The organism is Salmonella sp. SG203, from assembly GCF_013350575.1.
Taxonomy (GTDB): Bacteria; Pseudomonadota; Gammaproteobacteria; order Enterobacterales; family Enterobacteriaceae; genus Salmonella; species Salmonella enterica.
In genome coordinates this window covers 57,672-115,342 of record NZ_SNMT01000006.1, presented here as the reverse complement: position 1 = coordinate 115,342, position 57,671 = coordinate 57,672, and the positions used below count along the sequence as shown (strand labels likewise).

The 57,671-nt window shown below is 51.1% G+C and carries 57 protein-coding genes, 2 pseudogenes and 1 other annotated feature (2 of these 60 cut by a window edge); of the genes and pseudogenes, 32 read left to right on the top strand and 27 right to left on the bottom strand.

Going from position 1 to position 57,671, the window contains the following annotated elements; all coding sequences use genetic code 11:
- On the bottom strand, positions 1-418 hold the 5' portion of the coding sequence (gene pduF / locus HV477_RS11135; RefSeq protein WP_001000023.1) for a propanediol diffusion facilitator PduF. Its footprint begins 377 nt before the window's first position; only the first 418 of its 795 coding nucleotides appear in the window; the start codon lies at positions 416-418; its stop codon lies off the left edge, out of view.
- Between the two features lie 524 nt (positions 419-942).
- On the opposite strand from pduF, the gene pduA reads away from it, so the two are divergent.
- From pduA to pduX, 21 genes are all read left to right on the top strand, one after another.
- Positions 943-1,227: a propanediol utilization microcompartment protein PduA gene (gene pduA, locus HV477_RS11130; RefSeq protein ID WP_001183618.1), complete on the top strand. Its 285-nt coding sequence runs from the start codon at positions 943-945 to the stop codon at positions 1,225-1,227.
- Entirely contained in the window at positions 1,224-2,036 is an 813-nt protein-coding gene (pduB, locus tag HV477_RS11125; protein ID WP_000097497.1) for a propanediol utilization microcompartment protein PduB, read from the top strand. Before pduA ends, pduB begins: the two co-directional genes overlap by 4 nt.
- An 18-nt stretch (positions 2,037-2,054) precedes the next feature.
- A complete protein-coding gene (pduC, locus tag HV477_RS11120) occupies positions 2,055-3,719 on the top strand; it encodes a propanediol dehydratase large subunit PduC (RefSeq protein WP_001256886.1) in 1,665 nt (554 codons plus the stop codon).
- A 10-nt stretch (positions 3,720-3,729) separates the two neighbouring features.
- Positions 3,730-4,404, top strand: coding sequence for a propanediol dehydratase medium subunit PduD (pduD, locus tag HV477_RS11115; RefSeq protein WP_000405049.1), 675 nt, complete (start codon positions 3,730-3,732; stop codon positions 4,402-4,404).
- Positions 4,405-4,418: 14 nt separating this feature from the next.
- Positions 4,419-4,940, top strand: coding sequence for a propanediol dehydratase small subunit PduE (gene pduE / locus HV477_RS11110; protein ID WP_001090606.1), 522 nt, complete (start codon positions 4,419-4,421; stop codon positions 4,938-4,940).
- Between the two features lie 15 nt (positions 4,941-4,955).
- Positions 4,956-6,788, top strand: a complete 1,833-nt coding sequence (gene pduG, locus HV477_RS11105) for a propanediol dehydratase reactivase alpha subunit PduG (protein ID WP_001268884.1) — start codon at positions 4,956-4,958, stop codon at positions 6,786-6,788.
- Positions 6,778-7,128, top strand: a complete 351-nt coding sequence (gene pduH / locus HV477_RS11100; RefSeq protein WP_000377965.1) for a propanediol dehydratase reactivase beta subunit PduH — start codon at positions 6,778-6,780, stop codon at positions 7,126-7,128. The genes pduG and pduH overlap by 11 nt, the downstream gene beginning before the upstream one ends.
- Before the next feature lie 18 nt (positions 7,129-7,146).
- Positions 7,147-7,422 carry a propanediol utilization microcompartment protein PduJ gene (gene pduJ / locus HV477_RS11095; protein ID WP_001057755.1) on the top strand — a complete coding sequence of 92 codons (276 nt, stop codon included), beginning with the start codon at positions 7,147-7,149 and terminating at the stop codon, positions 7,420-7,422.
- A 3-nt stretch (positions 7,423-7,425) separates the two neighbouring features.
- On the top strand, positions 7,426-7,908 hold the full coding sequence (gene pduK, locus HV477_RS11090) for a propanediol utilization microcompartment protein PduK (protein ID WP_001284393.1): 483 nt from the start codon (positions 7,426-7,428) through the stop codon (positions 7,906-7,908).
- Positions 7,908-8,540 (top strand): phosphate propanoyltransferase, encoded by a 633-nt coding sequence (locus HV477_RS11085; protein WP_000356712.1) that lies wholly within the window; start codon positions 7,908-7,910, stop codon positions 8,538-8,540. The genes pduK and HV477_RS11085 overlap by 1 nt, the downstream gene beginning before the upstream one ends.
- Positions 8,537-9,028, top strand: a complete 492-nt coding sequence (gene pduM, locus HV477_RS11080; protein WP_001012970.1) for a microcompartment protein PduM — start codon at positions 8,537-8,539, stop codon at positions 9,026-9,028. Before HV477_RS11085 ends, pduM begins: the two co-directional genes overlap by 4 nt.
- Before the next feature lie 3 nt (positions 9,029-9,031).
- Complete coding sequence (pduN, locus tag HV477_RS11075) at positions 9,032-9,307, top strand: propanediol utilization microcompartment protein PduN (protein WP_000549825.1); 276 nt, start codon at positions 9,032-9,034, stop codon at positions 9,305-9,307.
- A gap of 9 nt (positions 9,308-9,316) precedes the next feature.
- Positions 9,317-10,327 (top strand): two-domain cob(I)yrinic acid a,c-diamide adenosyltransferase PduO, encoded by a 1,011-nt coding sequence (gene pduO, locus HV477_RS11070; protein WP_079899079.1) that lies wholly within the window; start codon positions 9,317-9,319, stop codon positions 10,325-10,327.
- Positions 10,324-11,718 carry a CoA-acylating propionaldehyde dehydrogenase PduP gene (pduP, locus tag HV477_RS11065; protein ID WP_079899078.1) on the top strand — a complete coding sequence of 465 codons (1,395 nt, stop codon included), beginning with the start codon at positions 10,324-10,326 and terminating at the stop codon, positions 11,716-11,718. Before pduO ends, pduP begins: the two co-directional genes overlap by 4 nt.
- 11 nt (positions 11,719-11,729) lie before the next feature.
- On the top strand, positions 11,730-12,842 hold the full coding sequence (pduQ, locus tag HV477_RS11060) for a 1-propanol dehydrogenase PduQ (protein ID WP_175064960.1): 1,113 nt from the start codon (positions 11,730-11,732) through the stop codon (positions 12,840-12,842).
- The gene (gene pduS, locus HV477_RS11055) at positions 12,839-14,194 is read left to right on the top strand and encodes a cobalamin reductase PduS (protein ID WP_079899076.1); all 1,356 of its coding nucleotides are present in this window, start codon (positions 12,839-12,841) and stop codon (positions 14,192-14,194) included. Before pduQ ends, pduS begins: the two co-directional genes overlap by 4 nt.
- 2 nt (positions 14,195-14,196) lie before the next feature.
- Positions 14,197-14,751, top strand: coding sequence for a propanediol utilization microcompartment protein PduT (gene pduT / locus HV477_RS11050; RefSeq protein WP_000075774.1), 555 nt, complete (start codon positions 14,197-14,199; stop codon positions 14,749-14,751).
- The gene (gene pduU, locus HV477_RS11045; RefSeq protein WP_000441103.1) at positions 14,751-15,101 is read left to right on the top strand and encodes a propanediol utilization microcompartment protein PduU; all 351 of its coding nucleotides are present in this window, start codon (positions 14,751-14,753) and stop codon (positions 15,099-15,101) included. Before pduT ends, pduU begins: the two co-directional genes overlap by 1 nt.
- 4 nt (positions 15,102-15,105) lie before the next feature.
- Complete coding sequence (pduV, locus tag HV477_RS11040; protein WP_000826277.1) at positions 15,106-15,558, top strand: propanediol utilization protein PduV; 453 nt, start codon at positions 15,106-15,108, stop codon at positions 15,556-15,558.
- On the top strand, positions 15,543-16,757 hold the full coding sequence (gene pduW / locus HV477_RS11035) for a propanediol utilization propionate kinase PduW (RefSeq protein WP_079899075.1): 1,215 nt from the start codon (positions 15,543-15,545) through the stop codon (positions 16,755-16,757). The genes pduV and pduW overlap by 16 nt, the downstream gene beginning before the upstream one ends.
- Positions 16,758-16,850: 93 nt before the next feature.
- Positions 16,851-17,717: an L-threonine kinase PduX gene (gene pduX / locus HV477_RS11030; protein WP_001808089.1), complete on the top strand. Its 867-nt coding sequence runs from the start codon at positions 16,851-16,853 to the stop codon at positions 17,715-17,717.
- A gap of 33 nt (positions 17,718-17,750) precedes the next feature.
- On the opposite strand, the gene HV477_RS11025 is transcribed toward pduX, so the two are convergent.
- From HV477_RS11025 to HV477_RS10990, 8 genes and pseudogenes are all read right to left on the bottom strand, one after another.
- Positions 17,751-18,086 (bottom strand): DUF496 family protein, encoded by a 336-nt coding sequence (locus HV477_RS11025; protein ID WP_000450405.1) that lies wholly within the window; start codon positions 18,084-18,086, stop codon positions 17,751-17,753.
- A gap of 244 nt (positions 18,087-18,330) precedes the next feature.
- The gene (locus HV477_RS11020; RefSeq protein WP_001200858.1) at positions 18,331-19,389 is read right to left on the bottom strand and encodes an FUSC family protein; all 1,059 of its coding nucleotides are present in this window, start codon (positions 19,387-19,389) and stop codon (positions 18,331-18,333) included.
- A 118-nt stretch (positions 19,390-19,507) separates the two neighbouring features.
- Complete coding sequence (gene sbmC / locus HV477_RS11015; protein ID WP_000384326.1) at positions 19,508-19,975, bottom strand: DNA gyrase inhibitor SbmC; 468 nt, start codon at positions 19,973-19,975, stop codon at positions 19,508-19,510.
- Positions 19,976-20,125: 150 nt separating this feature from the next.
- Entirely contained in the window at positions 20,126-21,298 is a 1,173-nt protein-coding gene (dacD, locus tag HV477_RS11010) for a serine-type D-Ala-D-Ala carboxypeptidase DacD (RefSeq protein ID WP_000925044.1), read from the bottom strand.
- 123 nt (positions 21,299-21,421) lie between these two features.
- On the bottom strand, positions 21,422-22,186 hold the full coding sequence (phsC, locus tag HV477_RS11005) for a thiosulfate reductase cytochrome B subunit (protein WP_001092553.1): 765 nt from the start codon (positions 22,184-22,186) through the stop codon (positions 21,422-21,424).
- Complete coding sequence (gene phsB, locus HV477_RS11000) at positions 22,183-22,761, bottom strand: thiosulfate reductase electron transport protein PhsB (RefSeq protein WP_001016236.1); 579 nt, start codon at positions 22,759-22,761, stop codon at positions 22,183-22,185. The genes phsC and phsB overlap by 4 nt, the downstream gene beginning before the upstream one ends.
- A 14-nt stretch (positions 22,762-22,775) precedes the next feature.
- Positions 22,776-25,052 carry a thiosulfate reductase PhsA gene (phsA, locus tag HV477_RS10995; protein WP_000028219.1) on the bottom strand — a complete coding sequence of 759 codons (2,277 nt, stop codon included), beginning with the start codon at positions 25,050-25,052 and terminating at the stop codon, positions 22,776-22,778.
- Positions 25,053-25,311: 259 nt separating this feature from the next.
- A pseudogene (locus HV477_RS10990) lies at positions 25,312-25,404 on the bottom strand (heavy metal-binding domain-containing protein); the annotation flags it as partial.
- A 266-nt stretch (positions 25,405-25,670) separates the two neighbouring features.
- On the opposite strand from HV477_RS10990, the gene sopA reads away from it, so the two are divergent.
- Complete coding sequence (gene sopA, locus HV477_RS10985) at positions 25,671-28,019, top strand: SPI-1 type III secretion system effector HECT-type E3 ubiquitin transferase SopA (RefSeq protein WP_175064959.1); 2,349 nt, start codon at positions 25,671-25,673, stop codon at positions 28,017-28,019.
- Between the two features lie 129 nt (positions 28,020-28,148).
- On the opposite strand, the pseudogene HV477_RS28405 reads toward sopA, so the two are convergent.
- Positions 28,149-28,226 (bottom strand): annotated as a pseudogene (locus tag HV477_RS28405) (hypothetical protein); the annotation flags it as partial.
- A 159-nt stretch (positions 28,227-28,385) separates the two neighbouring features.
- Here HV477_RS28405 and sbcB point away from each other — a divergent pair.
- On the top strand, positions 28,386-29,816 hold the full coding sequence (sbcB, locus tag HV477_RS10980) for an exodeoxyribonuclease I (protein ID WP_000216702.1): 1,431 nt from the start codon (positions 28,386-28,388) through the stop codon (positions 29,814-29,816).
- 135 nt (positions 29,817-29,951) lie between these two features.
- Here the strand turns inward: sbcB and plaP are convergent, their stop codons facing one another.
- The 4 genes from plaP to HV477_RS10960 form a co-directional block, all read right to left on the bottom strand.
- Positions 29,952-31,310 carry a putrescine/proton symporter PlaP gene (plaP, locus tag HV477_RS10975; RefSeq protein WP_001519005.1) on the bottom strand — a complete coding sequence of 453 codons (1,359 nt, stop codon included), beginning with the start codon at positions 31,308-31,310 and terminating at the stop codon, positions 29,952-29,954.
- Positions 31,300-31,362 (bottom strand): membrane protein YoeI, encoded by a 63-nt coding sequence (gene yoeI, locus HV477_RS10970; RefSeq protein ID WP_096335044.1) that lies wholly within the window; start codon positions 31,360-31,362, stop codon positions 31,300-31,302. Before yoeI ends, plaP begins: the two co-directional genes overlap by 11 nt.
- Positions 31,363-31,595: 233 nt before the next feature.
- Positions 31,596-32,510 carry a LysR family transcriptional regulator gene (locus HV477_RS10965; protein WP_000803316.1) on the bottom strand — a complete coding sequence of 305 codons (915 nt, stop codon included), beginning with the start codon at positions 32,508-32,510 and terminating at the stop codon, positions 31,596-31,598.
- Between the two features lie 45 nt (positions 32,511-32,555).
- A complete protein-coding gene (locus HV477_RS10960; RefSeq protein WP_000754712.1) occupies positions 32,556-33,380 on the bottom strand; it encodes an SDR family oxidoreductase in 825 nt (274 codons plus the stop codon).
- A gap of 162 nt (positions 33,381-33,542) precedes the next feature.
- Here HV477_RS10960 and hisL point away from each other — a divergent pair, with 162 nt between their 5' ends.
- The 9 genes from hisL to hisIE all read left to right on the top strand — a co-directional run bounded on the left by hisL (position 33,543) and on the right by hisIE (position 40,876).
- On the top strand, positions 33,543-33,593 hold the full coding sequence (hisL, locus tag HV477_RS10955) for a his operon leader peptide (RefSeq protein ID WP_001364200.1): 51 nt from the start codon (positions 33,543-33,545) through the stop codon (positions 33,591-33,593).
- Positions 33,569-33,692 (top strand) — a sequence feature (His leader region). (Overlaps the previous gene by 25 nt.)
- Before the next feature lie 47 nt (positions 33,693-33,739).
- On the top strand, positions 33,740-34,639 hold the full coding sequence (gene hisG / locus HV477_RS10950) for an ATP phosphoribosyltransferase (protein WP_079899074.1): 900 nt from the start codon (positions 33,740-33,742) through the stop codon (positions 34,637-34,639).
- A 102-nt stretch (positions 34,640-34,741) separates the two neighbouring features.
- A complete protein-coding gene (gene hisD / locus HV477_RS10945) occupies positions 34,742-36,046 on the top strand; it encodes a histidinol dehydrogenase (RefSeq protein ID WP_000009613.1) in 1,305 nt (434 codons plus the stop codon).
- Positions 36,043-37,122, top strand: a complete 1,080-nt coding sequence (gene hisC / locus HV477_RS10940; protein WP_000102716.1) for a histidinol-phosphate transaminase — start codon at positions 36,043-36,045, stop codon at positions 37,120-37,122. The genes hisD and hisC overlap by 4 nt, the downstream gene beginning before the upstream one ends.
- The gene (gene hisB, locus HV477_RS10935) at positions 37,119-38,186 is read left to right on the top strand and encodes a bifunctional histidinol-phosphatase/imidazoleglycerol-phosphate dehydratase HisB (protein ID WP_000080050.1); all 1,068 of its coding nucleotides are present in this window, start codon (positions 37,119-37,121) and stop codon (positions 38,184-38,186) included. The genes hisC and hisB overlap by 4 nt, the downstream gene beginning before the upstream one ends.
- Entirely contained in the window at positions 38,186-38,776 is a 591-nt protein-coding gene (gene hisH, locus HV477_RS10930) for an imidazole glycerol phosphate synthase subunit HisH (protein WP_001103591.1), read from the top strand. Before hisB ends, hisH begins: the two co-directional genes overlap by 1 nt.
- Positions 38,776-39,513 carry a 1-(5-phosphoribosyl)-5-[(5-phosphoribosylamino)methylideneamino]imidazole-4-carboxamide isomerase gene (hisA, locus tag HV477_RS10925; RefSeq protein WP_000586406.1) on the top strand — a complete coding sequence of 246 codons (738 nt, stop codon included), beginning with the start codon at positions 38,776-38,778 and terminating at the stop codon, positions 39,511-39,513. Before hisH ends, hisA begins: the two co-directional genes overlap by 1 nt.
- The gene (gene hisF, locus HV477_RS10920) at positions 39,495-40,271 is read left to right on the top strand and encodes an imidazole glycerol phosphate synthase subunit HisF (RefSeq protein WP_000880125.1); all 777 of its coding nucleotides are present in this window, start codon (positions 39,495-39,497) and stop codon (positions 40,269-40,271) included. The genes hisA and hisF overlap by 19 nt, the downstream gene beginning before the upstream one ends.
- A complete protein-coding gene (hisIE, locus tag HV477_RS10915) occupies positions 40,265-40,876 on the top strand; it encodes a bifunctional phosphoribosyl-AMP cyclohydrolase/phosphoribosyl-ATP diphosphatase HisIE (protein ID WP_000954846.1) in 612 nt (203 codons plus the stop codon). The genes hisF and hisIE overlap by 7 nt, the downstream gene beginning before the upstream one ends.
- Before the next feature lie 78 nt (positions 40,877-40,954).
- Here the strand turns inward: hisIE and wzzB are convergent, their stop codons facing one another.
- From wzzB to wcaL, 13 genes are all read right to left on the bottom strand, one after another.
- Positions 40,955-41,938: an LPS O-antigen chain length determinant protein WzzB gene (wzzB, locus tag HV477_RS10910; protein WP_079899073.1), complete on the bottom strand. Its 984-nt coding sequence runs from the start codon at positions 41,936-41,938 to the stop codon at positions 40,955-40,957.
- Positions 41,939-42,080: 142 nt separating this feature from the next.
- Complete coding sequence (ugd, locus tag HV477_RS10905) at positions 42,081-43,247, bottom strand: UDP-glucose 6-dehydrogenase (RefSeq protein ID WP_000704817.1); 1,167 nt, start codon at positions 43,245-43,247, stop codon at positions 42,081-42,083.
- 236 nt (positions 43,248-43,483) lie between these two features.
- Positions 43,484-44,890, bottom strand: a complete 1,407-nt coding sequence (gene gndA, locus HV477_RS10900; RefSeq protein ID WP_000043530.1) for an NADP-dependent phosphogluconate dehydrogenase — start codon at positions 44,888-44,890, stop codon at positions 43,484-43,486.
- 136 nt (positions 44,891-45,026) lie between these two features.
- A complete protein-coding gene (locus HV477_RS10895; RefSeq protein ID WP_001259152.1) occupies positions 45,027-46,553 on the bottom strand; it encodes a hypothetical protein in 1,527 nt (508 codons plus the stop codon).
- Between the two features lie 285 nt (positions 46,554-46,838).
- Positions 46,839-48,209 (bottom strand): colanic acid biosynthesis phosphomannomutase CpsG, encoded by a 1,371-nt coding sequence (cpsG, locus tag HV477_RS10890; RefSeq protein WP_175064958.1) that lies wholly within the window; start codon positions 48,207-48,209, stop codon positions 46,839-46,841.
- Between the two features lie 14 nt (positions 48,210-48,223).
- A complete protein-coding gene (locus tag HV477_RS10885) occupies positions 48,224-49,642 on the bottom strand; it encodes a mannose-1-phosphate guanylyltransferase/mannose-6-phosphate isomerase (RefSeq protein ID WP_000632420.1) in 1,419 nt (472 codons plus the stop codon).
- On the bottom strand, positions 49,639-50,838 hold the full coding sequence (locus HV477_RS10880) for a glycosyltransferase (RefSeq protein WP_000415708.1): 1,200 nt from the start codon (positions 50,836-50,838) through the stop codon (positions 49,639-49,641). The genes HV477_RS10885 and HV477_RS10880 overlap by 4 nt, the downstream gene beginning before the upstream one ends.
- Complete coding sequence (locus HV477_RS10875) at positions 50,825-51,832, bottom strand: glycosyltransferase (RefSeq protein ID WP_079899378.1); 1,008 nt, start codon at positions 51,830-51,832, stop codon at positions 50,825-50,827. The genes HV477_RS10880 and HV477_RS10875 overlap by 14 nt, the downstream gene beginning before the upstream one ends.
- On the bottom strand, positions 51,816-52,817 hold the full coding sequence (locus HV477_RS10870) for a glycosyltransferase family 1 protein (protein WP_000924685.1): 1,002 nt from the start codon (positions 52,815-52,817) through the stop codon (positions 51,816-51,818). The genes HV477_RS10875 and HV477_RS10870 overlap by 17 nt, the downstream gene beginning before the upstream one ends.
- Positions 52,817-53,818, bottom strand: coding sequence for an EpsG family protein (locus HV477_RS10865; protein ID WP_109177088.1), 1,002 nt, complete (start codon positions 53,816-53,818; stop codon positions 52,817-52,819). Before HV477_RS10865 ends, HV477_RS10870 begins: the two co-directional genes overlap by 1 nt.
- Positions 53,819-54,280: 462 nt before the next feature.
- Positions 54,281-55,174 carry a GalU regulator GalF gene (galF, locus tag HV477_RS10860; protein ID WP_000981469.1) on the bottom strand — a complete coding sequence of 298 codons (894 nt, stop codon included), beginning with the start codon at positions 55,172-55,174 and terminating at the stop codon, positions 54,281-54,283.
- 177 nt (positions 55,175-55,351) lie between these two features.
- On the bottom strand, positions 55,352-56,755 hold the full coding sequence (gene wcaM, locus HV477_RS10855; RefSeq protein ID WP_079899377.1) for a colanic acid biosynthesis protein WcaM: 1,404 nt from the start codon (positions 56,753-56,755) through the stop codon (positions 55,352-55,354).
- Between the two features lie 10 nt (positions 56,756-56,765).
- Positions 56,766-57,671 carry the 3' portion of a colanic acid biosynthesis glycosyltransferase WcaL gene (wcaL, locus tag HV477_RS10850; RefSeq protein WP_175064957.1) on the bottom strand. It continues 315 nt past the right edge of the window, so only the last 906 of its 1,221 coding nucleotides appear in the window; the start codon falls outside the window, past its right edge; it ends in the stop codon at positions 56,766-56,768.

Genomic DNA, 57,671 nt, shown 5'->3' with positions numbered 1-57,671 from the left:
CTGCGGCCGGATAGGTACTGAAAATGCTGGCTAATTGCAAACTTTCGACGCTACCGCGCACCATATGATGCGCAGTCTCAAATTCAGTAAAAAGGCTACTATAAAGCACATACGCCAGCAGAGCGCCGCCAAAAGCGCCGGCAAACTGGGCAATAATATAAGGCAATACTTTCTGTTTGGGGAAGCAGGCAAAGAGCCACAGCGCAATCGTCACCGCAGGGTTAAGATGTCCGCCGGAGATCCCGGCCGTAAGGTAAACGGCCAGTGAAATTCCAAGCCCCCAAATAATGCAAATCTCCCATAATCCGAGGCTGGCGCCTGCGACTTTGAGCGCGCTCAAACAACCGATACCAAAAAACAAAAAGAGTCCGGTGCCTAAAAATTCCGCACCACATTGCGCCTTTAGAGAATCATTCATGTGACACCTTCTGAGCAAAGTTCGTGTCCTGGCCAGCGCAAGTTTCGGCTGGCGGTAGAGTACAGCTAACCTCACTATAAAAAGTGCCGCCTGTAAATTGTTGGCAACCTGCGGGCCTGCCTCCCGGAAAAATCGTGTTGCGATAGCAAAATTTTGCTTTTCCGATATTTTTAGCAGCCCATCATACGGGAGATTCGAGCTATAAAATACGCCTGTGAAAATAATAAAATATTGCACAAGCCAACTTATCAATTTCGAATAAGCATCACATTTTGCGTCTTTCGCCATATCAAATAAAAATACTCTCGTCACTAACAAAAATGTAAAAATGAAATAATAAAAACAAAATAATCATATAGACAATAATAAATTAAATGTAATTTATCAATAAGTTATAAAAGCAAAAGACAATTTAGTCATATTGCTTTCCCATTATTTTCTGATGCTCAACAGCAAGTCAGCCATTCTTTTTCCTCGCATCTTCTTATAGTCCCAACTATCGGAACACTCCATGCGAGGTCTTTATGCAACAAGAAGCACTAGGAATGGTAGAAACCAAAGGCTTAACCGCAGCCATAGAGGCCGCTGATGCAATGGTTAAGTCAGCCAATGTGATGTTAGTGGGCTATGAAAAGATTGGCTCCGGGCTGGTAACCGTCATCGTGCGCGGCGATGTTGGCGCGGTCAAAGCGGCCACCGATGCAGGTGCCGCAGCCGCACGCAACGTGGGTGAAGTGAAAGCCGTACACGTCATCCCACGCCCTCACACCGATGTAGAAAAAATCTTACCGAAGGGAATTAGCCAATGAGCAGCAATGAGCTGGTGGAACAGATCATGGCGCAGGTGATTGCCCGTGTGGCCACGCCGGAACAACAGGCCATCCCTGGTCAACCCCAACCTATACGAGAGACGGCTATGGCAGAAAAAAGCTGCAGTTTAACGGAATTTGTCGGGACCGCCATTGGCGATACCCTGGGCCTGGTTATCGCCAACGTCGATACCGCCCTGCTGGACGCGATGAAGCTTGAGAAGCGCTATCGTTCCATCGGCATTCTCGGCGCCCGCACCGGCGCAGGCCCGCACATTATGGCGGCGGACGAAGCGGTGAAAGCCACCAACACCGAAGTGGTCAGCATTGAGCTGCCGCGCGATACCAAAGGCGGAGCGGGCCACGGTTCGCTGATTATTTTAGGCGGTAACGACGTGTCCGACGTCAAGCGCGGTATCGAAGTCGCGCTGAAAGAGCTGGACCGCACCTTCGGCGATGTTTACGGCAACGAAGCCGGGCATATCGAGCTGCAGTACACCGCTCGCGCCAGCTACGCCCTGGAAAAAGCGTTCGGCGCGCCGATTGGCCGCGCCTGCGGCATTATCGTCGGCGCTCCGGCTTCCGTCGGCGTACTGATGGCCGATACCGCGCTGAAGTCAGCCAACGTTGAAGTCGTGGCGTACAGCTCTCCGGCGCACGGCACCAGCTTTAGTAACGAAGCTATTCTGGTGATTTCCGGCGACTCCGGCGCGGTCCGTCAGGCGGTGACCTCCGCCCGCGAAATCGGCAAAACCGTCCTTGCGACCCTCGGTTCTGAACCGAAAAACGATCGCCCGTCCTACATCTGATACCCACGAGGCTGATTCATGAGATCGAAAAGATTTGAAGCACTGGCGAAACGCCCTGTGAATCAGGACGGCTTTGTTAAGGAGTGGATCGAAGAAGGCTTTATCGCGATGGAAAGCCCGAACGACCCAAAACCGTCGATAAAAATCGTTAACGGCGCGGTAACCGAGCTGGACGGAAAACCGGTTAGCGAATTCGACCTGATCGACCACTTTATCGCCCGCTACGGCATCAACCTGAACCGCGCCGAAGAAGTGATGGCGATGGATTCGATCAAGCTGGCTAACATGCTCTGCGATCCGAACGTCAAGCGCAGCGAAATCGTCCCGCTAACCACCGCGATGACCCCGGCGAAAATTGTTGAAGTGGTTTCGCATATGAACGTGGTTGAGATGATGATGGCGATGCAGAAAATGCGCGCCCGCCGCACGCCATCTCAGCAGGCGCACGTCACCAACGTTAAAGACAACCCGGTGCAAATTGCCGCCGACGCCGCCGAAGGCGCATGGCGCGGGTTTGACGAACAAGAAACCACGGTTGCGGTAGCACGCTACGCGCCGTTCAACGCCATCGCGCTGTTGGTCGGCTCTCAGGTTGGTCGTCCGGGCGTACTGACGCAGTGCTCACTGGAAGAAGCCACCGAGCTGAAGCTCGGCATGCTGGGCCACACCTGCTACGCCGAAACCATCTCCGTTTACGGCACCGAGCCGGTCTTCACCGACGGTGACGATACCCCATGGTCGAAGGGCTTCTTAGCCTCTTCCTACGCCTCTCGCGGCCTGAAAATGCGCTTCACCTCCGGTTCTGGCTCCGAAGTGCAGATGGGCTACGCCGAAGGCAAATCCATGCTGTATCTGGAAGCGCGCTGCATCTATATCACCAAAGCCGCGGGCGTTCAGGGGCTGCAAAACGGCTCCGTAAGCTGTATCGGCGTACCGTCTGCCGTGCCGTCAGGTATTCGTGCCGTGCTGGCGGAAAACCTGATCTGCTCGTCACTGGATCTGGAATGCGCCTCCAGTAACGACCAGACCTTCACCCACTCCGATATGCGTCGTACCGCGCGCCTGCTGATGCAGTTCCTGCCGGGTACCGACTTTATCTCCTCCGGTTATTCCGCGGTGCCGAACTACGACAACATGTTCGCCGGTTCCAACGAAGATGCGGAAGACTTTGACGACTACAACGTTATCCAGCGTGACCTGAAAGTGGACGGCGGTCTGCGCCCGGTTCGTGAAGAGGACGTTATCGCCATCCGTAACAAAGCCGCCCGCGCGCTGCAGGCCGTGTTTGCCGGAATGGGACTACCGCCGATTACCGATGAAGAAGTTGAAGCCGCGACCTATGCCCACGGTTCGAAAGATATGCCGGAGCGTAACATCGTCGAAGACATCAAGTTCGCCCAGGAAATTATCAATAAAAACCGCAACGGTCTGGAAGTCGTTAAAGCGCTGGCGCAGGGCGGGTTTACCGACGTGGCCCAGGACATGCTCAACATCCAGAAAGCCAAGCTAACCGGCGACTATTTGCACACCTCCGCCATTATCGTCGGCGACGGACAAGTGCTCTCTGCGGTTAATGACGTCAATGACTATGCCGGTCCGGCAACAGGTTATCGCCTGCAGGGAGAACGCTGGGAAGAGATTAAAAACATCCCTGGCGCTCTTGATCCCAACGAGATTGATTAAGGGGTGAGAAATGGAAATTAATGAAAAATTGCTGCGCCAGATAATTGAAGACGTGCTCCGCGATATGAAGGGCAGCGATAAACCCGTCTCGTTTAATGCGCCTGCGGCATCCACAGCACCACAGACCGCTGCGCCTGCGGGCGACGGCTTTCTGACCGAAGTGGGCGAAGCGCGCCAGGGTACTCAGCAGGACGAAGTCATTATCGCCGTCGGCCCGGCATTTGGCCTGGCACAGACTGTTAATATCGTCGGCTTACCGCATAAGAGCATCCTGCGCGAAGTCATTGCCGGTATTGAAGAAGAAGGTATCAGGGCGCGCGTGATTCGCTGCTTTAAATCTTCCGACGTGGCGTTCGTCGCCGTTGAAGGTAACCGCCTGAGCGGCTCCGGCATTTCTATCGGCATCCAGTCGAAAGGCACTACGGTTATCCACCAGCAGGGACTACCGCCGCTCTCCAACCTGGAGCTGTTCCCGCAAGCACCGCTGCTGACGCTGGAAACCTACCGTCAGATTGGTAAAAACGCCGCCCGTTATGCGAAACGCGAATCACCGCAGCCGGTCCCTACGCTGAATGACCAGATGGCACGCCCGAAGTACCAGGCAAAGTCGGCCATTTTGCACATTAAAGAGACCAAGTACGTCGTGACGGGCAAAAACCCGCAGGAACTGCGCGTGGCGCTTTGATAAAGGATAACTCCATGAATACCGACGCAATTGAATCGATGGTTCGGGACGTATTGAGCCGCATGAACAGCCTGCAGGGCGATGCGCCAGCCGCGGCTTCGGCGGCAGGCGGCACGTCCCGCAGCGCAAAGGTCAGCGACTACCCGCTGGCGAACAAACACCCGGAATGGGTGAAAACCGCCACCAATAAAACGCTGGACGACTTTACGCTGGAAAACGTGCTGAGCAATAAAGTCACCGCTCAGGATATGCGTATTACCCCGGAAACCCTGCGCTTACAGGCGTCTATCGCCAAAGATGCGGGCCGCGACCGGCTGGCGATGAACTTTGAACGCGCCGCCGAACTGACCGCGGTACCGGACGATCGCATTCTTGAAATCTACAACGCCCTTCGCCCCTATCGCTCGACGAAAGAAGAGCTGATGGCTATCGCCGACGATCTCGAAAACCGCTATCAGGCGAAGATCTGCGCAGCTTTCGTTCGCGAAGCGGCAACGCTGTATGTCGAGCGTAAAAAACTCAAAGGCGACGATTAACTTTAGGGGTAGACAATGCGATATATAGCTGGCATTGACATCGGTAACTCATCAACGGAAGTCGCACTGGCGCGGCAAGATGAGACTGGCGCACTGACGATTACGCACAGCGCGCTGGCGGAAACCACCGGGATCAAAGGCACGTTGCGTAACGTGTTCGGCATTCAGGAAGCGCTCGCCCTCGTCGCAAAGCGCGCGGGGATCAATGTCAGCGATATTTCGCTCATCCGCATTAACGAAGCCACGCCGGTGATTGGCGATGTGGCGATGGAAACCATTACCGAAACCATCATCACCGAATCGACAATGATCGGCCATAACCCAAAAACGCCGGGCGGAGTAGGCCTTGGTGTGGGTATCACGATTACGCCGGAGGAGCTGTTAACCCGCCCGGCGGACTCGTCCTATATTCTGGTGGTGTCATCGGCATTCGATTTTGCCGACATCGCCAATGTTATCAACGCCTCAATGCGTGCCGGATACCAGATTACCGGCGTCATTTTGCAGCGCGACGATGGCGTACTAGTCAGCAACCGGCTGGAAAAATCGCTGCCGATCGTTGACGAGGTTCTGTACATCGACCGCATTCCTCTGGGGATGCTGGCGGCGATTGAAGTCGCCGTGCCGGGGAAGGTTATCGAGACCCTCTCCAACCCTTACGGCATCGCCACCGTATTCAACCTCAACGCCGATGAGACGAAAAACATCGTCCCGATGGCGCGCGCGCTGATTGGCAACCGTTCCGCCGTGGTGGTTAAAACGCCATCCGGCGACGTCAAAGCGCGCGCAATACCCGCCGGTAACCTGGAGCTGCAGGCGCAGGGTCGTACCGTGCGCGTGGATGTTGCCGCCGGTGCCGAAGCTATCATGAAAGCGGTGGACGGCTGCGGCAAGCTCGACAACGTCACCGGCGAGGCCGGGACCAATATCGGCGGCATGCTGGAGCACGTACGCCAGACCATGGCCGAGCTAACCAATAAGCCCAGCAGCGAGATTTTCATTCAGGATCTTCTGGCCGTTGACACCTCGGTTCCGGTGAGCGTCACCGGCGGTCTGGCCGGGGAGTTCTCGCTGGAGCAGGCCGTCGGCATCGCCTCGATGGTGAAATCAGACCGTCTGCAGATGGCGATGATTGCCCGTGAAATTGAGCAGAAGCTTAATATCGACGTGCAGATCGGCGGCGCTGAGGCTGAAGCCGCCATTCTGGGCGCGCTGACCACGCCGGGTACCACCCGACCGCTGGCGATCCTCGACCTCGGCGCGGGCTCCACCGATGCCTCCATCATCAACCCTAAAGGCGAAATCATCGCCACCCATCTCGCCGGAGCAGGCGACATGGTCACGATGATTATTGCCCGCGAACTGGGGCTGGAAGACCGCTATCTGGCGGAAGAGATCAAAAAATACCCGCTGGCGAAGGTCGAAAGCCTGTTCCACTTACGCCACGAGGACGGCAGCGTCCAGTTCTTCCCGACGCCGCTGCCTCCCGCCGTGTTCGCCCGCGTCTGCGTGGTGAAACCGGACGAACTGGTGCCGCTTCCCGGCGACTTAGCGCTGGAAAAAGTGCGCGCCATTCGCCGCAGCGCTAAAGAACGCGTCTTTGTCACCAACGCCCTGCGCGCGCTGCGCCAGGTCAGTCCAACCGGCAACATTCGCGATATTCCGTTCGTGGTGCTGGTCGGCGGCTCGTCGCTGGATTTCGAAGTTCCGCAGCTGGTTACCGATGCGCTGGCGCACTACCGCCTGGTCGCCGGGCGAGGAAATATTCGCGGTAGCGAAGGCCCAAGAAACGCGGTGGCCACCGGCCTGATTCTCTCCTGGCACAAGGAATTTGCATATGGACAGTAATCACAGCGCCCCGGCCATCGTCATTACCGTTATCAACGACTGCGCCAGCCTCTGGCACGAAGTGCTGCTGGGTATCGAAGAGGAAGGCATCCCTTTCCTGCTTCAGCATCACCCGGCTGGAGATGTCGTTGACAGCGCCTGGCAGGCGGCGCGCAGCTCGCCGCTGCTGGTCGGCATTGCCTGCGATCGACACTCGCTGGTCGTGCATTACAAGAATTTACCCGCATCGGCGCCGCTTTTTACGCTGATGCATCATCAGGACAGTCAGGCCCATCGTAATACCGGTAATAACGCGGCACGGCTGGTCAAAGGGATCCCTTTCCGGGATCTCCATGCTTAATCACAGGAGAACGGCAGTATGAATAACGCACTGGGACTGGTTGAAACAAAAGGGCTGGTCGGCGCCATTGAAGCCGCCGATGCAATGGTTAAATCCGCCAACGTACAGCTGGTGGGCTACGAAAAAATTGGTTCTGGCCTGGTTACCGTCATGGTTCGCGGCGATGTCGGCGCGGTTAAAGCAGCCGTAGATGCCGGCAGCGCGGCGGCAAGCGTCGTGGGTGAAGTGAAATCCTGCCACGTTATCCCGCGTCCGCACAGTGATGTTGAGGCCATTTTACCGAAATCAGCCTAATCGATGGCGAATAAGGAGCACCGCGTGAAGCAATCACTGGGATTACTTGAAGTTTGTGGTCTGGCACTGGCTATCAGCTGCGCCGATATCATGGCGAAATCCGCTTCTATCACGCTGCTCGCCCTCGAAAAGACCAATGGTTCAGGCTGGATGGTGATTAAAATTACCGGTGATGTGGCCTCCGTGCAGGCGGCCATCACCACCGGTGCGCAATTTGCCGAACAGCGGAATGGTCTGGTGGCCCACAAGGTTATCGCCAGGCCCGGAGAAGGGATCCTGCTCGCAGAGACACCCTCCCCCTCCGTCATTGAACCTGAGCCTGAAGCGTCAGAGATAGCTGATGTCGTTTCTGAAGCGCCAGCCGAAGAAGCCCCGCAGGAATCAGAACTGGTCAGCTGCAATCTGTGTCTGGATCCAAAATGTCCGCGCCAGAAGGGCGAACCTCGTACGCTTTGCATTCATTCCGGCAAGCGAGGTGAAGCGTAATGGATAAAGAGCTTTTGCAATCAACGGTCCGTAAAGTTCTCGACGAGATGCGCCAGCGGCCTATTCCGCTGGGCGTCTCAAACCGTCATATCCACCTGTCCGCGCAGGATTATGAGCGGCTGTTTCCCGGCCATCCCATCAGCGAAAAAAAAGCGCTACTGCAGCCGGGACAATATGCTGCGGAGCAAACCGTCACCCTGGTAGGGCCGAAAGGACAGCTCAAAAATGTGCGCCTGCTCGGCCCGCTGCGCTCGGTAAGCCAGGTAGAAATATCGCGTACCGATGCCAGAACACTGGGGATTGCCGCGCCGCTGAGAATGTCCGGCAACCTGAAGGGCACACCTGGCATCCGCCTGGTCAGCCCCTTTGGCGAACTGGAGCTACCTTCCGGGGTTATCGTCGCGCAGCGGCATATTCATATGTCGCCGCTTGATGCGCTGATCCTGAAGGTCTCCCACGGCGATAGGGTTTCGGTAGCGATTGAAGGCGACGAGCGCGGGCTGATTTTCAACAATGTGGCGATTCGCGTTTCACCGGACATGCGCCTCGAAATGCACATTGATACCGATGAAGCCAACGCCGCTGGTGCCGATAACCCGCAGGCCTTTGCCCGGCTGGTAGGCCCGCGATGAACGGCGAAACTCTGCAGCGCATTGTCGAGGAGATTGTCTCCCGACTGCAGCGCCGTGCCCAGAGCACGGTAACGCTGAGCGTTGCGCAGCTTCGCGATGCCGACTGCCCAGCGCTGTTCTGTCAGCACGCGTCGCTGCGCATCCTGCTCGTCGACCTGCCGCTGCTGGGTCAGCTTGCGGATGCAGAAACCGACGATGCCGCCGCCCGGAAAATTCACGACGCGCTGGCGTTTGGCATCCGCGTACAGCTCAGCCTGCACAGCCAGCTGCTGCCGGTTATCCCGGTAAAAAAACTGGCTCGTCTGCCGGTGGTATTCACCGATGAGCGCGGACTGCCGCTGGTTCTGCATGCGGGTTCGGTGCTGAGCTATCGCGATGTCGCGCTGCTAAACCGGGGGCGTCTGGTTATCCACCGCAAATGCATCGTGACCGCCCTGGCGCGCGAAGCAGCTAATGCGCGGAATATTCAATTAATTAAGCAGGAGTAAATCATGCATCTGGCACGAGTCACGGGCGCGGTTGTCTCCACGCAAAAATCACCTTCTTTGATTGGGAAAAAGCTGCTGCTGGTGCGTCGGGTCAGCGCCGATGGCGAACTCCCCGCCTCGCCCACCTCCGGCGATGAAGTGGCCGTGGACTCCGTCGGCGCGGGCGTCGGCGAACTGGTTTTGCTCAGCGGCGGCTCCAGCGCCAGGCACGTTTTTTCCGGGCCAAATGAGGCCATCGACCTCGCCGTTGTCGGCATTGTAGATACGCTTTCGCGTTAAGGGGCGGTTATGGCGATTTATACCCGAACAGGTGACGCTGGCACCACATCACTGTTTACCGGCCAGCGGGTGAGCAAAACCCACCCGCGGGTTGAAGCCTACGGCACGCTGGATGAGCTGAATGCCGCGCTGAGCCTGTGCGCCTGCGCCGCTGCGGATGAAAATCACCGCACCTTACTCGAGGCCATCCAGCAGCAACTTTTTTGGTTTAGCGCAGAGCTGGCCAGCGACAGCGAGCAGCCGTCGCCCAAACAGCGCTACATCAGCAGCGAAGAGATTTCGGCCCTGGAAGCCGCTATCGATCGGGCAATGGCCCGCGTCGAACCGCTGCACAGCTTTATTTTACCCGGACGCTGCGAAGCCGCGAGCCGATTACATTTTGCCCGCACGCTGGCGCGCCGCGCCGAACGCCGTCTGGTTGAACTGACAACTGAAGTCAACGTACGCCAGGTGCTGATGCGCTACATCAACCGCTTATCGGACTGCCTGTACGCCCTGGCCCGCGCGGAAGATAGCGATGCGCACCAGGCCAACATCATCCGTGAAGTTAGCAAGCGCTATCTGGCTGCCTGCCAGCCGCCCCACAACAAGGGGACGACGCCAGTGGCCCTCTCATTCCACGATCTGCACCAGCTCACCCGCGCCGCCGTTGAACGCGCGCAGCAACTGCAGGTTCCGGTAGTCGTCAGCATCGTTGACGCGCACGGCACGGAAACTGTGACCTGGCGGATGCCGGACGCCCTGCTGGTCAGCAGCGAACTGGCGCCGAAAAAGGCCTGGACCGCTGTTGCTATGAAAACGGCGACCCATGAGCTGAGCGATGTCGTTCAGCCAGGCGCGGCGCTTTATGGACTGGAAAGTCATTTACAGGGAAAAGTGGTCACCTTTGGCGGCGGTTACGCCCTGTGGCGCGACGGCATATTAATTGGGGGTCTTGGCATCAGCGGCGGCAGCGTTGAGCAGGACATGGACATAGCACAGACCGCCATCGCGGCTATTAACGTGGGAACACATCAATGAATACTTCTGAACTCGAAACCCTGATTCGCACCATTCTTAGCGAGCAATTAACCACGCCAGCGCAAACGCCGGTCCAGCCTCAGGGCAAAGGGATTTTCCAGTCCGTGAGCGAGGCCATCGACGCCGCGCATCAGGCGTTCTTACGTTATCAGCAGTGCCCGCTAAAAACCCGCAGCGCCATTATCAGCGCGATGCGTCAGGAGCTGACGCCGCTGCTGGCGACCCTGGCGGAAGAGAGCGCCAGTGAAACGGGAATGGGCAACAAAGAAGATAAACTCCTCAAAAACAAGGCTGCGCTGGACAACACGCCGGGCGTAGAAGATCTCACCACCACCGCGCTGACCGGCGACGGCGGCATGGTGCTGTTTGAATACTCACCGTTTGGCGTTATCGGTTCGGTCGCGCCGAGCACCAACCCGACGGAAACCATCATCAACAACAGCATCAGCATGTTGGCGGCGGGCAACAGCGTCTACTTTAGCCCGCATCCGGGAGCGAAAAAGGTCTCTCTGAAGCTGATTAGCCTGATTGAAGAGATTGCCTTCCGCTGCTGCGGCATCCGCAATCTGGTGGTGACCGTGGCTGAACCCACCTTCGAAGCGACCCAGCAGATGATGGCCCACCCGCGAATCGCGGTACTGGCTATTACCGGCGGCCCCGGCATTGTGGCAATGGGCATGAAGAGCGGTAAGAAGGTGATTGGCGCTGGCGCGGGTAACCCGCCCTGCATCGTCGATGAAACAGCGGACCTGGTGAAAGCGGCAGAAGATATCATCAACGGCGCGTCATTCGATTATAACCTGCCCTGCATTGCCGAGAAAAGCCTGATCGTAGTGGAGAGCGTCGCCGAGCGTCTGGTGCAGCAAATGCAAACCTTCGGCGCGCTGTTGCTAAGCCCTGCCGATACCGACAAACTCCGCGCCGCCTGCCTGCCAGAAGGCCAGGCGAATAAAAAACTGGTCGGCAAGAGCCCATCGGCCATGCTGGAAGCCGCCGGGATCGCTGTCCCTGCAAAAGCGCCGCGTCTGCTGATTGCGCTGGTTAACGCTGACGATCCGTGGGTCACCAGCGAACAGTTGATGCCGATGCTGCCGGTGGTAAAAGTCAGCGATTTCGATAGCGCGCTAGCGCTGGCCCTGAAGGTTGAAGAGGGGCTGCATCATACCGCCATTATGCACTCGCAGAACGTGTCACGCCTGAACCTCGCGGCCCGCACTCTGCAAACCTCGATATTCGTCAAAAACGGCCCCTCTTATGCCGGGATCGGTGTCGGCGGCGAAGGCTTTACCACCTTCACTATCGCCACGCCAACCGGTGAAGGGACCACGTCAGCGCGTACTTTTGCCCGCTCCCGGCGCTGCGTGCTGACCAACGGCTTTTCTATTCGCTAACCGAGGTCGCGATGAATACCTTCTCACTACAAACGCGGTTGTACAGCGGTCAGGGCAGCCTGGCGGTGCTCAAGCGCTTTACCAATAAGCACATCTGGATAATCTGCGATGGTTTTCTGGCGCGCTCTCCGCTGCTGGATACCCTGCGTAACGCGCTGCCCGCAGATAACCGCATCAGCGTCTTTAGCGAGATAACGCCGGACCCCACCATCCATACCGTGGTGCAGGGTATTGCGCAAATGCAGGCCCTGCAACCGCAGGTGGTGATCGGTTTTGGCGGCGGCTCGGCAATGGACGCGGCGAAAGCGATTGTCTGGTTTAGCCAGCAAAGCGGCATCAATATCGAAACCTGCGTGGCGATCCCGACCACCAGCGGCACCGGTTCGGAAGTGACCAGCGCCTGCGTAATTAGCGACCCGGATAAAGGCATTAAGTACCCGCTGTTCAACAATGCGCTGTATCCGGATATGGCGATCCTCGACCCGGAGCTGGTGGTCAGCGTGCCGCCGCAGATTACCGCCAACACCGGTATGGACGTGCTGACCCACGCCCTGGAAGCGTGGGTGTCACCGCACGCCAGCGACTTTACCGACGCGCTGGCGGAAAAAGCCGCCAAACTGGTGTTCCAGTATCTGCCCACGGCGGTGGAAAAAGGCGACTGCGTGGCGACACGAGGAAAAATGCACAACGCCTCAACGCTCGCCGGGATGGCCTTCAGCCAGGCGGGGCTGGGGCTTAACCACGCGATAGCCCACCAGCTTGGCGGACAGTTTCATCTGCCGCACGGGCTGGCCAATGCGCTGCTGCTCACGACGGTGATCCGCTTTAACGCGGGTGACCCGCGCGCCGCCAAACGCTACGCGCGGCTGGCCAAAGCCTGCGGTTTTTGCCCGGCAGAAGCCAACGATGTCACGGCGATCAATGCGCTGCTTCAGCAAATCGAACTGCTTAAGCAACGCTGTGCCCTTCCCTCACTGGCCGTTGCGCTAAAAGAAGGAAGATCCGACTTTTCCGCACATATTCCAGCGATGGTGCAGGCCGCGCTGGCGGATGTCACGTTGCGCACCAACCCGCGCCCGGCCAGCGCCGAGGAAATTCGCGAGCTGCTGGAGGAACTGCTATGAGCGCCGCCATCAACAGCGTTGAAATGTCCCTTAGCGCCGATGAAATTCGTGAGCGCGTTCGCGCAGCGGGCGTTGTCGGCGCGGGTGGCGCAGGTTTTCCCGCCCACGTTAAGCTACAGGCGCAGGTAGAGATTTTTCTGGTAAACGCCGCCGAATGTGAACCGATGCTCAAGGTTGACCAGCAGCTAATGTGGCAGCAAGCTGCGCGTCTTGTTCGCGGCGTACAGTACGCCATGACGGCAACCGGCGCGCGCGAAGGGGTGATTGCCCTGAAAGAAAAATACCGCCGGGCCATCGACGCCCTTACCCCGCTACTGCCCGCCGGTATCCGCCTGCATATTCTGCCGGATGTTTATCCGGCGGGCGATGAGGTGCTGACTATCTGGATGGCAACCGGTCGTCGGGTCGCCCCTGCCGCGTTGCCTGCCAGCGTCGGCGTGGCCGTCAATAACGTGCAAACGGTGCTCAATATTGCCCGGGCGGTCGAGCAGCAGTTTCCGGTCACTCGTCGCACGTTGACCGTGAACGGCGCGGTCGCCAGACCGTTGACCGTTACCGTTCCTGTCGGCATGTCACTGCATGAAGTGCTGGCGCTGGCGGGCGGCGCAACGGTCGACGACCCTGGTTTTATTAACGGCGGCCCGATGATGGGTGGCCTGATTACCTCTCTTGATAACCCGGTGACGAAAACTACCGGCGGCCTGCTGGTGCTCCCCAAAAGCCATCCGCTTATCCAGCACAGAATGCAGGACGAGCGCACGGTGCTTTCCGTCGCGCGCACCGTCTGCGAACAGTGCCGACTGTGTACCGATCTCTGCCCACGGCATCTGATCGGCCACGAACTCTCTCCGCACCTGCTGGTGCGGGCGGTGAACTTTCATCAGGCTGCCACGCCGCAGCTGCTGCTGAGCGCCCTTACCTGCTCGGAATGCAACGTTTGCGAAAGCGTGGCCTGCCCGGTCGGGATCTCGCCGATGCGCATCAACCGCATGTTAAAACGCGAGCTGCGGGCGCAAAACCAGCGCTACGAAGGGCCGCTGAATCCGGCCGACGAAATGGCGAAATATCGCCTCGTGCCAGTGAAGCGGCTGATCGCCAAACTGGGGCTTAGCCCCTGGTATCAGGAAGCACCGTTGGTTGAAGACGAACCGGCTGTAGGAACAGTGACTTTGCAACTGCGCCAGCATATTGGTGCCAGCGCAGTAGCGAACGTTGCGGTGGGAGAACGCGTGACACGCGGGCAATGCGTTGCCGATGTCCCTCCTGGCGCGCTCGGCGCCCCCATTCACGCCAGCATCGACGGCGTTGTATCGGCCATCAGCGAACAGGCCATCACGGTTGTAAGAGGTTAACCATGTCTCAGGCTATAGGAATTTTAGAACTCACCAGCATCGCCAAAGGGATGGAGCTTGGTGATGCGATGCTGAAAAGCGCCAACGTCGATCTATTGGTCAGCAAGACCATCTGCCCGGGGAAGTTTTTACTGATGCTCGGCGGGGATATCGGCGCTGTCCAGCAGGCCATTGAAACCGGTACGTCGCAGGCCGGCGAGATGCTCGTCGACAGCCTGGTGCTGGCAAATATTCATCCCAGCGTACTTCCGGCCATCAGCGGCCTGAACAGCGTCGATAAGCGCCAGGCGGTAGGTATCGTCGAAACCTGGAGCGTGGCGGCCTGCATTAGCGCCGCAGACCGGGCGGTGAAAGGCTCAAACGTCACCCTGGTGCGGGTGCATATGGCCTTCGGCATCGGCGGTAAATGCTACATGGTGGTGGCGGGCGACGTTTCTGACGTCAATAACGCCGTGACAGTCGCCAGCGAAAGCGCGGGCGAGAAAGGGTTGTTGGTTTACCGTTCGGTGATCCCACGCCCGCATGAAGCCATGTGGCGACAGATGGTGGAGGGATAATGGAAAGACAACCGACAACGGATCGCATGATTCAGGAATACGTGCCGGGGAAACAGGTCACTCTCGCGCACCTGATTGCTAATCCGGGAAAAGATTTATTTAAGAAGCTGGGCCTGCAGGATGCGGTGTCCGCCATTGGCATCCTTACCATTACGCCCAGCGAGGCGTCGATTATCGCCTGCGATATCGCCACTAAATCCGGCGCGGTGGAAATTGGTTTTCTCGATCGCTTTACCGGTGCCGTGGTGCTGACCGGCGACGTTTCCGCCGTCGAGTATGCCCTCAAGCAGGTAACGCGCACGCTGGGCGAAATGATGCAGTTCACCACCTGTTCGATCACCCGGACGTAACGTCATGAAGCGTTTGATGTTTATCGGCCCCAGCCAGTGCGGAAAAACCTCGCTGACCCAAAGCCTGCGCGGCGAAGCGCTCCATTATAAGAAAACCCAGGCCATTGAATGGTCGCCGATGGCCATCGACACGCCGGGCGAATACCTGGAGAACCGCTGCCTGTACAGCGCCCTGCTAACCAGCGCCTGCGAGGCCGACGTTATCGCCCTGGTGTTAAATGCCGACGCCCAGTGGTCGCCCTTTTCTCCGGGGTTTACCGCCCCGATGAACCGCCCGACGATTGGCCTGGTCACCAAGGCCGATCTCGCCGAGCCGCAGCGTATTTCGCTGGTTGCGGAATGGCTTACGCAGGCTGGCGCACAGCAGATTTTTATTACCAGCGCGCTGAATAACTCGGGTCTCGACGCCGTGCTGGATTTTCTGAATTCGAAGGAACCTTTATGTCTTACAAAATAATGGCCATTAACGCCGGTAGCTCATCGTTAAAATTTCAGCTGCTGGAGATGCCGCAGGGCGACATGCTCTGTCAGGGGCTGATTGAGCGTATCGGTATGGCAGATGCGCAGGTGACAATTAAGACGCACAGCCAAAAATGGCAGGAAACCGTCCCCGTTGCCGATCATCGCGATGCGGTAACGCTGCTTCTGGAAAAGCTGCAGGGTTATCAAATCATTAACAGTCTGCGGGACATTGATGGGGTGGGCCATCGTGTGGCGCACGGCGGTGAATTTTTTAAAGACTCGACGCTGGTCACGGATGAAACGTTAGCGCAAATCGAACGTCTTGCTGAACTGGCCCCGCTTCACAACCCGGTAAACGCGTTGGGTATTCACGTTTTTCGTCAACTGTTGCCTGATGCCCCTTCCGTAGCCGTGTTTGATACGGCATTTCACCAGACGCTGGATGAACCCGCCTATATTTACCCGCTTCCCTGGCATTATTACGCGGAACTGGGGATTCGCCGTTATGGCTTTCATGGCACCAGCCATAAGTATGTCAGCGGCGTTCTGGCGGAAAAGCTGGGCGTACCACTCAGCGCATTACGGGTGATTTGTTGTCATCTTGGAAACGGTAGCAGCATCTGCGCCATCAAGAACGGGCGTTCGGTCAATACGTCGATGGGCTTTACGCCGCAGTCAGGCGTGATGATGGGCACCCGTAGCGGAGATATTGATCCCTCTATTCTGCCGTGGATAGCCCAGCGCGAAAGCAAAACGCCGCAACAGTTGAATCAGTTATTAAATAATGAGTCAGGCTTGCTGGGCGTTTCTGGCGTGTCGTCTGATTACCGCGATGTCGAACAGGCAGCCAATACCGGTAACCGGCAGGCTAAACTCGCTCTCACTCTGTTTGCCGAACGCATTCGCGCCACCATTGGCAGCTATATTATGCAAATGGGAGGACTGGATGCGCTGGTATTCACTGGGGGCATTGGCGAGAACTCAGCGAGCGCCAGATCGGCGGTGTGCCATAATTTGCAATTTTTAGGCTTAGCCGTTGATGAAGAGAAAAATCAGCGTAATGCGACATTTATCCAGACGGAGAACGCCCTGGTGAAAGTCGCCGTCATCAACACCAACGAAGAGTTAATGATCGCACAAGACGTTATGCGCATTGCGCTACCGGCCACGGAAGGGCTTTGTGTACCAGCCTGAGAGGGTTATACGACGCATTGCGGCAAGTCATGGTAATAACGCTTTTACCATGACACTATGCGCGCACACTATTCGTACCTGAAAGGTGATAACGTGGCTGTTGCGCAATGCCCCGCCTCATGCGGAGAACTTATCCAGGGATGGATTCTGGGCAGTGAGAAACTGGTCTCCTGCCCCGTTGACTGGTACAGCACCGTAGCAGTCACGGCTGCGCCGCCGTTGGTAAACGAGCGTCCATTGTCGCGGGCGATGGTGGAGCGAGTTCTGGCGCACTGGCAGTATCCTGCGCACTGGAGTAACGAGATTCGCGTCGATGTGCGTTCGTCAATTCCCGTTGCCAAAGGCATGGCCAGCAGCACCGCAGATATTGCCGCTACGGCAGTGGCAACGGCACATCATCTTGGCCATTCGCTGGATGAAACCACCCTTGCACAGCTTTGCGTCTCAATCGAACCCACCGATAGCACCGTTTTTCATCAGTTAACGCTGTTTGATCATAATAATGCGGCCACGCAAATCGCCTGCGAGCCACCGCCGCCAATCGATTTGCTGGTACTGGAAAGCCCGGTCACACTGCGCACGCAAGATTACCACCGTCTCCCTCGCCAGCAGAAATTAATAGCAAGTTCACCAACCTTGCAGCAGGCCTGGAATCTGGTGCAGGAAGCCTGTATAACGCAAAATCCGCTCCGACTGGGTGAGGCGGCTACGCTTAGCGCTATCGCCAGCCAGACGCTGTTACCTAAGCCAGGATTTACCGCCCTGCTGTCGCTGGTCGAAGAGTGTGATTTATACGGATTGAACGTGGCACATAGCGGTAGCGTGGTGGGTCTGATGCTGGACCGGAAACGTCATGACATTGCGCGCCTGAAAGGTAAGCTGGCAGAGAAAAAACTTACCCGACACTGGCCAAAACAACATTTACTCAAGATGGTCACAGGCGGGGTCAAACTGCAGTGAGAGCCTGATATACGCTCCCACTGCCGTAGCGCATTATTCGGCTTTTACATCGGCGTGTTTCATTTCGCCCATCGCTTTCAGCTTTTTGGAAATGTCGCGACGCTCTTTGGAGATTTCGGCATTTTTAATGATGTAGTCATCAACGCGATCTTCATAGTCGCTTTTCATACTGGCGATGATACCCTGAATCGCCTCAACGCTCATACCTGGCTTGATGTAGTCGCTCAGGTTGTCCAGCAGCAGCACACGCTTCTGGTTGTCACGGATCTTCTTCTCAATGTCCTGAATTTCACGCTGCAGTTTATTTTTACGACGGAACAGACGAACAAACTCCAGCACGTCCTGGAAAGAAGGCTTGGTTGTTTCCATTTTTACACCCCTGATAATGTGAGATTCGGATTCGTTAAGCAACTGCTAGTGGATAAACATTACGTTTATCCCCGTCATACTTCAAGCCGCCAGAGGAAACACCGTTACGTCGCCGTCTGGGGAAACCTGAAGGTTCGGGGATAAAATCGTTGCCAGTAGCACTCATTTTATCCTTATATTAGTATCATACTCTTAATCTTTGCTGAATCGAAGCAGCAACAAATTCATTCGCCCCATCTGCTTTTTATTTGCGCAAAGCCCGGCAGATCAAGTGTGAAAGCAGTTCCAACTGTCGGGCCGTTTCCATACTTAGCCAAACATAGCCGTGGATGGGGGTTTCAGCCACCGCGTCGCCCTGCTGCTCGTTCATTAGCTGCCGCAACTCGGCAGCAATATCATTCAGTTTACCGGTGTTTGCCAGTACCGGCTGCGGGTTGCCTTCAAACAACGCGTGGGCGATCGTTAGCAAGGTTTGCTGCGTCATCTGCTGGGTTTCACGCAATGTGTGCGCGTTAAGCATCACAAAATGGCTGGCGCGCGTCGCCCAGTGGGCATTGATTTGTAATTCAAGCATACAAACCAGGTTGCGGTTGATGGTCTGAATGGCCTCGAAAATAGATTTTTGTATCCGGGTTTCTTTACTGGCAGGCGTTATCAGCCCGCGCATTTTGACGACATCGTTCAGCAACCGTTGCAAATGTTTATCCAACCGGGGGCGCTCCAGCAAATTCGGCGACAGCGCTGCCTGATACACCCGATTATACGCCGTGACGCAATGAGCCAGTTGGATGCGCCAGTGCAAAAAGGCGCGCTGGGGCCAGATGCCGGTAAACAACATTGCCAGTAGCGACCCCAAAATCACATCCCCGCCACGCCATAATGCCGTATTCATATCACCAGCGGGAGCGCCGACAACAACGGCGAGCGTTATGCCTATCAGTAGCGCCTGATACGGTTTTTTCCCTAAGGCCAGCCAGCCGCACAAAAACATCGCTATCGCACACCACACCAGCATCAGCGGTAAGGAAAAGAGCTCCAGGCGTAGCGCCACCAGCCCTAACGCCGCGCCCAGGATCGTACCGCCTATGCGCTCAAAAGCACGAGGCACTACATTTCCCCAGAATGAGATGGGCCCCATAATCACCACTAACGTGATTAGCGGCCATGTGCCCTCGGGAATAGAAAACAGACGAACCAGCAGAAAGGTAAGAATGAACGCCAGGGCGATACGTATGCCATGCACGATGCGATAATGACGGTACAACCGTATTTCAAAAGGGCTTAATGACTTATCGGCACGCACGCTTGCGCTCCTTACGGGAATGGCAAAAAATGCATTGTACCTGCTTTATAGCAAAAATAGCGCACTGGCGGACGGAACACATTATCCGTCCGCTCTTTTCAGCCAGGAAACCAGTCGATCACTTCCGCTGTACCGGAATATACATTTCAATATCCCAGTATCCATCTTCCATGCCGTTATTCAGATAGGTTTCAAAACAGGGCGCAGAGGCTATCTGATAAGCGCTATCCTGCTCCAGGACGTCAAAAAACCGTTCCCACGGCTTCGCAAAGTCACGGTCTTCCACACGCGCGACAGCAGTGGCATATTCGCCGCCTTCAATGGCGGTCACGATTACGCCTTCGCTATTGTCCGGCAGGATGAAATTCTCTGCCACGGACACCACGGTATCGCAGCGGAGTTTTTCCGCAGGTACGACATCTGGATTGTCGTAATAGACGGCAATCCATTCAACTGGCACGATCCGCTGTCGATCCACCCACGTCATCAGTTGTTCAAAACCCTGCTTCACGGTGTGTTCCCATGGACCGACCATGTGGAAACCGGCTATCTTGCGTTTTTGTTCCTGCCTGATTTCGTAATCCATGCTGCCTCCGTCACTTTACTATACTGTATGAATGTACAGTATAATTACAGCCTTTTACGGTCACAAGGACAGCGTGATCATTTTGTGAGCAACCTCGCAATCCCGCCCTTTTGACACCTCAGATGACGGTGAACGGTGTGTGACAACGGCTTACGCTTTATGCTGAAAATAGTCGCTCAGACGAGAGAACATACCGCCTTTACCCACCGATTCCAGAGTGACCAGCGGCCACTGAGCGATCAGTTTATCCCGATCGTAGAGCTCTATTTCACCTACCCGTTGATGGGCGGCGATTGGCGCCTCCAGCTCTTTTCTATCCAGCACATATTTTGCTTTGATATGCGGAATTTCCGCTTTGGGCAGCGCCATCCAGAAATCCTGTTCCGTACCCAGCGCAATCTTTTCTTTGTCTCCATACCAGATTCGCTCGCTGCCCACTTTTTTACCGCTGTGCAAAATCTGCACCGTCGCAAAGTTTTGCTGGCCCCACTGCAACAGTTTTCGCGCCTGTTCCTCACGACCTTTCGAACTTTTCGCTCCCATCACGACGGCGATAAGTCGGCGCTGCCCGTCCACCGCCGATGCGATAAGATTAAATCCCGCCCCCGATGTGTGTCCGGTTTTAAGCCCATCGATATGCATGGTCTTATCCCATAACAAGCCGTTGCGGTTCTGCTGCGTGATGCCGTTCCAGGTCAGGCTTTTCTCGCTGTACATGTGATAAAATTCAGGTTCGCCGTGAATAATCGCCCGGGAGAGTACGGCCAGATCATACGCGGAGCTATGTTGTCCCGGCGCATCCAGACCGTGGACGGTTTCAAAATGGGTATCCTGCAAATTGAGTTTTTTCACATAGCTGTTCATCATCGCCACAAACTGCGGCTGCCCGCCCGCGATATAATCCGCCAGCGCCACACAGGCATCGTTACCGGAATCCACAATTAAGCCACGGCTTAAATCGCGTACCGACACGCGATCCCCTTCTTTTAAAAACATCAACGAGGAGCCGACAAACACCGGATTATCCTTCGCCCAGGCGTCGCGCCCAACGGTGACGATATCGTCAGGGCTGATACGATGACTATCGATGGCGCGATCGACGACGTAGCCCGTCATTAGCTTGGTAAGGCTGGCGGGATTACGTTGCTGGTGTTCATTACCGGCGGTAAGAACCTGTCCCGTAGTGTAATCCATCAACACCCAGGCGCCTGCATCAATGGCTGGCGGTTGGGGAGCAAAACTTACGGCATCGGCCGCAAGCGCAGGAGAAAGGTGCATCGCGAATAAAGAAGCGGCAATAAACAAACGGCGTTTCAACAGCATGTCCTCAGGATGGTCTCTATTTGCCGTTCTTTTTACGGAAGTTCAGTTAAACAAACATGGATAAATTGCAAGAAAATGTGACACAAGGCACATTTTCTTGCTGACATTATTTTATGGATACGCTCAGACGGCGGACTTATCCCCGCGCGGCGCGGTACGATGACGATGATAGCCGTCAACCATGCTACGGAAAATTTGTCCCGGCGTGTCGCCAAGAGTACACAGATAGAGATGCGCGCAAATAAACAGTAAGCCGATGATAGCAAGCGCCATATGCAGCACCAGCATCACAGGGCCCAGACCCGCAACCTGCGGATAGAGACACAACAAACCGGTGATGATTAACAGCGGTACCAGCGCGTACATAATCGCCAGATATGCCAGTTGTTGCAGTGGATTGAACTTATTCTGCTCTGTTGCCGCGAACGGATGCGCTTCCCCTTTCATAATGCCAAAAAGGTAAAAACGCGTCTGGCGTATGCAGCGCGTTACCAGTCCGGAAAAATTTACCCGATAGTGACGCCCGTTACCTGTGGTGAGATTGATCAGCACAAACCCGACCCAGAAAGCCAGTAAGGCAAAACCACACCAGGTATGCACTTGTACCATTAGCGCTACAGGGCCGAGAGAAAAATGACCAAATAAACCGCTTAACAGTAATAAAACAAACAGTAACGCATTTCCCCAATGCCAACGGCGAATCGCCAGCGAGTAGAGATAGTCACGATGTTCTTCACCGCCCGCCGTTTTTGGCGCCAGCATCCGGCGCAATAACGCATGGATAACCAGCCCAACAAGCATGAGCAGCACCACGACGCCTGCGTAAATTAACCACAGCGGCCAATAATCTGGCGCATAATGTAGTTCCGCTCCCCAGATAGTATTCATGCTTTACCCTCCTGATGGACTTCTTTACGACGGTACAGACTGACCGCGCCGCTACGCGCCTCCTGCTGGCGATAGACCTCTTTCTGACCGACCCAGCGCTGGATCTCGCTCTCATCCAGTCTGCCGAATTTCAGCGCGTCCGTTGGGCAAACGGATACGCACGCCGGAGACTGGCCAGCCGCCAACCGCGTGTCGGCACAGAAGTTACACTTGTCGGCGACACCGGTTTGCGGATTCAAATAGCGCACATGGAAAGGACATGCGGCAACACAATAATCGCAGCCAATACAGCGCGATTTATCCACCTGCACGATCCCGTTTTCATCACGATATGACGCTCCGGTAGGACAAACGCTGACACATGGCGCATTTTCACAGTGCTGACAGGAGACGCGGACAAATTGAAAATGGGTTAGTGCGTTGGATGCCTGTTCAGGGGCGCGAATTTGTACCTGTACGCGGCTAAATCCCTCCGGTACGTCATTAAGCACTTTGCAGGCAACGGTACACGCCTGGCAGCCGATACAACGTTTTTCATCATGCAGCATGACGTACTGATTCGTTAAATGATTCATGGTTCCCTCCTCCCTCATGCCCGGCTCAGCGTCACGCCTGCGGTATGCACTACCGTACCGGATACCGGACTCGTCACGTGCGGCAGTAAATTTCCGCAGTGGATACCGTGTGTCGTCGCCGCCGTTTTGGCCCCAGCTTTAGCGCCAAATCCCATATAGACAAAAAGCGTGTCCGGGCGGATACCGGGCGTCACCAGCGCCTTACCTTTCTCTTTACCCGTGGCATTTTCCAGCCAGATCTCATCGCCGGTCTTAATGCCTTTTTCTTGCGCCGTTTGCGGATGAACCCAGACCGCGTTATCCCACATTAGCTCGCTGAGTAAAGGTACGTACTGCGTCGCGCCATTGGTATGCACGGCCACCTTGCCCTGAATGAAGTAAAGCTCATTCTCTTTTTTCAGCGCAAAGTCACGAACGCGCGGAACGCCGTAGCCAGGGAGCAATTCCTCCAGGGTTGCGGAATAAAGTTCGATTTTGCCGGAGGGCGATTTGAAGCGAAGCTGTTCGCCATAGGTGTTGTCACTGTCCGTCGCGATAGCGCCGGGGTAACGCGCCGTAAACTGACGAACGGATTCTGGTTCGCGTAATAGCAGCGGAACGCCCCATTCGAGATACCCTTTCTGTCGCAGTTCCTTCGCTAAGGCATGGTCGCCGTTCAACTGATAGAGTTGGCGCGTCTGCATATCCTGCCACGGATAGTACTGCCCTAATCCCAACTGCTCGCCAAGTTCTTTCCAGATTTGCCAACTCGGACGCGCCTCGCCAATCGGCTCTACGACCTGTTGGCGCAGAGCGTAAGCCGGGTGCAGTCCCGACATATCGGATACCTCTTCGTCCCGTTCGAGATAGGTGCATTCCGGCAGCAGATAGTCGGCATATGCCGCGCTCTCGCTCAAATAGACATCGCAGCTGACCACCAGATCCAGTTGCTCAACGGTTTTTACCAGGTCCGAACGACAGGTGACGGTCTGGAAAGGATTATGCCGCGACATAATCCACGCCTTTATCGGGTAAGGCTTCTGGGTTAACGCCGCGTCAATAATGCTTTGCACCACGCCGCCGCCAGCGGCGATATATTTAAACTGCGGTGCGACCAAATCGATGCGTTGCGCCGTCGGTTTCGGCATATTTTTAATGTTGAGTTTCGCCAGCGTTGGCGCGACCTTTTCTCCGGCCAGTTTATTGTAAACAGACGCGTTTTTTTTCTGATATAGCCCGCCTTCGCGCTCAATATTACCGAGCAGCACATTAAGCGTAAAAATCATACGCCGCATATCAATCTCTTCCTGCGAGAACGTCGCGCGATGACCAGGACTGACAATAGCGTGAGGCGCGCAGGCGGCCAGTTCGCGTGTCACCCGGACAATAACGTCGGCTGGGACATCGGCCTGCGCGGCGGCCCATTCCGGCGTCGTCTCTTTTACCGCCTGTGCTAACTGTTCAAATCCGCTGGTATAACGCTCAACAAAAGACGCATCGTAGAGCTGTTCATCAATCATGACGTGGCACATCGCCAGCAGAACCGCTAAATCCCCCCCGGGACGAATAGCGTGCCACTCATCCGCCTTGCTGGAAAATATCGACAGACGCGGATCGAAGCTCACCATTTTGGCCCCCTTCTCCTGCGCGGTCATTAACTCATGGGTATCGGCAACTTCAATCCCTTCATACAAATTGTGGCCAAACGAAACCAGATAGCGCGTGTTAGCGATATCCATCGCCAGATCGCCGCCCATCATCACTTTTGCCGCAATGGCTTTCCCGGCAGGGCATGTTGAGGCGTGCGTAAAGGTATTAGGCGAACCAAAGGCCGTAGCCAGATGGAAAAGATGGCTAGAGAGCGAGCCCGATTTGGAAGAGAAAGCCACGCTCTCGGGGCCATGCTGCGCTTTGATGGCATTCATTTTCGCCGCGATTTCCTGGTAAGCCTGTTGCCAGCTAATCACCTGCCATTCACCGTCGCCGCGTGGCCCGGTGCGTTTCATAGGTTTTACAATCCGTTGCGGGTCATTGACCAGGCTGACGCCGCTCCCGCCCCTGGCGCATATGCGCGTCCCCTGCTGCGGCGCAGAAGGATTGCCCTGGATAAAAACGGTCTTGTTATTGACTACCTGCGCCTGAATAGGGCAACGAAAGGAACACATTTCGCACAAGCTTGGCGTTAGCGTGGTTTTACCGTTAATGCCGGCAATCGGGTTGCGCGCCAGCGCCCCGGGCGGAAAAGCGCCCAGCGCGCAGGCAGAGCAGCCGATGCCTACCCCCTGCAAAAAAGAACGACGACTAATGCTCATATAACCTCCTGTTATTAGATATAGCTGAAGATTATATTTAATTTGTATTATGAAATGTCGGCTTCAATCACAATTTGAAATAGTTGTTAAAATGAGCATGTCAACACGATAAAACCTTTTATTTTATAAATATTTTACATTTCCTGAACACGCACATGGACTGTCATTGAATAATCAGCAGAATTACCAAACAACCCGCTGTTAATTATAAAAATGATACAATTCCAATAACACGTAATAATATTTAAAAGAAAACGATTATTTCCTGAAAAGCGATTTCACGCGCTTTACGCAGTTCTTTCTCATACGCGCCGGAACGTCCGCCGACGATATCCCGAATGCCGGTGAAAAACGCTGGTTGAGCATCGAAGCGGGTTTACTTTTGCGTGCACACGGGCTTCGTTACCCGACCCGCTCCCTTATGCCTTGATTTTTCCGCAGATACGTCAGCGTCCCACAATACGGTGACATGATGACAGGATGGACACTTTCTGAAAGAAACCTGCCAGATAACATGGTGAATTGTAATCTCCATCGCCATACCGACATATGAAGCTTACTTTTAAGGCGTTAAAAATCCAGACCGTTTTTCCATAATGATGTTGATAAGGAATTCTAATGAAGATATCATCAGGCGCAATTAATTTTTCTACTATTCCTAACCAGGTTAAAAAATTAATTACCTCTATTCGTGAACATACGAAAAACGGGCTCACCTCAAAAATAACCAGTGTTAAAAACACGCATGCTTCTTTAAATGAAAAAATTAAAACAGGAAAGAGCTCATCGATTGAGTTCGCGTTACCACAAAAAATAAAAGACTTGTTTCAGCCGAAAAATAAAAACACCTTAAACAAAACATTGATTACCGTTAAAAATATTAAAGATACAAATAATGCAGGTAAGAAGAATATTTCAGAAGAAGATGCCTCAAAAATAAATGCAGCATTCATGCGTAAGCATATTGCAAATCAATCACGTGATTATAATTACAGAGTGACAGGTGCGGCCCCGCTCCCCGGTGGAGTCTCTGTATCAGCTAATAACAGGCCCACGGTTTCTGAAGGTAGAACACCACCAGTATCACCCTCCCTCTCACTTCAGGCTACGTCTTCCCCGTCATCACCTGCCGACTGGGCTAAGAAACTCACGGATGCAGTTTTACGGCAGAAAGCCGGAGAAACCCTTACGGCCGCAGATCGCGATTTTTCAAACGCAGATTTCCGTAATATTACATTCAGCAAAATATTGCCCCCCAGCTTCATGGAGCGAGACGGCGATATTATTAAGGGGTTCAACTTTTCAAATTCAAAATTTACTTATTCTGATATATCTCATTTACATTTTGACGAATGCCGATTCACTTATTCGACACTGAGTGATGTAGTCTGCAGTAATACAAAATTTAGTAATTCAGACATGAATGAAGTGTTTCTACAGTATTCAATTACTACACAACAACAGCCCTCTTTTATTGATACAACATTAAAAAATACGCTTATACGTCACAAAGCCAACCTCTCTGGCGTTATTTTACATGAACCGGATAATTCATCACCCCCGTCAGTATCAAGGGGCGGAAATTTTATTCGTCTAGGTGATATCTGGCTGCAAATGCCACTCCTTTGGACTGAGAACGCTGTGGATGGATTTTTAAATCATGAGCACAATAATGGTAAAAGTATTCTGATGACCATTGACAGCCTGCCCGATAAATACAGTCAGGAAAAAGTCCGGGCAATGGAAGACCTGGTGAAGTCATTGCGGGGCGGCCGTTTAACAGAGGCAGGTATCCGGCCAGTTGAAAGTTCGCTGGTGAGCGTACTGGCCCACCCCCCCTATACGCAAAGTACGCTTATCAGCGAGTGGATCAGGCCTGTTCAGGAACGTTTTTTTGCCCACCAGTGCCAGACCTATAATGACGTTCCCCTGCCGGCTCCTGACACATATTATCAGCAGCGCATACTGCCTGTGTTGCTGGATTCGTTTGACAGGAACAGCGCCGCCATGACCACTCACAGCGGACTCTTTAATCAGGTGATTTTACACTGTATGACAGGCGTGGACTGCACTGATGGCACCCGCCAGAAAGCTGCGGCGCTTTATGAACAGTATCTTGCGCACCCGGCGGTGTCTCCCCACATCCATAATGGACTCTTCGGCAATTATGACGGCAGCCCGGACTGGACAACCCGCGCCGCAGATAATTTCCTGCTGCTTTCCTCCCAGGATTCAGACACGGCGATGATGCTCTCCACTGACACGCTGTTAACAATGCTAAACCCTACTCCTGACACCACATGGGACAACTTTTACCTGCTGCGAGCCGGAGAGAACGTTTCCACTGCGCAAATCTCTCCGGTAGAGTTATTCCGTCATGACTTTCCGGTGTTTCTCGCCGCATTTAATCAGCAGGCCGTGCAGCGACGCTTTGGGGAACTGATTGATATCATCCTCAGCACTGAAGAGCACGGGGAACTGAACCAGCAGTTTATTGCCGCCACGAACCAGAAACATTCCACCGTGAAGTTGATTGATGATGCCTCAGTGTCGCGTCTGACCAGCATTTTTGACCCCTTGCTTCCTGAAGGCAAACTCAGCCCGGCACACTACCAGCACATCCTCAGTGCTTATCACCTGACGGACGCCACCCCACAGAAGCAGGCGGAAACCCTGTTCTGTCTCAGTACCGCATTCGCACGCTATTCCTCCAGCGCCATTTTCGGCACTGAGCATGACTCTCCGCCGGCCCTGAGAGGCTATGCGGAGGCGCTGATGCAGAAAGCCTGGGAGCTGTCTCCGGCGATCTTCCCGTCCAGCGAACAGTTTACCGACTGGTCCGACCGTTTTCACGGCCTCCATGGCGCCTTTACCTGTACCAGCGTTGTGGCGGATAGTATGCAACGTCATGCCAGAAAATATTTCCCGAGTGTTCTGTCATCCATCCTGCCACTGGCCTGGGCCTAGTCCAGCCTCAACCCGCATGAAATTAAGGGACACAGCGTTGTGTCCCTCTGTACATAGACCCGTTTTAGTCCATGCATTTTTTGAGATCCCGGCCAGATTGCCCCTGGCCTAAATTCCATACAGTACTAAATCAGAATCAGTAATTTCAGATGGACCGGAATATGGTTTACCATAGAGGGAGCGTAGTTTAGTGTCGCTGATGGTCATTTTAGTATTTTGTACTCAATGATTTTAATGTTTATGTACTCACCATCGCATGTACGAACATTAGCAACAATATCAATTGGTGTACAAATACAATCAATCAACGACAAAATAAAAGAATAAAATATTTCATATACAGATAACATCAGGCGTGTACATCAAGTGACAGTTAAAAACGACAGCATACAGAGCACATTCCTCTTCCACGATTACGAAACCTTCGGTACGCATCCGGCCCTCGACAGACCTGCGCAATTCGCCGCGCTCCGTACGGATAACGACTTCAACGTTATTGGCGAGCCGGAGGTGTTTTATTGCAAACCCGCCGATGATTATCTACCGCAGCCCGGCGCGGTGCTGATTACCGGCATCACGCCGCAGGAAGCGCGTGAGAAAGGAGAAAACGAAGCCGCTTTCGCCAGACGCATTCATGCGCTGTTTACCGTTCCTAAAACCTGCGTTGTGGGCTACAACAATGTGCGCTTTGATGATGAAGTCACGCGCAATATTTTTTATCGCAACTTTTACGATCCCTATGCCTGGAGCTGGCAGCATGATAATTCACGTTGGGATCTATTGGATGTCATGCGCGCCTGTTATGCGCTGCGCCCGGAGGGAATTAACTGGCCGGAAAACGACGACGGCCTGCCCAGCTTTCGTCTGGAACATTTAACCCAGGCGAACGGGATCGAACACAGCAACGCGCATGATGCGATGGCGGATGTCTACGCCACTATTGCGATGGCGCAACTGGTGAAAACACGCCAGCCGCGGCTGTTTGATTATCTTTATAGCCACCGCAGTAAACATAAACTGGCGGCGCTGATTGACGTTCCGCAAATGAAGCCGCTGGTGCATGTCTCCGGCATGTTTGGCGCGTGGCGCGGTAATACAAGCTGGGTCGCGCCGCTGGCGTGGCATCCTGAAAACCGTAACGCGGTGATCATGGTCGATTTAGCAGGCGATATTTCTCCTCTTCTTGAGCTGGACAGCGACACCCTTCGCGAGCGGCTTTATACGGCCAAAGCCGATCTTGGCGATCACGTCGCAGTGCCGGTAAAGCTGGTGCATATCAATAAATGTCCGGTACTGGCGCAGGCGAATACCTTGCGCCCGGAGGATGCCGACCGGCTGGGAATTAACCGCCAGCACTGCCTGGATAACCTGAAAGTGTTGCGTGAAAACCCGCAGGTCCGCGACAAAGTGGTGGCGATTTTTGCCGAAGCCGAACCTTTTGCCGCCTCGGATAACGTTGATGCCCAGCTCTATGATGGTTTTTTCAGCGATGCCGATCGCGCAGCCATGAAAATCGTACTCGAAACCGAGCCGCGTAACCTGCCCGCGCTGGACATTACCTTTGTCGATAAGCGCATTGAGAAGCTGCTGTTTAATTACCGCGCACGCAATTTTCCCGGTACGCTGGATGACGCAGAGCAGCAGCGCTGGCTGGAGCATCGACGTCAGGTGCTGACGCCGGAGTTTTTACAACAATATGCCAATGAATTGCAGATGCTTTCTCAGCAGTATGCGGAAGATAAAACGAAGCTGGGGTTGCTGAAATCACTGTGGCAGTACGCAACCGAGATTGTGTAATTGACCAATGCCTGACGGGCATTGTTAATCCAGAGCGGATAAAAAGTGACGCCGCCATCCGGTAAACATGCTGGATGACAAACAAAAAACCGGAGGCACTGCCTCCGGTTTTACTATTGCCGATAATACGTGCGATTACGCGACGTCTTCGTACTGTGGAACCGGGTTACGGAAGCTTTTAGTTACGCACGCCAGATAAATCAGCCCGATACCCGCCCAGATCAGGCCCAGTACCATTGAGCTCTCTTCCAGGTTAACCCACAACGCACCAACCGTGAGCGCGCCGCACATGGGCAGGAACAGATACTGGAAGTGATCTTTCAACGTTTTATTACGCTTCTCACGGATCCAGAACTGCGAAATCACCGACAGGTTAACAAAGGTAAACGCGACCAGCGCACCAAAGTTAATCAGCGCCGTCGCCATCACCAGGTCAAAATTAATCGCCAGCAGCGCGATCGCCCCGACCAGGATGATGTTCATCGCTGGCGTACGCCATTTCGGATGAACGTAACCGAAGAAGCTTTTCGGGAATACGCCGTCGCGCCCCATTACGTACATCAGGCGCGCTACGCCTGCATGCGCCGCCATACCGGAAGCCAGCACGGTGATAGTAGAGAAGATCAGCGCGCCCACCTGGAAGGTTTTACCCGCCACGTACAGCATAATTTCCGGCTGAGACGCATCCGGATCTTTAAAGCGAGAGATATCCGGGAAGTACAATTGCAGGAAATAGGTTGCAAAGATGAAGATCAGGCCGCCAATCAGCGCAGTCAGGAAAATCGCACGCGGGATCACGCGTTCAGCATCTTTGGTCTCTTCCGACAGGTTACTGATGCCGTCAAAGCCGGTAAAGGAGAAGCACAGGATCGTCGCTCCCGTAATCATCGGGATAACGTGCGCATCGCCGGACCAGAACGGACGGGTGCTCGCCAGCGTACCGGCGCCTTCGCCTTCAAATACGCCATAAACCACCATGCCCAGAATGACCGCAATCAGCACCACCTGTAGCACCACAATCACAGTGTTGAAGTTAGCGACCGATTTGAGGCTGCGCAGGTTAAAGGCCGTCATAAAGGCCACCAGCGCCACGACAAACACCCATGAGGGAATGGAGGGCACCAGCGCTTCAAAATAAATTTTCGCCAACAGAATGTTGATCATCGGCGCGAACAGATAATCGAGCAGAGAAGACCAACCCACCATAAAGCCAACGGTCGGGCTGATGGATTTCTGGGCATAGGTGTACGCCGAACCCGCGGAAGGGTAGCGACGCACCAGTTTCCCGTAGCTCAACGCCGTAAACAGAATCGCGATTAACGCGAATGCATACGCCGTCGGTACGTGACCGTCAGTGAGGCCTGAAACGATACCAAATGTATCGAACAGCGTCATCGGCTGCATATAGGCAAGACCCATCATTACAACCGGAACTAACGTAAGCGTTTTACGTAATTCCACGCGAGAGGTGTTTGGAGTAACGTTATGCGACATGGTCATTCTCCTTTACGGCGAATGCCGTCGCGTAAGCAAAAAATTGCCCCATTTTCTGGATTCCTCAGCGACAACAACTGTCGATTTTTAAGTAAGTATCTATCCGGTACGAAGCCCGGCCTCTTGGTATTGAATGATGTGTTTGAAGCAAAAAAATAACCGACGCGTATTAAAACGTCGGTTAGTGTCATTTTTTGCAAGCGGCGTATTCTGCCCTAAATTGAAGTGAAATGACAAGAGAATGCGAGCGCGTTCAAAAAATTATTTTTCATAAGCGATTGATTTTTAAACCGGCGATTTTGCATACACCCCAGCAATAGCATTATTTGCTAAAATTTCATCCCGCCACCAGCCGCTGGCCAGCCCGGCAGTCTGTTCATTCCAGCCAACCCACACCGGTTCATAGACGATTTGCGCCACGACTTTCTTCTCTATAAGCGCGCCGCTTTCCAAAAATCGCTGCGCCAGATAACGCGGTAAATAGCCGCATCCCAGGCCACTAATTTGCAGCTCCAGCTTGGTTTTAAAATCAAACACGGTAATCGCTTCCTGAGCGTCGAGCAGTTCAGACCCTATTGATCGCGAGGAATGGACGCTATCGCCAACCACAATCGCGCGAAAACGTTTGATCGTCTGGCGGCTAAGCGGTTCCTCTTCATGAACCAGCGGATGATGCGGGGCGACAGCAAACACCAGTTCAAGATCGCCCAGTCTTGCAAAGCCAAAGCCGGTGTCAGGCGGCGGCGCGCGCATGGCGCCAACGATGATATCCGCCCTTCCCTGCGTCAGCGTCTCCCATGAACCGCCGAGAACGCCATTAACAAATTTAAGGCGCGTCACGCTGTGGCGTTGATAAAAAGCGTCGATAAGCGGGGCCAGAAGAGAAAAGGGAAAGGTATCATCCACACCGATGACCAGTTCGTTCTCCCAGCCTTCATGCAGTTTAATCGCCTGCTTTTCCAGCTCGCGAACGGTGTGCAGCACTTCACGGCCTTTTTCCAGTAGCATTTTACCGGTTCGCGTAAATCGCGCGCGATGCCCGCTACGGTCGAGCAGTTGGATATTAAGATCGTTTTCCAGCTTATGAACGGTATAACTGAGGGCGGACGGCGTTTTAAATAATTTTGCCGACGCCGCCGCGAAGCTGCCTTCTTTTTCTAACGCATCAAGAATAATCAGAACGTCCAGCAGTGGTTTCATACTCGTCCCCTTGCGCTATATGGCGACCACCTGCTGGACAGCGATTCACTCCATCGGCATCACCAGCGGATCGGGATATTGATATTCAAATCCCAGCTCATTACAAATCCGGCTACCGTCGATAATCTTCCCTTTGCCGTTGTCCGGTGCGTCACGAAAATGCGGCGGCGCCATTCCCAGCAAGCGCGTCATTTGCGGATAAAACACGTTGCGGGCTGGATGCGCCGGCGCACATATATTATAGATGTGCCCCCCTTTTGGCGCCTGTAGCAAGAGGGTAATTGCGCCAACCACGTCTTCAAGATGCACCAGATTGACCCCGTGTTGACCATCCGGCGCGGTTTTTCCGGCAAAGAAACGACCGGGATGGCGTCCAGGCCCGACCAACCCCGCCAGCCGCAGAATATCTACTGACGTGCCCGGCAGATTATGCAGCCAATCTTCCAGTTCCTTCAGGGTACGCCCGCTGGCCGTGACCGGATTACGCGGCGTATTCTCTTTCACCACGCCTTGCGCATCGCCGTAAACAGACGTCGAACTGGTAAAAATAATACGCGGGATACGATAAGCCAGCGCGCTGTCGACCAGCTCCTGCATCGCCTGCAGATAAAAATCCTCTCCTGGACCGCTACGGCGCGCGGGCAGTGTTATCACCAGCGCATCGACATCCAGCAGAGCGTCAAGATCGTCCGCCTCACAGACCAGCTCCGGCTCCAGACGCAGCGGATAGCTTTCAATTCCACTCATACGGGCCGCTTCCACCCCGTCAAGGGTGGTTTTGCTGCCGGTAACCTGCCAGCCTCTCGCTGCCAGCGACATTGCCAGCGGCATGCCTAACCAACCTAAACCGACAATTGCGACCTTTTTCATCCATTTTCTCCTGACTTTAACGCCTTATACATAAGGCTACGCCAGCCCGCCGTGACTGACAATTCATACTATAAATGCGAAATGAAAAAAGCGCTTGCTTTAAGGCGTAAAAGTGGTTTAGGTTAAAAGGTATCAAATGAATAAGCATTCATCGGAATTTTTATGACACGCGTTCAATTTAAACACCACCATCATCACCATCATCCTGACTAGTCTTTCAGGCGATGTGTGCTGGAAGACATTCAGATCTTCCAGTGGTGCATGAACGCATGAGAAAGCCCCCGGAAGATCATCTTCCGGGGGCTTTTTTTTTGGCGCGCGATACAGACCGGTTCAGACAGGATAAAGAGGAACGCAGAATGTTAGACAACACCCGCTTACGCATAGCTATTCAGAAATCAGGCCGTTTAAGCGATGATTCACGAGAATTGCTGGCCCGCTGCGGCATAAAAATTAATTTACACACTCAGCGCCTGATTGCGATGGCGGAAAACATGCCGATTGATATCCTGCGCGTGCGTGATGATGACATTCCGGGTCTGGTGATGGATGGCGTGGTCGATCTCGGCATTATCGGCGAGAACGTGCTGGAAGAAGAGCTACTCAATCGCCGCGCGCAGGGCGAAAATCCGCGCTATTTTACCCTGCGCCGTCTTGACTTCGGCGGCTGCCGTTTATCGCTGGCAACGCCGGTTGACGAAGCCTGGGACGGCCCGGCCGCGCTGGACGGTAAACGTATCGCTACCTCTTATCCGCACCTCCTCAAACGCTACCTCGACCAGAAAGGCGTCTCTTTTAAATCGTGTCTGTTAAATGGTTCTGTCGAAGTCGCGCCGCGCGCGGGGCTGGCCGACGCTATCTGCGATTTGGTCTCTACCGGCGCGACGCTTGAAGCTAACGGCCTGCGTGAAGTCGAAGTTATCTACCGCTCTAAAGCCTGTCTGATTCAGCGCGACGGTGAGATGGCACAGAGCAAGCAAGAGCTGATCGATAAATTACTGACCCGTATTCAGGGTGTGATTCAGGCGCGCGAATCGAAATACATCATGATGCACGCGCCAAGTGAACGCCTGGAAGAGGTTATCGCCCTGCTGCCAGGCGCCGAAAGGCCGACAATTCTGCCGCTGGCGGGCGAGCAACAGCGCGTGGCGATGCACATGGTCAGCAGCGAAACGCTGTTCTGGGAAACCATGGAGAAACTGAAAGCGCTTGGCGCCAGCTCGATTCTGGTACTGCCGATCGAGAAGATGATGGAGTGATCTGACGCCTGATGGCGCTGCGCTTATCAGGCCTACGTAATGCGTTGTTATTTTGGGTTCTGTAGGCCGGATAAGGCGGAACCCTGTGATGGAGTATAGACCATGAGCTTCAATACCCTGATTGACTGGAACAGCTGTAGCCCTGAACAGCAGCGTGCGCTGCTGACGCGTCCGGCGATTTCCGCCTCTGACAGTATTACCCGGACGGTCAGCGATATTCTGGATAATGTAAAAACGCGCGGTGACGATGCCCTGCGTGAATACAGCGCTAAATTTGATAAAACAGAAGTGACAGCGCTACGCATTACCCCTGAAGAGATCGCCGCCGCCGGCGCGCGTCTGAGCGACGAATTAAAACAGGCGATGGCCGCTGCCGTCAAAAATATTGAAACGTTCCATTCCGCGCAGACGCTACCGCCTGTAGATGTGGAAACCCAGCCAGGCGTGCGTTGCCAGCAGGTTACGCGTCCCGTCGCGTCTGTCGGTCTGTATATTCCCGGCGGCTCGGCTCCGCTCTTCTCAACGGTGCTGATGCTGGCGACGCCGGCGCGTATTGCGGGATGTCAGAACGTGGTTCTGTGCTCGCCGCCGCCCATCGCTGATGAAATCCTCTATGCGGCGCAACTGTGTGGCGTGCAGGAAATCTTTAACGTCGGCGGCGCGCAGGCGATTGCCGCTCTGGCCTTCGGCAGCGAGTCCGTACCGAAAGTGGATAAAATTTTTGGCCCCGGCAACGCCTTTGTAACCGAAGCCAAGCGTCAGGTCAGCCAGCGCCTCGACGGCGCGGCTATCGATATGCCTGCCGGGCCGTCTGAAGTACTGGTGATCGCCGACAGCGGCGCAACACCGGATTTCGTCGCTTCTGACCTGCTCTCCCAGGCTGAGCACGGTCCGGATTCGCAGGTGATCCTGCTGACGCCTGATGCTGACATTGCCCGCAAGGTGGCGGAGGCGGTAGAACGTCAACTGGCAGAACTGCCGCGCGCGGACACCGCCAGGCAGGCCCTGAGCGCCAGTCGTCTGATTGTGACCAAAGATTTAGCGCAGTGCGTCGCCATCTCTAATCAGTATGGGCCGGAACACTTAATCATCCAGACGCGCAATGCGCGCGATTTGGTGGATGCGATTACCAGCGCAGGCTCGGTATTTCTCGGCGACTGGTCGCCGGAATCCGCCGGTGATTACGCTTCCGGAACCAACCATGTTTTACCGACCTATGGCTATACTGCTACCTGTTCCAGCCTTGGGTTAGCGGATTTCCAGAAACGGATGACCGTTCAGGAACTGTCGAAAGCGGGCTTTTCCGCTCTGGCATCAACCATTGAAACATTGGCGGCGGCAGAACGTCTGACCGCCCATAAAAATGCCGTGACCCTGCGCGTAAACGCCCTCAAGGAGCAAGCATGAGCACTGAAAACACTCTCAGCGTCGCTGACTTAGCCCGTGAAAATGTCCGCAACCTGGTACCGTATCAGTCCGCCCGCCGTCTGGGCGGTAATGGCGATGTCTGGCTGAACGCGAATGAATTCCCGACAGCGGTGGAGTTTCAGCTCACCCAACAAACGCTTAACCGCTACCCGGAATGCCAGCCAAAGGCCGTGATTGAAAACTACGCGCAATATGCTGGCGTAAAGCCGGAGCAGGTGCTGGTCAGCCGCGGCGCGGATGAAGGGATCGAACTGGTGATCCGCGCCTTCTGCGAACCGGGGAAAGACGCCATTCTCTACTGTCCGCCCACTTACGGTATGTACAGCGTCAGCGCCGAAACCCTTGGCGTAGAGCGCCGGACGGTTCCCGCGCTTGAAAACTGGCAGCTGGATCTACAGGGGATTTCCGACAACCTTGACGGCGCAAAAGTGGTGTTCGTTTGTAGCCCCAATAACCCCACCGGGCAACTTATCAACCCGCAGGATCTGCGCACGCTGCTGGAGTTGACACGCGGTAAAGCGATAGTCGTCGCCGACGAAGCTTATATTGAGTTTTGCCCGCAGGCCACGCTGACAGGCTGGCTGGTTGAATATCCTCATCTGGTTATCCTGCGCACATTGTCGAAAGCTTTTGCGCTGGCGGGTCTGCGCTGCGGCTTTACGCTGGCTAATGAAGAGGTGATCAACCTGCTGTTAAAAGTGATCGCCCCTTATCCGCTTTCTACGCCAGTGGCGGATATCGCCGCCCAGGCGCTGAGCCCGCAGGGAATAAACGCAATGCGCGATCGCGTGGCGCAGACAGTGCAGGAGCGTCAGTATCTGGTGAATGCCCTGCAACAGACCGCCTGCGTAGAACACGTCTTTGACTCTGAAACCAACTATATTCTGGCGCGGTTTACCGCTTCCAGCAGCGTGTTTAAATCCTTATGGGATCAGGGCATTATCTTACGCGATCAGAATAAACAACCTTCTTTAAGCGGCTGCCTGCGGATTACGGTCGGCACCCGCCAGGAAAACCAGCGCGTCATTGACGCCTTACGTGCGGAGCCAGTATGAGTCAGAAGTATCTTTTCATCGACCGAGACGGAACCTTGATTTCCGAACCGCCGAGCGATTTTCAGGTAGACCGCTTTGATAAACTGGCCTTTGAGCCAGAGGTGATTCCCGTATTGCTGAAGCTGCAAAAAGCCGGTTTTAAGCTGGTGATGATCACTAACCAGGATGGACTTGGCACGCAAAGCTTCCCGCAGGCGGACTTCGACGGACCGCACAACCTGATGATGCAGATTTTCACTTCTCAGGGCGTACGCTTTGATGAGGTGCTGATCTGCCCTCACCTGCCCGCAGACGACTGCGACTGCCGCAAGCCCAAAGTGAAGCTGGTGGAGCGCTATCTTGCGGAACAAGCAATGGATAGCGCCAACAGCTATGTGATTGGCGATCGTGCGACCGATATCCAGCTCGCTGATAATATGGGCATTACTGGTTTACGCTATCACCGTGAAACGCTGAACTGGACGATGATTGGCGAACAGCTAACGAAACGCGATCGCTATGCGCATGTGGTCCGCAACACCAAAGAGACACAGATTGATGTCAGCGTCTGGCTGGATCGCGAAGGCAACAGCAAGATTAATACCGGCGTCGGCTTCTTTGACCATATGCTCGATCAAATCGCCACCCACGGCGGCTTTCGCATGGAGATTACCGTTAAGGGCGATCTCTATATCGACGATCACCACACGGTAGAAGATACCGGACTGGCGCTCGGTGAGGCATTAAAACTGGCACTCGGCGACAAGCGCGGTATCTGCCGTTTTGGCTTTGTACTACCGATGGATGAATGTCTGGCGCGCTGCGCGCTGGATATTTCCGGTCGTCCGCATCTGGAATATAAAGCTGAATTTACCTACCAGCGTGTGGGCGATTTGAGCACAGAGATGATTGAACACTTTTTCCGCTCACTCTCTTACACGATGGGCGTCACTCTGCATCTCAAGACTAAAGGTAAAAACGATCACCACCGTGTCGAAAGTTTGTTTAAAGCCTTTGGTCGGACGCTACGCCAGGCGATTCGCGTGGAGGGCGATACATTACCGTCCTCGAAAGGAGTGCTGTGATGAACGTCGTCATCCTTGACACCGGCTGCGCCAATTTAAGCTCGGTAAAATCCGCCGTGGCGCGCCACGGTTACACCCCGGTGGTCAGCCGCGAAGCGGAAATCGTATTACGCGCTGACAAACTCTTTCTGCCCGGCGTCGGCACGGCGCAGGCCGCTATGGATCAACTGCGCGAACGTGAACTGATCGACTTAATTAAAGCGTGTACTCAGCCGGTACTGGGTATCTGCTTAGGGATGCAACTGCTGGGTCGTCGCAGCGAAGAGACGCGCGGCGTGGATCTGCTGAACATTATCGAACAAGACGTGCCGAAAATGACCGACTTTGGTCTGCCGCTGCCGCACATGGGCTGGAATCGCGTGTATCCGCAGGCGGGCAACCGGCTGTTTCAGGGCATTGAAGATGGCGCCTATTTTTACTTTGTTCACAGCTACGCGATGCCGGTCAACCCGTGGACTATCGCCCAGTGCAATTACGGCGAGCCGTTTACCGCGGCGGTACAGAAAGATAATTTCTTCGGCGTACAGTTCCATCCGGAACGTTCGGGCGCGGCGGGCGCACAGTTGCTGAAAAACTTCCTGGAGATGTAATGATTATTCCGGCATTAGATTTAATTGACGGCACCGTGGTGCGTCTCCACCAGGGCGACTACGCCCGGCAGCGGGATTACGGTAACGATCCCCTGCCCCGTTTGCAGGATTACGCCGCCCAGGGCGCCGGGGTGCTGCATCTGGTAGATCTGACCGGCGCTAAAGATCCGGCTAAGCGACAGATACCGCTGATTAAAACCCTGGTCGCGGGCGTGAACGTGCCTGTTCAGGTCGGCGGCGGCGTGCGTACCGAAGAAGACGTTGCGGCATTACTGAAAGCTGGCGTTGCCCGTGTGGTCATCGGTTCAACGGCGGTGAAATCCCCTGACGTGGTGAAAGGCTGGTTTGAACGTTTTGGCGCGCAGGCGCTGGTGCTGGCGCTGGACGTTCGCATAGACGAACACGGCAACAAGCAGGTGGCGGTTAGCGGCTGGCAGGAAAATTCCGGCGTCTCGCTGGAACAACTGGTGGAGACCTATCTCCCCGTCGGCCTGAAACATGTACTGTGTACCGATATTTCTCGCGACGGCACGCTGGCGGGCTCTAACGTTTCGCTGTACGAAGAGGTATGCGCCAGATATCCGCAGATCGCCTTTCAATCCTCCGGCGGTATTGGCGATATCGATGATATTGCCGCCCTGCGCGGCACCGGCGTGCGCGGCGTGATTGTCGGACGCGCGCTGTTGGAAGGGAAATTTACCGTTAAGGAGGCCATCCAATGCTGGCAAAACGTATAATTCCGTGTCTGGATGTTCGTGATGGTCAGGTGGTGAAAGGCGTACAGTTTCGCAACCATGAGATCATTGGCGATATCGTTCCGCTGGCCAAACGCTATGCCGACGAAGGCGCGGACGAACTGGTGTTCTATGACATTACCGCCTCCAGCGATGGTCGCGTAGTCGATAAAAGCTGGGTGGCGCGCGTTGCCGAGGTGATCGACATTCCGTTTTGTGTAGCGGGCGGCATCCGGTCAATTGACGACGCCGCCAAAATTCTTTCTTTCGGGGCGGATAAGATCTCTATCAACTCCCCGGCGCTGGCTGACCCAACGCTGATTACCCGTCTGGCTGACCGTTTTGGCGTACAGTGCATTGTCGTCGGGATTGATACCTGGTTTGACGACGCCACGGGGAAATATCATGTTAACCAGTATACCGGCGATGAAAACCGTACCCGCGTGACGCAGTGGGAGACGCTGGATTGGGTGCAAGAGGTACAACAGCGCGGCGCGGGGGAAATCGTCCTGAATATGATGAACCAGGACGGCGTGCGTAACGGTTATGATCTGACGCAGTTGAAAAAAGTCCGTGACGTTTGCCGCGTGCCGCTGATCGCCTCCGGCGGCGCGGGTACGATGGAACACTTTCTTGAGGCATTCCGTGATGCCGATGTCGACGGCGCGCTTGCCGCCTCCGTTTTTCACAAGCAAATCATCAATATTGGCGAATTAAAAGCGTACCTGGCAGGCCAGGGCGTGGAGATCAGGATATGTTAACAGAGCAACAACGCCGCGAGCTGGACTGGGAAAAAACCGATGGCCTGATGCCAGCCATCGTGCAACATGCGGTATCCGGCGAAGTATTGATGCTGGGCTATATGAACCCACAAGCGCTGGACAAAACCATTGAATCCGGCCATGTCACGTTCTTCTCACGCACGAAACAGCGTTTATGGACCAAAGGCGAAACCTCAGGCCATGTGCTGAATGTCGTCAGCATTGCGCCGGATTGCGACAACGATACACTGCTGGTGCTGGCAAACCCTGTCGGGCCGACCTGCCACAAAGGTACCAGTAGCTGCTTTGGCGACGCCAGCCATCAGTGGTTATTCCTGTATCAACTGGAGCAGCTACTGGCAGAGCGCAAAACCGCCGATCCGGCCAGCTCTTACACGGCGAAACTGTACGCCAGCGGTACTAAACGTATTGCGCAAAAAGTTGGCGAAGAAGGTGTAGAAACCGCGCTGGCGGCCACCGTCAATGATCGTTTTGAATTAACCAATGAAGCGTCTGATTTGATGTACCACCTGCTGGTGCTGTTGCAGGATCAGGATCTCAACCTCACCACCGTGATCGACAATCTTCGTAAGCGTCATCAATAAGCATAAAAAACCGGGCAACGCCCGGTTTTTTATGAGAAATTTTACCTTTCGAAGCCGACCACCATCCGGCAAAGAAGCTTACAAGGCTTTTGGCTTATAGCTACGTAGCGCATTGCGCCCCAGCACAATCCCGGCGCCGATCATCCCGCCCAGCAACACAGCCAGCACGAGGGTAATGGCTTTTTTCGGGCTATCGCGACGGACCGGCAGCGTCGGCTTCATCACATAACGATAGACGTGCACCGTATCGGCAGTCACTTTCAGATTTTTAATGTCCAGCAGTGTCTGCTTCGTCTGGTAATAGGCCGGAGAAAAGACCAGTGGACGCGTCGCTTCGTTCTGTATCATCGATTTTAGCGCATCGCTCCCCAGCAGGAACATCGTGTCCTGGGTAACATCCTGGGTTTGCTGAATCTGCGGCTGCGTGATTTTGGCCTCATCCGCATAGCGCAACGCTTCTTCGATTTGCTTAATACGCAGATCTTTTTGCTCCTGCGCCACAACTTCCTGCGTCTCAAGGGACTCCTGCAACGTTTTGGTTTGCAGCGTGATGTTATCTTTCAGGTCAACTTCCAGTTCCTTAGCGACCTCTTCATCCACCTGTTGGATATATTCCGCCAGCCGACGCTGCGCCCCTTCAGCGGTAGTACTCACATAAGAAACCGAGAGTGGCAGCGCCTGCCCCTTTACCGACTGTTCAATGGTGAGCTTTTCCCGCTCTTTCTGATTATCCAGCGCTTCCGATAATGCGGAAAACGCAGAGCTAAAGCGGCTTATAAAATTCGCCTGCACTTCAGAGATTTTGGGGGCATTCCCGCCATACAAGACGTTGAGCGCGTTGGTATAGGTGGCAACCTGCGCGGCATCAGGTTGGGTAATAATCGCCGTGGATGTCCATTTTTCTTTGGCTATCATCAGGTAGCCTACAGCCAGCAAAATGGCGATAATAACGGCTACAATAATGGTCATCTTCCCACGCCATAACTGTAGTAATAACTCAATCAAATCAATCTGTTCCGGATCGTTCCCACGCCCGGAAGACGCATTACTATCCACTGTCATAGATACCCTAACTAAAAAAAGGATGAAGCTGGAGACAGTGTAGCCATAAAGCAAATATATGCCATAGGATTAATGATAAAAATCAGACATTATTTCCATTTGGTCAATAAATCATCGGGACTCATCAGCCCCGATTGCCTTATTAATCACTACCGAAAAGATCGCGGGTATACACTTTTTCAGCGACATCCAAAAGCTCTGCCGCCATCCTGTTGGAAATAATGACATCCGCCTGCTGTTTAAAGCAGTGCAAATCACGTTCAAGACGTGAGTTAAAGAAAGTATCTTCTTCCATTACCGGCTCATAGATGATGACCTCTACGCCTTTCGCTTTAATGCGCTTCATAATCCCCTGAATCGATGAGGCGCGGAAGTTATCGGAGCCACTCTTCATAATCAGGCGATAAATGCCCACCACTTTAGGCTTTCTGGCGAGGATAGCGTCGGCAATAAAATCTTTACGCGTACGGTTTGCTTCAACGATAGCGGAGATAATATTATTAGGCACCGACTGATAATTAGCCAGCAACTGTTTGGTATCTTTTGGCAAACAATATCCGCCATAACCAAAAGAGGGATTATTATAATGATTGCCAATACGCGGGTCGAGGCACACCCCTTCAATAATTTGTCGGGTATTTAATCCTAACGTTTCAGCATAGCTGTCTAATTCATTAAAATAAGCGACTCGCATAGCGAGATAAGTATTGGCGAAAAGTTTAATGGCTTCCGCTTCAGTGGAGTCCGTAAACAGCGTCGGAATCTCCTGTTTAATAGCGCCTTCCTGGAGTAATGCGGCAAATTCTCTGGCGCGCTCAGACTGTTCCCCAATCACGATACGGGAGGGATAAAGGTTATCGTAAAGGGCTTTGCCTTCACGTAAAAACTCCGGAGAGAAAATGATATTTTCTGTCGCAAACTTCTGACGCATTGCCGCCGTGAAGCCAACCGGCACCGTAGACTTAATAATCATCACGGCTGCGGGGTTGATGCTGATCACATCCTGAATGACCGATTCCACACTGGACGTATTAAAATAGTTGGTTTTTGGATCGTAATCCGTAGGCGTAGCAATGATGACGTAATCTGCATTCTGGTATGCATCAAACTTATCCAGCGTTGCCCTGAATCTGATGTTATCTTCCTTTAAAAATTGCTGAATTTCTTTATCAACAATCGGAGATATCCGATCATTTAACAGTTCAACACGGGCAGGAACAATGTCTAACGCCACCACATCATGGTGTTGTGCAATAAGCAAACCATTAGACAAGCCAACATAACCCGTCCCGGATATCGTGATTTTCATTATTTGCTCTCAGAATTAACTTAATTATGAATCATGATGTATTTCGCATCCTGATAAGATATTAAAGTTTTAACGCCTGAGTATATAAAGTGCAACGCAGACGAAAACAATTCAGATTATCTTCATTACGATAAACACAGATTATTAAGTTAATATTAAGCAAAAGCGATAAATCAATAAGAATAGAGATAAAAAAAAGCCCGGTATTAAACCGGGCTTAAACATTTTTGCAGAAATTATTCCAACCATTCGGTATGGAAAATGCCTTCTTTATCAGTACGTTTATAGGTGTGCGCACCAAAGTAGTCACGCTGCGCCTGAATCAGGTTAGCTGGCAGTACTGCGGCGCGATAGCTGTCATAGTAGGCCACTGCCGCAGAGAATGTCGGCACCGGAATGCCATTCTGCACCGCGTAAGCCACGACATCGCGCAGCGCCTGCTGGTACTCATCAGCAATTTTCTTGAAGTAAGGCGCTAACAGCAAGTTAGCGATATCGGCGTTTTCTGCGTAAGCATCGGTGATCTTCTGCAGGAACTGAGCGCGAATGATACAGCCCGCCCGGAAAATCTTAGCAATCTCGCCGTAGTTGAGATCCCAGTGATATTCATCAGACGCGGCGCGTAGCTGCGAGAAGCCCTGCGCATAGGAGACGATCTTGCCAAGATACAGCGCGCGACGCACTTTCTCGATAAATTCCGCTTTGTCGCCCGCCGGCTGCGCTTTCGGCCCGGAGAGCACTTTAGATGCGGCAACACGTTGCGCTTTCAGCGAAGAGATGTAACGCGCAAAGACGGATTCGGTAATCAGCGACAGCGGTTCGCCCAGATCCAGCGCGCTCTGGCTGGTCCATTTACCGGTCCCTTTGTTGGCGGCTTCATCAAGAATGACATCCACCAGGTAGTTTCCGTCTTCATCTTTTTTAGTGAAGATGTCTTTAGTGATGTCGATCAGATAACTGCTCAGCTCGCCGTTATTCCACTCAGTAAAAGTGTTCGCCAACTCTTCATTGCTGAGGTTCAGGCCGCCTTTCAGCAGGGAGTAAGCTTCAGCGATAAGCTGCATATCGCCATATTCAATACCATTGTGGACCATCTTGACGTAGTGACCCGCACCATCGGCGCCGATATAGGTCACGCACGGTTCGCCATCTTCCGCCACAGCAGCAATCTTCGTCAGGATCGGCGCCACCAGTTCATAGGCATCTTTCTGACCGCCAGGCATGATAGATGGCCCTTTCAGCGCGCCCTCTTCACCACCGGAAACACCGGTACCGATAAAGTTAAAACCTTCCGCAGACAGCTCGCGATTGCGACGGATTGTGTCCTGGAAGAAGGTGTTACCGCCATCAATAATGATATCGCCTTTTTCCAGATACGGTTTCAGCGAATCGATAGCTGCATCAGTACCTGCGCCCGCTTTCACCATTAACAGGATACGACGAGGCGTTTCGAGGGATTCAACAAACTCTTTCACCGTGTAATAAGGCACCAGCTTTTTGCCGGGATTCTCGGCAATCACTTCTTCGGTCTTTTCACGGGAGCGGTTGAAAACGGAGACGGTATAACCACGGCTTTCGATGTTGAGCGCGAGGTTGCGCCCCATCACTGCCATACCGACGACGCCGATCTGTTGCTTGGACATTACATACTCCTGTCAGGTGTGGAAGTTACATATATTTCACCATTATGTGCTACAAATTTTACAGCGTAAAGCATATTAAATACTTGTCCATTAATAGCACATTGTGGTTCGGCGGATATTTTTCCGCTTGGTTAACTTAAAATACCACGCGTAAAATTCTTTTAACAAAAGACCTAAAGTTAGCATCTGCATAAAAAACCGCAAAAACTATAATCATACTTACCAGCGATACAATAGTAAGCTTACTTATAAAGTCAAACCAGTTGGAAACTTTAAAGAAAATTATTTGTTCTCTTGTAAAATAAAAAACAGCAAAAATAACAAATGAGAATATTAAAGGTTTCAGTACAAATGACAAGTACTTTTTTAATGCATTAAATCTACCAAACATTTTACCATATAGATATAATGGCTTTGCAATTAATGTAATTAATACATTAGATATAATCGTGCCAATAATAATACCGGGAAGACCAATATAAAAAGCCAGGAGCGCGGAAAAAAATAAATTAACCACTCCCTCAAGCAAAGGATAATATACATCCCCAAAAAAACCAGTTGCGTTTTTAAAAATATCACAAGGAATTCTAATGACACTTATAAATACATTAACAAGCATTAATATAACAATACCATTACCTAGTATGAATTTTTCGCCTATCCAGCTGGTAATAAAGTCATTAACCAAAAAATACATATTCAAAGAAATGAAGGTAGCCAATGCTATAAATACTGTGTTAAATTGCTTTGCAATACTGGTAACTTCATCATCATTTTGATTGATTAAAAAATTACCCACACTAGCTGTAATAGCATTAACAAAACTGGACATAAGCACAGTCACAACCTGGAAGACCATCATATAACTTCCATAAATCGTGACGTAGCTTAAATTAAGAAATTTTGAAACTAGCAAATAATCAGTATTTAAAACTAACACACCACCAATCTTATGAAAAAACATGTTTTTTATTTTTATTTTTAATTCATTTTTTAATGTTGTTTTTTCATCATCGCTAATAGATTGTGGAACTACCTTAAAATGGATGTCGTTATTAATAATATTTTTAAATATAAAATACTGTACTATCACGCCAATAGTTTCAACGAGCAAATAGAGTAAGAAATTATGTGTGGTGACTAATAGCAATATTTGCAGCGCAATAATTAATATTTTCCCGCCACCCTGTATTTTACGGACTACTGAATATTGCTGATTTGCAGTTAATAGAGTTGAATGCTTTGCATAAGAATAAGTTAAAGATGTATTTATTACAAAAAATGCCCAATAAATAAAAACATGACTTACTGCATTAACAGAATCGATGAAAAAGTAAATACCAAAGCCAATTACTATACCTATCAATAAAACTAAAAACGAGATATATCTATAGATTGTAGACAGCAATAAAGTTAAGTATTTTATTTTTGCATAATCCCCCTCACTCAGCGGCTTGTATAAAAGGCTTGCCGCAGCTACCCCTATGCCAAGCTCGGCGAGATTTAAATAAGCAGTCAGTTGTGTAAATAACAACATCACACCTGTTAAATCAGCGCCCATCTTAGAGACAAATATAGTTCGAAGATAAAATCCTAGCGCAATAAGAAAAAAAGTAATAAATAAATCAACTTTAAAGTTGTTAATCGCTTTTATAGTTCGCATTTTTACTTTCCGGATGTAAACTTAAAGTAAATAAATATTCGTGGGAAGTTACAGGATTACATCAATTATTATTAGCCCCATAATAATTAATATTACCAGGAAGGTAAAATAAATAATCATATCAATGATTATTTATACTGTCCGAAAAGAACATAGCGAAAGCCTTATATCTATTAGAAATGGAAACCAACAACAATCAAACACACTTAATATTTATTGGCTTTATACTACGAATTGGTTAGAGAATATCCGAAAAGTTAGCCCTCCATAAAGAAGGGCTGCTTTTTATGAATTGAGTAGCTGAAGAATTTCTTTCGTTCGCGCTTCCATCAGCGGAATATCGCCGCGTGATTCCACATTCAGGCGCACCACCGGTTCGGTGTTCGACGAGCGCAGGTTGAAACGCCAGTCCGGGAATGACATGCTGAGACCGTCCGTGCGATCCACCGCCTGCGCCTCTTCCGCAAAGTGCGCTTCCACCCGCGCAATGGCTGCCGCCGGCTCCGCCAGCCTGCTGTTGATTTCCCCGCTCGCCGGGAACGCCGCCATCCGGTCGCAGACCAGTTCACCCAGCGACTGTCTCTTCAGGCACACCAGCTCCGCCACCAGCAGCCACGGGATCATCCCGCTGTCGCAGTAGGCAAAATCACGAAAATAGTGATGCGCGCTCATTTCCCCGCCATAAATGGCATCCTCCGTACGCATCCGCTCCTTGATAAAGGCGTGCCCGGTTTTTGACATCACCGGCGTCCCGCCCGCCGCCGTCACCACTGCCTCCGTGTTCCAGGTCAGGCGCGGGTCGTGGATAATCTTCGCCCCCGGGTGTTTTTCCAGAAACGCTTCCGCCAGCAGCCCGACGATGTAGTACCCCTCGATAAACTGCCCTTTATCATCGAACAGGAAGCAGCGGTCGAAGTCGCCGTCAAAGGCGATGCCCATGTCCGCCCCGTGTTCAATAACGGCCTTGCGGGTGTCGTCGCGACACTCCGGCAGCAACGGGTTGGGAATGCCGTTCGGGAAGGTGCCGTCCGGGGTGTTGTGGATTTTGATGAACTCCACCGGCGCGCCCAGCGCCTTCAGACGCGCTTCGATGGCGTCAATGACCGGCCCCGCCGCCCCATTGCCGGAATTCACCACCAACTTCAGCGGGGTGAGATTGTTAACACTGATATAGCCGAGCAGGTGGTCGATGTAGGCGTCGCGCAGGCTGATTTGTCTGTAGCTGCCGCGCGCGGCCTCGTTCACCGGCGGGAAATTGCCCGCTTCTGCCAGACGCTGAACGTCGCGCAGACCGGTGTCGCCGCTTATCGGGCGGGCGCCCTCGCGCACCAGCTTCATACCGTTGTAATCCATCGGGTTATGGCTGGCGGTCACCTCAATACCGCCGTCCACGCCGAGGTGGAAGGTGGCGAAGTAAATCTCTTCGGTGCCGGACATACCGATATCCAGCACGTCGACGCCCGCGTCCTGTAACCCTTTTGCCAGCGCCAGCTTCAGCGCCTCGCTGGTCAGGCGCACGTCGCCGCCCAGCACGATGGTTTTCGGTTTTAAATATTCGCCGTAGGCGCGGCCAATCCGCCACGCGATATCTTCATTGAGCTCTTCGCCCAGCCTGCCGCGAATGTCGTAGGCCTTAAAACAAGTTAAATTATTCATTATTACGTTATTCCTTAATTACGACCATACTTATCTGAAAAACGAACAATATCATCCTCCCCTAAATATGCGCCGGATCTTACTTCAATAAGTTCAAGTGCAATTTTCCCTGGGTTTTCAAGGCAGTGCTTAACACCGACAGGAATATATACGGATTCATTTTCAGTTAAAATTTTCACTTCACCTTTTATGGTTATTTTTGCGGTACCTGCAACGATAATCCAGTGTTCCGCGCGATGATAATGTTGCTGCTCTGAAATTCCTTCTCCGGGTTTTACAGTGATTCTCTTTACCTGATAACGCTCACCGAAATCGATTGAATCGTATTTACCCCATGGTCTATAAACTTCCCGATGAGTTATATGTTCATGACGATTTTCTAATTTAATTTTCTCAACAATTTTCTTAACATCTTGAACACAGTTTGTGTTTGCAACTAAAACGGCATCTTTCGTTTGCACGACTATAAGATCTTTGACACCAACAGCGGTTACCAAACCCGTTTCTGCATGGAGATAGCAATTATCTGCATTGTGGCTTAATACATCGCCTTTAGTCACATTACCATTACTATCTTTATCACTTATCTCCCAAAGAGAAGACCACGAACCGACATCACTCCAACCCGCATTTAAAGGTACGACAACCGCGTCATTCGTCTTTTCCATCACTGCATAATCAATTGATTCATCCGGGCAAGCGCAAAATGAATCTTCATCCACTCGAATGAAATCGAGATCCGTAACAGCAGATTCCATCGCTAATGAGCAAGCTTTATAAATATCAGGGCGAAATTTTTTTAACTCTTCAATATATCGATCTGCCCTAAATAAAAACATACCGCTGTTCCAGTAATACTCACCAGAATCAAGATAACTCTGAGCCGTTTCTAGATTGGGTTTTTCGACAAATTCAGCCACCCTAAACGCCAAAGAACAATCATTTTCTGCAGAGAAAAGAGCTTGCCCACGCCGTATATAACCATAACCTGTCTCTGGCATGGTAGGTACAATACCAAACGTAACTAATTTTCCTGCTTCGGCATATTTTCTAGCGTCTTGTATAGTCTTACAAAACGTTTCTTCGTCCTTAATTATATGGTCAGCAGCCAATACTAACAGTAAAGCGTTTTTCTTAAGGCATTTTAAAGCTGCCAAGGCTACTGCAGGGGCCGTGTTACGTCCAACAGGTTCTAAAATTATATCGCCAGATGATTTAGATAATTCTTTAAGCTGTTCTGCAACAATAAACCTGTGCTGCTCATTACAAATAACAATAGGATCTGAAGCATTCAAATTATTAATTCGCGTAATTGTGGTCTGAAGCATACTTTGAGAGCCATCTAAACATAAAAACTGTTTAGGATATAACGTTCGAGAAAGTGGCCATAACCGACTTCCATTTCCCCCAGCCATAATTATTGGTGTAATCATTTTCCTGTTAACCTCTCAATATTTTTCACCAAAACTGATAAACGCGTTGACCAATTAAATTTCTCCGCAACAAAATTTCGCGCATTCTTAGCAATCATTTGATATACAGAATTTTCACTCAAAGTTTCTAACGACTTCAAGTACTCATCACTATTATCAGCAATTAATATCTCTTCACCAATATTTGCTTCTATACCCTCATAACCCATTCGGGATGTGATAGTTGGAAGTCCAAGAGCCATATATTCTAATATTTTATTTTGTACACCTGCACCAAACCGAACTGGGCAAATTCCGATATGTCCTATTTTAGCCGCATCAGCCATATTTGTAACGCTGCCACTCACCACAACATTTTCAAAACCTTGTAAATATAGTTTATCACTTTTGTTTATTTTACCTAAAATGTGGAAAATATATTTCTTACCGTTATTATTTTTATTTATTGATGGTAGAATATTTTTTACGAACCATTTCACTCCGTCAAAATTTTGGAATGAACACAAGTTCCCAATAAAAATAAGATTAATTATATTGGTATTTTCAATGACTCTCTTTGTAAAAGGATAATCCTCAAGATCAACTCCATTATTACAAACCAAAATGTTATCATTCCTATTCCCAAAAAGGAATTTTTTGTCAACCTCTGATATTAACGATATGAGTGAATAGCGGCCATAAACTTCTTTTTCATATTTTAATAATCGCTCTTGTTCGATAGAGTAAATGATGCTTTTTAAAGAATTTTTCGGAGCTTCTTTTTTTATACGCGAATAATTTAAGGAAATTGCATCAGTCATTTCAAGAATATGCAAGCCAGGCTTATTTAAAGTGTAATCACCAACACGAATGAGATGAGAAAGAGTCAAATCATAATTCCCAATTATCTCATTAAGTTTATTTTCAAATTCAGTATTTTTATAATAAGCTATCTGAAGTGGTTTTCTACCAGGTAATGCTTTTAATACATTAAAATAACTTTTTATTTTAGGATGATAGATCCGGAAAATTTTATCAAAGACGTGATCATTTTTTACTATAAAATTTAAGTCTTCGATACTATCGCATAGACTTAGCAAATCTAATGTGTAGTATTTAGACAATTCCTTACAAATGCGATATATCCTTAACCTATCCCCTCCTACCACTGGATACGGAAATCGTGGGGTGAGGATGAGTATTTTACTTTTTTCCATATAAAAACTCGAGTTGGGATTTAAAAATTTCATGTTCTATCAATTGTCCATGGATATCTTTATACTTGCTAGCTAACACAGCTTTATATTGGATGTGAAAGTCATTTTGATTAGTATAAAGATATACATTTTCATCTTTTTGTTCCATAAAGGCTGATATTTGTGTACATAAAATCTTTTTATGGGACAACTTAGCCTCTGCTACAGCTCTTCCATAACCCTCATATTTCGAATGTGCCCAAATAAAGGTAGAGTTACAATAAAGCCTTACAACATCATCAAGATCCAGGAAAGGAATAACTTCAATTTCACTTTGGACTCTATGATCATCAATTATTTTTTTTACCCTCTCTATGGCATTTCCACAGCCTAATATTTTAAGCGGCAATCGTTCATCCTTGCTAATAGATGAATATAATTTCAAAGCACCATCGAGATCTTTATTATCACCCACCCCTGTTACCAATAATATATATCCAAGATCAAGAATCGTATTTTTTTTCGCAATTTCCTCGAAACGAAAAAATGTGTTTGGGAAATAATAGCCTTTACAATTTTTAAAGAGTTCAATGCTATCTATAACACGCTTAGTTGTTTTTGATATATATATATAATCGGCTTTTAATTGTGATGCTTTGAGCATACAATATGACACATATTTCGCGGATAAAGAATGGTTCTTTTTTCTTAAGCTTATTAGATCATGAATAATAACCACTGATTTACCCAAGTACGCGTCTATAATTGATGTACTATTATATGGATAGATATTAAATTTTGACTTTAATATAAGTCCAATAAGCGGAGTAAGTATTTGTTCATAGAATATGAATAAAAAATTATGTATAAAAGCAGGTAAAGGGTATAGGACTTTTGGACAAGTTAATTCACAGACTTGCATAGAGTCCTTTTTCATTTGAAGAACTAACTCTTCAGTATAAATCGGTATTCCTCTTTTTAAAACACCACTAAAATAATTATTTATTACTATCATTGTTTATTAGTCCTATATACAGTTGAGCGATCGACTGCCAATTTCTTTTTTCAGAGTACTCATAGGCACTATCATTAATTTTGGCAAAGCTATCTGTATTATTTATATAATATAAAACCTTACTCAAAAGATCATTTTTATCGTTCCCTAATACGGCAATATTTTCAAATTCAGACGAAAACTGCCCCCTTAGGGAAAATACTAATACTCGATTAATCATCGCAGCAAGGGCAGTACCTCTCCGTTCTGAGATGCCATCGGGATATGGTAATATAGCCATGTCAGTTTCAGCTAGCAGATTTGATATTTCGGCTGCTGATTTATTTAAAAGTAACTCGCACTTTTGTTCTGTACACTGTTCTATAATTAAATTGGCATAACTATTGTCAGCACCAGGAACATAACCAATCAAGGCAGAGCGGAATTTAATATTTTTCTTATTAAGCTCTTTAATAATCCAGATAAATTCTTCTATTCCCTTTCCTTTGGAAATTATACCAAAATGAACAAGATCAAATTTTTTTTCTTTCTTTTGGCAAGAAGGTATGTTAGATGCGATAGGAATTAGTCTTGTTTTTGCAGAATTAAATAATGTTTTTTCACCTATATTCTTCTCATACTGAGTTGTAAAGATTATATAATCAGCAAGCTTAAAAATTTTTAGGAAATATTGAGCTCTCTTTGATAAACTACTAAATTCGTGTAGCGTTATCGATGTTTTTAAGCCAACTAATTTAGCTAAGATAAATGCAACATGAGGTTTAAAAGCCGCAATTTTGTTTGTCGAAAATCCAATCGATGGATATTGAATATTAATAAGTTTGATAATTTTTCTATTAGAAACTATTTTATAGATTAATTCGAATAAGGATAGTTTGACAACGTTAACTGTATAATTCTTTTTAATTTCTTGGTTTAGATTATAAACATAATCACCTACTCCACATTTATCATCTGGATACGAACCCGTATATATTAATAACATTAGTAAATACCTTGACGCTGAATTTCTGAAAATACCGATATGTAAGGATAGAAAAGTTCAGGATAAGACCCTAGTATAGAGTAAACTTGATAGCCAAAATAAAAAATCACTATAAAAATCAGAGCAGGAATCCGTGTAAAAATTCCTACACGCACTAATACTGCAGGAATCAACAATATTTCGACTATAGTAAAATATATACTAATTACTGAGAACATGGCTGAGATCGGAGATAAAAATAAATATATGATAGTTCCAAATAAATATGTTTTTACCAAAAATAAATTTGCCTTATTATTTTTTATATCAAAAGATAATGTGTAAATAAAAATAGCAGAAATTACCACCCTTTTTAAAATTCCAGATATACTTATGGAACCATATTCTTGTGCATTTTGAGTATAAACAGTGAGTTTATAGCGAACAATTTCGACAGGAATTAGACTAATAACGGAAGAAATTATATCTGATAAATAATGTGACAAAGGCAATGATAGAATGGCACCAAGCACAAGTAATATTTTATATAAGTTTAAAGATAACTTATTGATTAAAAAAACAGATAAGGTAACTAAAGACGAGATATGAAATGTCGACGCACATAGAATAAGAATAAGCGATTGCACCTTTTTATTACTTTTATATTGGATTAAAGCGAAAAAAGATAACCCAATTGCAATAATTCTTCTTTCGGCCCCAAAAAAAGACCCCAGATAATAATAACTATAAAAAACACAAACAGACAGAATAGTTAATGATATATTTTTTTGTGTTTTCAGGCATCCCCAGAATATTAACGCGATAGGAATAATTGATGTAGTGAATAGAAACAATGTATAATTATCTGTCAAATATCTTATTAATTTGACGTATAATACATACCCGATTTCAAAGTCATGTCGATTCCCTGGACTCATGAAATCATCGTAATAGGGGAGCCAATCAGTACCAGTCTGCCAACGTAAAGAACAAAACGAGACAAGAAATAAAAAACTTAGCATCAAGGCGTAAATTTTTATATTTTTATTCTTAACAAATGAAAAGAACGGAAAAATTACAATAAAAATATAATATATCATGCTAAGTCTCTCAAATAAAAAATTATTCTTATTGTTTTCTAAAAATAATCTTTATAAATACGATATTATAATTATTCAGGACACGCTACCGCCCCTGGCTCATCAGCTACCAGTGCACTGCGTACATATCGACTTGTTACAAACCTCGCCCAGCAGGGCAAAGCTCACTAAAACTTAAACGCTAATTGTCTTATTAATTGCATCCGGAAACAAGGATTAATCTTATAAAATCAGCATTAAAATGCTCCAGATAACCCCTTGTTACTTAAGCCCTTTATACAAAACTAAAACGGCAGTCAACACTCGTTTCAGCCAACTTGCCGCTTCGAATGTTCACTGCCGTTATTATGTTTATCACCAACCATTTATCACGGTTGTTAATACTTATTCATGCAGAAGCTGCTCTATGCTCTTACGGAACTTCGCTCCTTCTTTCAGGTTGCGCAGCCCGTACTTCACAAATGCCTGCATGTAGCCCATTTTTTTACCGCAGTCATAGCTGTCACCCGTCATTAGCATCGCGTCAACCGACTGTTTTTTCGCCAGTTCAGCAATGGCATCGGTGAGCTGGATGCGGCCCCAGGCGCCCGGTTCGGTTCTTTCCAGTTCCGCCCAGATGTCGGCTGAAAGCACATAACGGCCTACCGCCATCAAATCGGAATCCAGCGTCTGCGGCTGATCCGGTTTTTCGATAAACTCCACAATCCGGCTGACTTTGCCTTCATTATCCAGAGGTTCTTTCGTCTGGATAACGGAATACTCCGATAAATCACCTTTCATGCGCTTCGCCAGCACCTGGCTGCGACCCGTTTCATTGAAACGCGCCACCATCGCCGCAAGGTTATAGCGCAGCGGATCGGCGGTAGCATCATCAATAATAATATCCGGGAGTACCACAATGAAAGGGTTATCGCCCACGACCGGACGCGCGCACAGAATAGAGTGCCCCAGCCCTAACGGCTGCGCCTGGCGAACGTTCATAATCGTCACGCCCGGTGGGCAGATAGATTGCACTTCCGCCAAAAGCTGGCGCTTAACGCGCTGCTCAAGAAGTGATTCAAGTTCATAAGAGGTGTCGAAGTGGTTCTCAACGGCGTTTTTAGACGCGTGAGTCACCAGCACGATTTCTTTGATCCCTGCAGCCACAATCTCATCGACAATGTACTGAATCATTGGCTTGTCGACGATCGGTAGCATCTCTTTTGGGATTGCCTTGGTGGCAGGCAACATATGCATACCCAAACCCGCTACCGGTATAACTGCTTTCAAATTCATCATTGTTTCTTCCACCTGTAAAATGGTTGCTGAATTATAGCTCTTTAGCTTGTTTTCGCCAGCATGAATTACTCTGCTGCCAGGGATAATGATGGCACGCTCTACATTACGTCTTAGTCGGCACCATAACATTAAGTATGAACAACTTTTTCCCAGGAATTTTCGTAAAAATAGCGGTACTTACCCTCCCCGCTTCGGCAGCGAAAAATTCACTGCTTCGACATTCACGGTTTGGTGATTAATCCTGTCGATATCCACGGAACTCTGCCCGTTTTCATTGATGGCATGAACATTAGCGAGGGAAAGCAGCGTGTCCTGGCGGGCCATAAATTGACCACGGACATCTTTACGCAAATCGAAATGCATTTTTAACGCCGGGCCAATCGCTGAAGTTTGCATCACGTTGATATTGCGCAGAAAGAGGTGCTGCGGTTGATTATGCAGTTCCAGCGTAGCACGCGTCATCCGTACGTTGGTGATGGCGACAAAAGAGGGGGTGTTACCGGAGGAAATTTGAATGCCGCGTAATTTATAAGCAACCTGGCGATTATCCAACCGAATAGCGTTTAATTTAAAGTTTTGCGGAATTGACAGGTATTTTCCTTTAACGACGCCATAGCCGATGAGCATCCCAGCACTATTCGTCATATCAATATTATCAATGACGAAATTATCACAGCCATAAATTGCGATCGTTGCGTTATCAATACCCGCATTTTTACTGAAATCGGGCGTGATGTTTTTGGCTTTGACATTGCGAATGACGAAATGTTTGCCATTTTCTACGTGCACCAGCTGTCGGCAATCAGATCCGGTAATATTGGCCACCACAAAGTTTTTTACTGCCTGGTCTTCAGGATAACTGTTGTCATAGGTGCTACCCGCCAGCCCGATGCCGATCCCCCAGTTGATTTTGCCATTGGTACAATCAATGCGTTCGATGACATGATCGGAAATCAGTATGTCGCGGTCGTGAATCGCGACATTCCACTCAATGGCGTCCCCCTGTAAATCTCTAAAACGGCTATGCGTAATCCGCGCGCCGTCCATTTGGTTATGAAATCCCTGGCGGAGAATGGCGTAGTTGGCGTGGGTAACGGTGATGTCATCGATAATGAGATTACGCATCACCTGCGGTTCCTTACCACCGATGAAAATTTGCGCGACGGGGCCAAAGCCGCTCATCGCCACGCCTTTAATCACACAGTCCGACCCGCGAACATCCAGCGTCACATTGTGCAGACTGCCGCCCTGCTCCCCCACCACCTGACACCCGTCCTGCAAAATAAACCGTCCCCGGCCATTCCCACGCACCGCGCCCTGTACCCGCAGCGTTTTTCCCGCCGGAATCGTTATCGCCGCATTGATATTTTCACACACCCATCCTGGCGGTACGACCACGGTCTGTCCGTCGGCGAAGGCCTGTTTGAACGAGGCGATACCGTCATCCGCCGGATAATCCTTAATATCGATGGTCTGGCGAGGTTCACGCGCCTGTACCGGCAAGGCGCGCAGAAAAGGAAGAACAGCAAGCGCGGAACCTGCCGTCAGGAGAGTACGTCGGGAGAATTTAGTCGCGGGCATACCACCTCGTTTATATCGTTTGTAGCAGGCTGGCTAGCTGGCGATTAATCGCCTGCTGATTAAAATCTTGCGCCACTTTTTCACGGGCGCGCGTGATCACCGACTCCAGCGTGTCGTGGTCAATCCGGCTGAACTCAGCGAGTCGGGCCGCCAGCGCCTGCGCATCGTTTTCCGGCACCAGCCAGCCGGATTTGCCGGCCTCCACCAGTTCCGGAATACCGCTATGCACGGTAGATACCACGGGAATCCCTACCGCCATTGCCTCCATCAGCGCCACCGGAATACCTTCCATATCGCCATCCGTACCGGTAATCGACGGCAGCAAAAAAACATCGGCGTCATCCAGCATCGCCTTCACTTCATGGCTCGGTTTAAACCCCGACATCTCAATGACATCCTCTAGCTGATACTGCTCGATGAGCGTGCGCAGCCGACGTTCCCACGGGCCAATCCCCAGAATGCGGTAGCGAAACGCCACGCCCTGTGCTTTCAGTTGCCGACAGGCTTCAATCGCCACATGCAGGCCTTTTTTTTCTGTCAGGCGCGCGACGGAAATCATCTCCAGCGGCATCCCTGGCGCTTTCACCGGACGATGGGAAAAACGCGTCATGTCGACGCCCATGCGCGAAACGGCAATCTTTTCCGGCGGACAGCCCATACTTTTCAGGCGACCGGCCCACAGATCGCTGATGGGCAGCATCAGATCGCCACGACGAAACAACTGCTGATACTCCGGCGTGTAATGACTGAGCACTTCGCGGCTGGAAATATCAATCCCGTGGAAAATAGTCGCGATTTTGCCGCGAAGCACGCCCAGTTCGCGTAGTTTGGCCGCCGTCACGCCCGCCGGACCAAAGTGCGCGATGAACACATCCGCCACAAAAGGGTGGCTCACCTGCGCGCAAATCGCGGAAAG

Bases quoted from the DNA above. Each gene is read 5' to 3' on its own strand.
- phsC (WP_001092553.1), bottom strand. From the start codon at position 22,186: ATGAATACTATCTGGGGAGCGGAACTACATTATGCGCCAGATTATTGG.
- ugd (WP_000704817.1), bottom strand. From the start codon at position 43,247: ATGAAAATCACGATATCCGGGACGGGTTATGTTGGCTTGTCTAATGGT.
- phsA (WP_000028219.1), bottom strand. From the start codon at position 25,052: ATGAGCATTAGTCGTCGTTCTTTTTTGCAGGGGGTAGGCATCGGCTGC.
- pduB (WP_000097497.1), top strand. From the start codon at position 1,224: ATGAGCAGCAATGAGCTGGTGGAACAGATCATGGCGCAGGTGATTGCC.
- sbmC (WP_000384326.1), bottom strand. From the start codon at position 19,975: ATGGATTACGAAATCAGGCAGGAACAAAAACGCAAGATAGCCGGTTTC.
- pduH (WP_000377965.1), top strand. From the start codon at position 6,778: ATGGACAGTAATCACAGCGCCCCGGCCATCGTCATTACCGTTATCAAC.
- cpsG (WP_175064958.1), bottom strand. From the start codon at position 48,209: ATGAATAATTTAACTTGTTTTAAGGCCTACGACATTCGCGGCAGGCTG.
- pduA (WP_001183618.1), top strand. From the start codon at position 943: ATGCAACAAGAAGCACTAGGAATGGTAGAAACCAAAGGCTTAACCGCA.
- pduJ (WP_001057755.1), top strand. From the start codon at position 7,147: ATGAATAACGCACTGGGACTGGTTGAAACAAAAGGGCTGGTCGGCGCC.
- hisD (WP_000009613.1), top strand. From the start codon at position 34,742: ATGAGCTTCAATACCCTGATTGACTGGAACAGCTGTAGCCCTGAACAG.
- HV477_RS10880 (WP_000415708.1), bottom strand. From the start codon at position 50,838: ATGGAAAAAAGTAAAATACTCATCCTCACCCCACGATTTCCGTATCCA.
- hisG (WP_079899074.1), top strand. From the start codon at position 33,740: ATGTTAGACAACACCCGCTTACGCATAGCTATTCAGAAATCAGGCCGT.
- hisC (WP_000102716.1), top strand. From the start codon at position 36,043: ATGAGCACTGAAAACACTCTCAGCGTCGCTGACTTAGCCCGTGAAAAT.
- pduT (WP_000075774.1), top strand. From the start codon at position 14,197: ATGTCTCAGGCTATAGGAATTTTAGAACTCACCAGCATCGCCAAAGGG.
- pduK (WP_001284393.1), top strand. From the start codon at position 7,426: ATGGCGAATAAGGAGCACCGCGTGAAGCAATCACTGGGATTACTTGAA.
- HV477_RS10875 (WP_079899378.1), bottom strand. From the start codon at position 51,832: ATGATAGTAATAAATAATTATTTTAGTGGTGTTTTAAAAAGAGGAATA.
- sopA (WP_175064959.1), top strand. From the start codon at position 25,671: ATGAAGATATCATCAGGCGCAATTAATTTTTCTACTATTCCTAACCAG.
- galF (WP_000981469.1), bottom strand. From the start codon at position 55,174: ATGATGAATTTGAAAGCAGTTATACCGGTAGCGGGTTTGGGTATGCAT.
- pduQ (WP_175064960.1), top strand. From the start codon at position 11,730: ATGAATACCTTCTCACTACAAACGCGGTTGTACAGCGGTCAGGGCAGC.
- HV477_RS11085 (WP_000356712.1), top strand. From the start codon at position 7,908: ATGGATAAAGAGCTTTTGCAATCAACGGTCCGTAAAGTTCTCGACGAG.
- pduG (WP_001268884.1), top strand. From the start codon at position 4,956: ATGCGATATATAGCTGGCATTGACATCGGTAACTCATCAACGGAAGTC.
- plaP (WP_001519005.1), bottom strand. From the start codon at position 31,310: ATGTCGCATAACGTTACTCCAAACACCTCTCGCGTGGAATTACGTAAA.
- hisF (WP_000880125.1), top strand. From the start codon at position 39,495: ATGCTGGCAAAACGTATAATTCCGTGTCTGGATGTTCGTGATGGTCAG.
- pduP (WP_079899078.1), top strand. From the start codon at position 10,324: ATGAATACTTCTGAACTCGAAACCCTGATTCGCACCATTCTTAGCGAG.
- pduV (WP_000826277.1), top strand. From the start codon at position 15,106: ATGAAGCGTTTGATGTTTATCGGCCCCAGCCAGTGCGGAAAAACCTCG.
- hisH (WP_001103591.1), top strand. From the start codon at position 38,186: ATGAACGTCGTCATCCTTGACACCGGCTGCGCCAATTTAAGCTCGGTA.
- wcaM (WP_079899377.1), bottom strand. From the start codon at position 56,755: ATGCCCGCGACTAAATTCTCCCGACGTACTCTCCTGACGGCAGGTTCC.
- HV477_RS10965 (WP_000803316.1), bottom strand. From the start codon at position 32,510: ATGAAACCACTGCTGGACGTTCTGATTATTCTTGATGCGTTAGAAAAA.
- HV477_RS11025 (WP_000450405.1), bottom strand. From the start codon at position 18,086: ATGGAAACAACCAAGCCTTCTTTCCAGGACGTGCTGGAGTTTGTTCGT.
- pduD (WP_000405049.1), top strand. From the start codon at position 3,730: ATGGAAATTAATGAAAAATTGCTGCGCCAGATAATTGAAGACGTGCTC.
- pduM (WP_001012970.1), top strand. From the start codon at position 8,537: ATGAACGGCGAAACTCTGCAGCGCATTGTCGAGGAGATTGTCTCCCGA.
- dacD (WP_000925044.1), bottom strand. From the start codon at position 21,298: ATGCTGTTGAAACGCCGTTTGTTTATTGCCGCTTCTTTATTCGCGATG.
- HV477_RS10895 (WP_001259152.1), bottom strand. From the start codon at position 46,553: ATGCGAACTATAAAAGCGATTAACAACTTTAAAGTTGATTTATTTATT.
- hisB (WP_000080050.1), top strand. From the start codon at position 37,119: ATGAGTCAGAAGTATCTTTTCATCGACCGAGACGGAACCTTGATTTCC.
- wzzB (WP_079899073.1), bottom strand. From the start codon at position 41,938: ATGACAGTGGATAGTAATGCGTCTTCCGGGCGTGGGAACGATCCGGAA.
- pduC (WP_001256886.1), top strand. From the start codon at position 2,055: ATGAGATCGAAAAGATTTGAAGCACTGGCGAAACGCCCTGTGAATCAG.
- pduN (WP_000549825.1), top strand. From the start codon at position 9,032: ATGCATCTGGCACGAGTCACGGGCGCGGTTGTCTCCACGCAAAAATCA.
- gndA (WP_000043530.1), bottom strand. From the start codon at position 44,890: ATGTCCAAGCAACAGATCGGCGTCGTCGGTATGGCAGTGATGGGGCGC.
- HV477_RS10870 (WP_000924685.1), bottom strand. From the start codon at position 52,817: ATGTTATTAATATATACGGGTTCGTATCCAGATGATAAATGTGGAGTA.
- pduO (WP_079899079.1), top strand. From the start codon at position 9,317: ATGGCGATTTATACCCGAACAGGTGACGCTGGCACCACATCACTGTTT.
- HV477_RS10885 (WP_000632420.1), bottom strand. From the start codon at position 49,642: ATGATTACACCAATAATTATGGCTGGGGGAAATGGAAGTCGGTTATGG.
- HV477_RS10960 (WP_000754712.1), bottom strand. From the start codon at position 33,380: ATGAAAAAGGTCGCAATTGTCGGTTTAGGTTGGTTAGGCATGCCGCTG.
- HV477_RS10865 (WP_109177088.1), bottom strand. From the start codon at position 53,818: ATGCTAAGTTTTTTATTTCTTGTCTCGTTTTGTTCTTTACGTTGGCAG.
- phsB (WP_001016236.1), bottom strand. From the start codon at position 22,761: ATGAATCATTTAACGAATCAGTACGTCATGCTGCATGATGAAAAACGT.
- hisA (WP_000586406.1), top strand. From the start codon at position 38,776: ATGATTATTCCGGCATTAGATTTAATTGACGGCACCGTGGTGCGTCTC.
- pduU (WP_000441103.1), top strand. From the start codon at position 14,751: ATGGAAAGACAACCGACAACGGATCGCATGATTCAGGAATACGTGCCG.
- hisIE (WP_000954846.1), top strand. From the start codon at position 40,265: ATGTTAACAGAGCAACAACGCCGCGAGCTGGACTGGGAAAAAACCGAT.
- pduW (WP_079899075.1), top strand. From the start codon at position 15,543: ATGTCTTACAAAATAATGGCCATTAACGCCGGTAGCTCATCGTTAAAA.
- pduE (WP_001090606.1), top strand. From the start codon at position 4,419: ATGAATACCGACGCAATTGAATCGATGGTTCGGGACGTATTGAGCCGC.
- pduS (WP_079899076.1), top strand. From the start codon at position 12,839: ATGAGCGCCGCCATCAACAGCGTTGAAATGTCCCTTAGCGCCGATGAA.